We start from the raw sequence: 57671 nt of genomic DNA on the forward strand, positions 1-57671 counted from the left end.
AAAGAGAACCCCGCCACCATAAGGAGCGTCAAGGACTTCATGCGTTCCTACGGCAAGGGCCCTGTTCACACCCAGCTCTGGGAAATACCCGGCGGCATGCACAACGGCGCCACCTACGGCGCGAACATGGCCGCCCCCATGAAGTGGATCAGCGACCACCTGGACGGTCCGCCGCCGTCCCCCTGACGCGCGATTCACTCGCGGCGGCCGGCGGCCTTCGCCTGCGCGTGGGACCGGCCCGCGAGCACCACACCGGCGGCGACGAGGGCGGCGTGCGCGAGCAGGACCGGGACGAAACCGCCGGGCAGCCACCCGAGCAGGCCCCGGTCGTCGGGGTGGATGACGAGCCGGATGAGACCTTGCGCGAAGACCACCGTCACCGCCGCGCCGATGATCTGCAACACGTCGTACTTCACGCGTTCTCTCCTCCTGTGCGTGCGGATACGTTACAAACGTATCAGCGGAGGAATGCGTAAAGCGCCAAATTCCCTGCACCCTTTTGCATTTCGTCACACTCTTTTCGGCGTTACGATGAAAAGCATGCGTGACGAAAAGGAACAGGCCGCGTGCCCGATGTGCGGCACGCGCCTCGTGCCGGCGCAGCGCGGGCGCCCCGCCGTCTACTGCTCGCGGAGCTGTCAGGCCCGCGCGTACCGGCGGCGCAAACAGCACCCGCCCTCCCCCGGCACCCCGCCCGCGCCAGTGCCGGTACCGGCGCGGGCGTCCGGCACCCGGGAACGTCAGCGGCGCCGGATCGCCGAGGCGCTGTGGCGCGTCGCGGCCGAGCACGGCCTGCACGCCGCGAGCATGCGCCGGATCGCGGAAGGGGCCGGAGTCTCGCTGCGCGTGGTCCAGTACCACTTCGACAGCAAGCACGCCCTCCTCGTCGACGCGCTACGCCTGCTGCACGAGGAGAACGAGCGCCTCGCCAGGGCACGCGTCCCCGCGGACGCGACGGATCCGCGCGCGCTGTTGCGGGCCGTGCTCCTCGAGTTCCTGCCCCTGGACGAGCAACGCGCCCACGCGCTGAAGGTGTTCGCGGCGTACTACGCGCGCAGCCTGACCGATCCCGCCCTCGCCGCCGTCTTCCTCACCGCCGACCAGCCGCTGGAACGATTCGTCGCCGACATCGTCGAGACGGGCCGGGCGGCCGGGATGACGGCGCCGGGCCTCGACCCGCAGCACGAAGCGGACCTGCTCGTCTCCGGCGTCACCGGCCTGGGCCTCGACGTCGTGCACGAGCGCCGTTCGCTCGCGGACGTACGGGCGGTGCTCGACTACCACGTCACGCGTGTCTTCCCGCCACGTTCCGTCACGCCCGCGTGAGACGCCTTCTCGCTCCCCGGCATGCGCCCCCCGCGTGCTCCCGTGCTCCCTTCTCACTCATACGAGCGGGGGCGCACCGGGGCGTGGCCCATGGTTGACTTTCAGCCAACTGCCCGCCAGATGCTGCTGGATACGACCGGCCGGGGAGGGGCTTGCGATGACAGCGGAGACAGGTGACGCCGGGCGTACCGAGAACGCGATGTCGGGTGGCCGGGTGCGCGGTTCGGTGATCCAGGCGAGGAACATCGGGAGGATCTCCTTCGCCGGTCAGCCTAAGGACGACTCCCGGGAGCGGCTGGAAGCCGCCAAGGCCAGGCTGGCGGAAGAGGTCCGGCGGCAGTGGGAGGGCGAGGTGGCCGCCCAGGGGCTGCGGCGCCCGGAGCCCATCCGTCTGCAGTGGGCGAACACGCGCCGGGCGGTGGCCGTACGCACGGCCGTCGCGCCCACGACGCCCGCCGGGCAGCCGGGCCCCTCCCGCGCGACGACGGGCTCCGTCCCCTCGGAAGCGCTGGGGCGCTGCGGCGATCTGGACGGGCTGGTTCAGGCGTTCCGTGCGCTTCCCCAGGGGCACTTGGTGATGCTGGGAGAACGCGGGTCCGGCAAGACCGTCTGGGTAATGCTCCTGACGCTGGGGCTGCTCGGCTCGTACGAGCCGGGTGATCCGGTTCCGGTGCTGCTCACCGCGTCCTCGTGGGACTCGGGGAACACCTGGGTCCCCGGGGTGGAGCATCTGCGGACCTGGCTGGCCCGCCGGCTGGTCGAGGAGTATCCGTTCCTGGCCGACAAGGACGCCTACGGTGCCGGGGTCGCGCAGCGGCTGGTCACCGGGGGGCACGTCTTCCTGCTTCTGGACGGTCTGGACGAGATGTCCGAGGCCCTTCACGCGCCCGCCCTCGGCGAACTGGACGACAGCGGGCAGGAACTGCTGGTCGTCACCTGCCGTGTCGCCGAGTACGAACGGGCGGTCGAGCGCTCGGGACGGGTGCTGAGCCGGGCGGTGGTGAAGGAGATGATGCCGATCGGCGTGCGCCAGGCCGAGAGCTTCCTGACCGCCGACAGACCCTGGGAGGACACCCGCTGGCAGTCCCTGCTCGCGGAGCTCCGCGACCGCCCGGACTTCCCGGACCTCCCGCTGTCCCGGGCCCTGACCAGCCCCCTCATGGTGGCGCTCGCCCGGGTGATCTACGCGCCGCCGGCGAAGGACCCGCGCGAGCTGCTGGGCCTGGCGGACCTCGCGAGCGTCGAGCGGCACCTGCTCACGGCCTTCCTCCCGGCCGTCTACCGGCCGCGTCCGGCGCCGCCCGGGGGCCCGGGGAGGGTTCCGGCGCGCCACGGGCTTCCGGAGGCGCGCGGCTGGCTGGGGTTCCTCGCCCGCCACATGCCGCGGAACGGCACTCACGACCTGGCGTGGTGGCAGGTGGCGTGCGCCGTTCCGGGGTGGGTCGCGGGGCTGGTCTTCGGGGTCGTCTCGGGGCTGATGTTCGGCTTCATCGGAGCGGCGGCGGGCGGGCCGGTGATCGGGCTGGTCTTCGGCCTCTCCTTCGGCTCGGCCGGTTTCCTCGTCCAGGCCGTGCCGTCCCGGCGGCCCGCACCGGCCCGGGTGGAGATCCGGTTCCGGGGCACGGTCAGGGTGTTCGCCCTGAGATTCGCGTTCGGGTGTGTCACGGGCATGGCGCTGGGGTTCGGGTTCGAGCTGCCGTGCTGGGCGCAGCTCGTGCTCGGCGCGCCGTTCGGGCTGGCCCTCGCCCTCCACGCGTGGTTGCGAGCCCCGTCGGACGCGACGAAGGTGGCGAGCCCCGGGCTGGCTCTCGAACAGGACCGGGTGTCCACGCTCGTTCTGGGCATCTCCTTCGCGCTCCCGTTCGGGCTCACGTTCGGGACGGTGTTCGCCTTCACGGATCCCCGGGTCTCCGCCTGGCCGACTCTGGGGCCGGTCGGGGAGCTGACGTTCAACACGGTCTTCGGTCTCGCCGGCGCGCTCGCCGGGTGGACCGTGGGCCATCTGTCGTACGGGCGGGTGGGCCGCTTCGCCTACAGCGCGGTGGGGGCGGTCGTCAGTGGCGTCGTCTTCCCGCCCGCCGACGACCCGGGGTTCGCCTTCGGCACGGGGATCGCCTTCGGGGTGGCGTGCGGTCTGGTGGTGATGCTCGGCCGTCCGTGGGGGGCGTTCGTGTTCGCCCACGCCCTGCTGGCCCTGTCCGGGCGTCTGCCCTGGCGGCTGATGCGCTTCCTTCAGGACGCGCACCGGCGGGGCGTGCTGCGCCAGGCCGGCGCGGTGTTCCAGTTCCGGCACGCGCGGGTGCGGGACCGCCTCACCTCCCACCGCGACGACGACCTGTAGCGCCGGTTCCGCCGCTGGGTCCGGCGGGCTCGGTGGGCTGTGGGCTGTGGGCTGTGGGCTACGGGCGGGAGAAGATCATGTGCGTGACCCCGCCGGGGGTGGTGACGGACTCGGTCCGGAAGCGCTCCTCGAGTCCTTCGCAGCCGTCCCACAGGCGCTCGCCACGGCCCAGGACGATGGGGACGATGACGACGTGCAGGTGGTCGATCAGGTCGGCGGCCAGGAACTCGCGGACCGTGCTCGGGCCGCCGCCGATCCGCACGTCCAGGCCCCCCGCGGCCTCGCGCGCCCGGCGCAGGGCCTCGTGCGGCGAGGCGTCGATGAAGTGGAACGTCGTACCCCCTTCCATCTCCAGGCTGGGGCGGGGGTGGTGGGTCAGGACGAACACCGGCGTCCGGAACGGCGGCTCGGCGCCCCACCATCCGGTCCACTCGTGGTCCTCCCACGGGCCGCGCTGCGGACCGAACTTGTTGCGGCCCATGATCTCGGCCCCGATGCCGGGGCCCCAGGCCCGCGCGAGGGCGTCGTCGACCCCGGCCTCACCACCGGACTCCCCGTGCACCTCGCGGAAGGCGCGCGTCCGGAGGAACCATTCGAGGAGCCGGGTACCGGCGTGGCCGAAGGGCGCGTCGAGGCTCTGCCCTTCGCCGGTGGCGTAGCCGTCGAGCGAGACGGAGAGGTTGTGGACCCTCACACGGGACATGGCGTGGTTTCCAGACTCTCGAAAGGGTGAACGAGGCGGCTCAGTCGAGCGGTTGAGCGTACGTGATGAACTCCCGTTCCGTCACGAAACCCACCCGCCGGTAGAGCCCCAGCGCTCCCGTGGGGTTGGCGGCGTCGACGACCAGCTCCGCCCGGTCGTAACCCTGGCGTCCGGCCCGGGCCAGCGTGTGCGCCAGCAGGGCGCGCGCCGCGCCCCGGCCCCGGTGGGCCGGCCGGGTGCCCAGGTGGCCGATCGCGCAGGCGCGGAGCCCGGTGGCCGCTCCGTCGGCGACGTACTCGTCGGCGAGGAGGTACGCGGCCACGCGGTCGTCGGCGTCGAGCAGGAGGGCGGAGAGCCCGGCGCGGAAGGAACGGTCGCCCGTGAACCAGTTCTCCCAGTCGGTACGGTCCGTCTCGGTGAAGCTCCAGTGGTCGCGGAAGGCGTCGTTGTGCGCGTCACGGGTGGCCTCGTCCAGGGCCCGGTGGAAGGGCACCAGGCGCAGCCCGTCGGGTGTGCCCGGGGTGGGCAGGTCACGCGCGCGCAGCTCGTGTCCCATGCTGAACCAGTAGCGGCAGGGCTTGAACCCGGTGCGCTCGGCCAGGACGGCGAGCCCCTCGTTCGTGGCCACCCCGTCGATCAGCAGCTCTCCCGGCACGCCGGCGCCCCGGTGGTGCTCGGCCCAGATGTCCCGGGCCCGGGTGCGCATCCAGCCGGTGAGGTGCTCCCCGATGCCGCGGCGGCGCCGGGCGGGGTGGACGGCGGCCACGGTGCCGAAGCGGGCGATGTCCCGTACGTTCTCGGGCTCGTACACCATCGCGTACGCCACCAGCCGCCCGTCCTGCCAGACGCCCGTGGTGTTGCGGGCCAGGTCCAGCTTGGGGTCGGTGAGCTCGTGCAGGACGTCCGTCTCGTCCTCGTGCGTGCCGGTCATGTCGACGTGCTCGATCTCTCGCCGCAGCCGCGTGAGGTCTCGGGCGTCGGCTGCGCCGAGCGGCTTGAGGGTGACATTCATAGGGCAAAACGTATATAGGGATAAAGCGCGCGTCGAAGGGTTTTCACGTGGCGTGGCGGTTTTCCGGGCTCGGCCAGTTCCGGATCTCGTAGGGGTCGCCGTAGGTCTTCCAGCGCAGCGGCGGCTGGAGGGTGAAGTTCCGCTCGTTCAGGAAGACGCGCTGCTCGGTGTCGACGCGGCTGGTGTCGCCGTGGACCGTGGCGCGCTTGATGGCGGCCTTGCGCGCGTCGAGGAAGGCGTTGAGGTAGGCCGCCTCGTCCCCGCCCAGGGCCGGTGGCTTCGCCTTGGCCATGGCGTTCTTGCGGATGGAGCCGAAGCCGTTCCGGTCGTCACCGCCACCGTGCATGACGGTGGCGTCGAAGTAGATGAACTGGCCGAGTGTGCGCAGTCCGTCCGCCTTGGCCCGGCGCACCGAGGGATCGAAGTAGACGTGGTCGCGTTCCTCTTCCTGTGCCTCCTGGAACGCCTTGTCGGTGGCGGCCGTCTTCCATGCCTTGACGAACGGGTCACCGAGCCCGACGTGGGAGGAGGTGCCGTTGACCTTGCGCAGGGCGGGAAGGAACGCGGCGAGCGGGTTGGCGGGCTTGTTCCGGGTGTAGAGGGTGACGACGTCGAGCATGTCCCCGGTGCCCGAGCAGAAGCCGATGATGCCGCCGGTGTAGCCCTGCCCGTCGCCGATGTCCTCGATGTACTGGTACTGGCTCCTCCAGTCCAGGGTGGAGTTCTCGGCGCTGGCGACCAGTTCCATCGCCACTTCCTTGGCGGGCGGGCAGTCGAGGCCGGGTTCGGGAGTCCGTGCGGCGCCCACGGTGAGGGCGACCGCCAGGCCGGCGCAGCCGATCCGAAGATTTCTTCGAGCGATCCGCGGGGGTCTTCGGGCTGGCCGGTCGCGCATGGGCTTCTCCCGGGGCGGGGCTCAAGGGCCGCAGGGGGCTGTGGTGGTCCTTGGATAACCGTGGGGCGGCAGTGGCCACAAGCGTCCGGGCCGGGCCCCGGACTTTCCGACCCGCTTGGCTGAACGCGCGGCGCCCGGCGCGGACGGGGTGGGAACGCGGTGGCGGGATGCGGCTGCGTGCTATCCCGGCGCGCGCACGGGGTACCCGTTACTCATCGGCCATCGCCATATGTGAGCCATATGTGAGTCATGTGCGAGGAGGCAGGGTGAGTGACACGTCCGACGCGCCGCTGTCGGGATGCGCCGCGCTGGTGACCGGCGCGTCGAGCGGGATCGGGGCGGCCGTCGCTCTCGCCCTGGCCCGGGAAGGCGCGGGAGTCGCCCTCGTGGCCCGTCGCGCCGAACGGCTGGAGCGGGTGGCCGCCGCGATCCGCCACGAGGGAGGCGCGTGCGCCGTCCTCCCCGCCGACCTGAGCGAGGGCGCGCGGGCCCGCGGTGTCGTCGAGGACGGCGTGCGGGACCTGGGCCGGCTGGACGTGGTCGTCAACAGCGCCGGTTACGTGGCCCGGGGCGCGGTCGAGGCGGGCGACCCGGAAGAGTGGCAGCGGATGGTGGACCTCAACTTCACCGCCGTCCTGAACGTCTCGCGGGCGGTCTTGCCCCACCTGGTGAGCGCGGCCGGGGACGGGCGGCGCGGGGTCGCCGATCTCGTCACCATCAGCTCGGTGGCCGGCCGTATCGTCCGCAAGAACAACAGCGTCTACTCGGCGACCAAACACGCGGTCGGCGTCTTCAGCGAGGCGCTGCGCCAGGAGTTGACCGGCCGGGCCGTCAGAGTGGGCCTGGTGGAGCCCGGCCTGACCAGCACGGAGATGACGGCCGGCGAGGGCTGGGAGCCGGTCGCGCCCGGCATGCCCCGGGAGGCGTGGCTGCGCGCGGACGACATCGCCCGGGCCGTCGTCTTCATGGTGACCCAGCCGCCGCACGCGGCCGTCAACGAGATCATGGTGCGGCCCACGGCGCAGGAGCCCTGAGCGCCGGGGCCCGTCCCGAGAAGAGCCGCCGAGCGGCGTGCCCGGAAGGGCGCGCCGCTCGACGGCGTTCTCGCTTCAGTGAGCCCCGGCCGGAAACCGGTGCGCCCGACCCCGCATTGGTTGTACTCTTTAAATGATTGGACTTATTAAACTAACCTGACCCGGGAGGTCGGTGTGACCTCGGAGTTGCCCTCCAGCCGCCGTTGGCTCGTCCTCGGCATCTGCTGCTCTGCCCTGTTGCTGGTCAGCCTGGACAACACGATCCTCAATGTGGCCCTGCCCTCCCTGCGGACCGATCTGGGCGCCTCGGTCTCGGGGCTCCAGTGGACCATCGACGCCTACGTCGTCGTCCTGGCCTCGCTGTTCATGCTCGCGGGCTCGACGGCCGACCGGTTCGGCCGACGGCGCGTCTTCGTGGCCGGTCTGGCGCTGTTCACCGCCGGATCGGCCCTGTGCAGCCTCGCGCCCGGCCTCGGCTGGCTGATCGCCTTCCGGGCCGTCCAGGCCGTCGGCGGCTCCATGCTCAACCCCGTCGCGATGTCGATCATCACCAACACCTTCACCCGCCCAGCGGAACGGGCCCGGGCCATCGGGGTCTGGGGCGGGGTCGTGGGCATCAGCATGGCGGCCGGGCCCATCATCGGCGGCACCCTGGTGGAGTCGGTCGGCTGGCGCTCGATCTTCTGGATCAACGTGCCCGTCGGGCTGGCGGCGCTGGTGATGACCCTGCGCTACGTACCGGAGTCCCGGGCCCCGCGGCCGCGCCGCTTCGACCCGGCCGGCCAGCTGCTGATGATCGCGCTGCTCGCCTCGCTGACCTACGGGATCATCGAGGGCCGTGCGGCGGGCTGGGGCTCCCCGGAGATCGTCGGCTGCTTCACCCTCGCCGCGGCCGCCCTCGCCGCACTGATCGTCCATGAGAACCGTCGGTTCGAGCCCCTCATCGAACCCCGTCTGTTCCGCAGCGCGCCCCTGGCCGGGGCCACCGCCACGGCGGTCTGCGCCTTCGCGGCGCTGTCCGGCTTCCTGTTCCTCAACATGCTGCACCTCCAGGAACGGCGCGGCCTGTCCGCTCTGGACGCGGGTGTGCACATGCTGCCCATGGCCGCCATGTGCCTGGTCTTCGCGCCGCTGTCCGGACGGCTGGTGGGGGCGCGCGGACCCCGGCTGCCGCTCGTCCTGGCCGGGGTGACGCTCACCGCCAGCGGCGTGCTCTTCGCGGCGTTCGACGCGGAGTCGTCGGACCCGCTGCTGTTCACCGCCTACGTGCTCTTCGGGATCGGGTTCGGGCTGGTGAACGCGCCCATCACCAACACCGCGGTCTCCGGCCTCCCGCACTCGCGGGCCGGGGTGGCGGCCGCGCTGGCGTCCACCAGCCGGCAGGTCGGCACGTCGCTCGGTGTCGCGGTCATCGGCGCCACGGCCGCCGCCGGTACCGGGGTCACCGGCTGGTGGATCGTCACCGGCTGCGGGCTGGCCGTCCTCGCCCTCGGTACGATCACCACCGGCCGCTGGGCCGCTCGGACCGCCGAGCGCGCCGCGACCGGCCTCGACCGCAACAGCCCCGACCGGACCAGGACCTCGGTGACGACCTCATGAGCACGCAGGACGAGACAGCGCGACGGGCCTGGGACAACCTCCGGGAGATCGTCCTCGGCGGCAACGAGCGCCGCAAGGAAGTCGTCGAGGCGCTCGGCATGAGCTTCATCCGCATCAAGGCGCTGCGTCGGATCGCCAAACGCCCCATGACACTGCGGGAGCTGGCGGAGGAGCTGATGACGGACCGGCCGTACACGACGCTCGTCGTGGACGACCTGGCACGGCAGGGTCTGGTCGAGCGCTCGGAGAACCCCTCGGACCGGCGCTCCAAGATCGTCTCCCTGACGCCGGAAGGGCGCGCCGCCGCGGAACGGGCCGACGCCATCATCGGCAAGCCGCCCGCGGCACTGCTCGCCCTGCCGGACGAGGACCTGGCGGCGCTGGAACGGATCGCCGGGCGGGTGGCGAAGCTGTCGGCCGATCAGCGGCGCTGATCGGCCGACGGGGGGCTTTGCGCATGGCGCCATCCTGGCGCCATAATGACGTCATGGACTTGACGCCCTATGTCGACGATCTTCATCGCCAGCTCGCGGTCGCCGCGGAAGCGGGTGGTGAGGAAACGCGGGCCCTCGCCGAGCGGCTCACCGCGCCTCTCGAGTCCGCGGCCCGGCTCACGCTGCTGAACGCGCTCTCCGCCGCCATGGACGAGGTCACCCGTGACCTCGCGCCCGGTTCGGTCGACGTACGGCTGCGCGGGCTCGACCCCGAATTCGTCGTGACGCCGCCGCCCGCTCCGGAGGGCTTCGAGGACGGCCTCGCGCGCGGCGGCGACACGGGTGGCGGCCGTGGCCCCGCCCCGCTGCCTCCGGCGCCCGCCGCGGCCACGATGTCCGCCGAGGGCGACGAGGGCGGCACCGCCCGTATCAACTTCCGGCTTCCCGCGCCCCTCAAGGCCCGGGTCGAGGACGCCGCCGGGCGGGAGGGCCTGTCGGTCAACGCCTGGCTGGTACGGGCCGTCGCCGCGGCCCTCGAGCCCGCCGGCGGCCCTGCCCGGCCCGCCGGGCGGACGCGCCACGGGAACTCGCAGGGCTTCACCGGCTGGGTGCGCTGACCACGCCGCGCCCCGGCCGTTCCGGCTCTTCCCTCATCCACCACAGCCATGAGGACGGCACAGCCATGCCTGTTTTCGACACTCCCGAACCGATCACCGTGACCGTCGAGTTCGAGGTCGGCACCGCCCGGGTCAGCGCGAGCGAGCGGACGGACACCGTCGTGGAGGTCCGGCCGGCCAACAGTGCCAGCGACACCGACGTACGCGCCGCGCAGCAGACCGACGTGACCTACGCCAACGGCAAGCTCTCCGTCAAAGGTCCCCGGAAACGCTCGCCCTTCGGCCGGCCCGGCTCGCTGGAGGTGAGCGTCCAGCTTCCCTCGGGCTCACAGCTGCAGGCCGCCTCTCCCCTGGGCGACTTCCTCTGCGAAGGGCCGCTCGGCGACTGCCGGCTGAAGACCTCGGCGGGCGACATCCGCGTCGAGGAGGCGGCCACCGTCAGCCTCAAGACCTCCCACGGGGACATCCACCTCGGCCGTGCCACGGGGGACGCCGAGATCATCGGGGCCGGGCGCGTCGAGGCCGGCCGGCTCGGCGGCGCCGCGACGGTGAAGAACGTCAACGGCGGGACGACGATCGACGAGGCCGTCGGCCATGTGAAGGCCCACGCCTCCAACGGGCGCATCAGCATCGGCGTCGCGCACACGTCGGTCGACGCGCGCTCGGCCAACGGCGCCATCCGGATCGACGAGGTGGTCAGCGGCCGGGTCACCCTGGCGACCTCCGCCGGGGACCTGGAGGTCGGCGTCCGCGAGTCCACCGCCGCCTGGCTGGACGTCAAGACCAACCTGGGCGCGGTGCGCAACGACCTCACCCCCTCCGACAGTCCCGAAGGGGCCGCGGAGACCGTCGAGGTCCGTGCCCGCACCGCCATGGGCGACATCACCATCCGCCGCCCCTGACCACCCCTCGACTGGAGGCTCGTACCGCGATCTCGACCTCGAGCCGGCCGTCGTGCGTGACGTGGGCGGAGACGGCGGTGAGGTCCTCGACGATCACGTCCGCTTCGAGCTTCTCCGCCGGGTGGGTGGTGGTCAGGGCGATGGTGGTCATGCCTGCCGCGCGCCCGGCGGCCAGCCCGGCCGGCGAGTCCTCGACGACGGCGCAGCGGGACGGGTCGACGCCCAGGCGTTCGGCTGCCAGGAGGAACGGTTCTGGGTGGGGCTTGTGGCGGGTGGTGTCGTCGGCGGTGACGAGCACCTCGGGCAGCATGCCCAGATGCCCGAGCCGGGCCCGGGCCACGCGGCGGGCGCCGGAGGTCACCACGGCCCAGCGGTGCGCGGGCAGCGAGGCCGTGAGCCCGTACGCTCCGGGCACGGGGGTGACGTTGCCGGCTCGGGCGTCGGCCACCTCGGCGTCCTCCAGTCGCCGGACCGCTTCGGCCACCTGGTCGGCGGGCAACAGGTCCGCGATGATCGCCGTGGCGGGACGGCCGTGCACCGGGACCCGCGCCATCACCTCGTCAAGGGTCATGCCGTGGGACTCCGCCCATCGCCTCCATACCCCGCGGGCCACCGAACGCGTGGAGACGACCGTGTCATCGCTGTCGAACAAGAGAGCGTCAATCGGAAATCGCATGGCCGGGAGCGTACCGGTGCCGTTCCGGCGCGCGGGACACGTGTCGGTCGGGTGAAGGGGGCTCAGCTGCCGGACGGGCCGAATTCCTTTTCCCATTGGGCGAAGTCGTTCCTCGTGTCGCCGGCGTTCGTCCGGCGCGTGCGGGGGCCGTCTCCGGGGACGGACGGGAAGGCGGGCGGTATCCAGCGTTCCGCGGCGCAGTCCCGTAGGGCCTCCTCGACCGCCGGGGGCAGGACGGGCCGGCGTCCGATGTCGCAGACGAGGCGCCAGGCCCCCTTGTCCCTCGGGGTGCGGAGGCCGTACGGCACGTCGGGGTGGAGGCGGACGTGGATGCCGTACGTGCCGGTCTCCGCGTTCCTGCCTCGGGATCTGCGGACGGTGACTTCCGCGACGTGGGTCCAGTCGAAGCGGACCTCTCGCTTCGGGGTGGTGAGGCAGGAGATCCGGTGGGGCGATATCCGCAGGTCGGCGGTGCGGCGTGGCAGGAGCCAGGACAGCCCGGAGAGGATGCCGCCGAGGCCGAGGAACAGGGCGGCGGGAGCGCAGAGCCGGGCGGGCTCGCTCGCGCCGCCGCGCAGCGCGACGCCCAGGGTGAACAGGGCCGCCGGGGGCAGAGCCGCCTTGACGGGGGCGAGGGTGCCCCTGCGCACGGTGAGCCGGAAGGCCCAGCCGCCGTCGGACGTGGCGGTGATGCCGTCCTCCGCCAGGAGCCGTTCGTCGTACAGGGAGGTGGAGCGGTTCCGGAGGCCGGTCGAGGTGCTGATCGCGAGCCGCTCCTGGAGCCAGGCGTTCCGGAACTGGTAGGTTCCCGCGACCTGGCGCAGGACGCCCTGGCGGTGGGCGTCCTGAAGGAAGCGCATCAGCGCCCAGGGGGCCTGGCCGGTCAGTGCCAGGGTGGTCCGGGCGAGCGTCCAGCGGCTCCACGGGCTGATCAGGATCAGCATTCCGGCCGCGCCGAGCCAGGTCACCAGCCCGGCCGCGTAGGCCATGGACATGTCGTCCGGCCCGTAGTGGAGGACGCCGGACGCGATGCCGAACAGCGGGCCGATGACGAGCAGGGCCCGGGTGACGGCTGCGTGTTCGGCCCGCAGCAGGGCGCATGGGGTGGTCGCGTTCTCGTCGGCGTCGGAGGGCGCGGTGAAGAGCACGGCGACGGCGAACGCCGCCGTGACGCAGCCCGTGCCCAGCCAGTACAGGCCCGGCGTGGCCGTGTGGAGCACGGGTATTTCGAGGCCGGCCGCGATGGGGACGGCGAGCAGGGCGGCGGACAGGGCCCGGAGCCGTGTCGTGTGCCGCCAGGCGGAGCGCGCCGCCGCCACCGGCCGCAGCAGGCTCACCGTTCGTCTCGGCTCGCCGAAGCGGTGGTCGGCGTACCAGGTCCGTACGAGCAGTTGTGTCGCCATGCCGGTCACCACGCCTGCGAACAGTGCCGTCGAGATCTGCAGCGGCACCAGGTTCGCCAACAGCCCCGTGCCGCCGCCCGACGCCTCGCGGACGCGCCGTCCGAGGCCGGTGGCCAGGGCGGACAGCGTCACCCCGAGGAGCACGAGGGCGGGGAAGGCGGCGAGGCGGGCAGCGGGGGTGCGGTGCAGCCGCCACCAGGCGAGTTCGGTGGTCTCCTGGGCCTGTAAGTGGCGGGCGAGGGCGCCCAGGTGGCGTCGCGCGTGGGAGGGGGACCATCGGCGCGGCGGGTCCAGACGGTCCTGGGAGGGGATCTCCCCCGTGAACACCGACGGGACGAACTGGTCCAGCAGGTGGTCCTCCACGGATCGCCGGGAGGGGAAGCGGACCCGGTCGGTCAGTTCGGCGGGCTCCGACCAGGGGTGTGCGTAGACCGTACGGGCCAGCGACAGCATGAGGGGCGTCGACAGCGCCCCGGCCAGTGGCCCGTCGGGCCGCTCGCGCACCTCGGCGAACACCGGCTCCCAGCGCGGGGACGCGTCCGGGGCGGCGCTGTGGGTGAGGTAGGCGACGGCGGCGGTGGCCGTGACGGGGCGCGCCTCGATGACGGCCGTGTGCCCGAGCACCGTCTCCGGGGAGAGGGCGTCGAACTCGGCGGTGCGGGAGGTGATGATCAGGGGTCTGTCGTACAGGGCGCGGTTCAGTGCCTTCACCGCCGCCGAGCGGCGGGCGCCGGGCATCTCGTCGAGGCCGTCGAGCACGGGCAGCAGCACGGACCCGCTGGTGCTCCACAGCTCGCGGGCGGGGTGCCGGCCGTCGATCCGGGGCAGCCCGGGGTGGTCCTCGGCCAGCCGGCGGGTGAACCACGCGCCGAACTCCTCGCGGTCCGGGTCCCAGGAGGTCAGCGAGAGGAGGACCGGCACGGGGAGGCCCTCGGTGGTCGCGTCGCCGACGCGGCCCGCCAGCCGTCGTCTCAGGAGTTCCATGGTGAGCAGGACGGCGAGCGTGGTCTTGCCGGAACCCGCGGGCCCCAGGAGGGCGAGACGGCGCTTCGGCAGCGTGAGGAACGCGGTGAGCAGGTCGGCGAGTTGGTCGGCCCGGCCTCGGACGTCCCCGCCGGTGTTCGCGGCGTGGTCGGCCCGGCGCCGCCGGGGAGCCCAGCGGACCGCCATCGCGGCCCGGTCCCCGCCCACGTCCCAGGCCTTGGCCTCCTCCCGCCACTGCCGGTGGACGGCCTCGGCGAGGGCGTGCGCCGACTTCTCCGGCGGGGTGGCGGACGGCGGCGCGTGGACGTGGATCTCGCCGAAGTTGTCGCGGAACTGGATGACGATGTCGGCGGTGCCCTGGAAGATGTTGTTCACGTCGCCGCCCGGCTGGCCGTCGGCCATGGCTGCCACCTCGAGTCAATGCGGTGCCCGGCGTTGGCCTGAAGGGAGGGGGCCGGGCGAATGCGGTCACTCTACAACTCTCCTGTTCGAGCGAAGGGTTGAATAGGTCAACAGCTCGATAGGGCGGAATGGCCTGTTCAGGGCCGTCCTGTCGTCGTGGCCAGGGCGTACAGCCGCCGCCAGTCCAGTCGGGGCTTGGCCCGGGGCACGCCCGGGCGGCGGCGCGGGACGCGTACGCGCAGGGCGCCGGGCTCGATCGCGCAGCGTACGGGGGCCGGGAGGGTGAGGGCCTCCCCGTCGATGCCGACGCTCACTTCGGGCGTGTCGGCCTCGATGACCGCCTCGTGGGTGGTGAGGAGCGTGAGGCCCGGCGAGTCGGGGGCGAGCAGCAGGTCGGCCGCCTGCGCGGCGGTGTCGACCTTGACGCCCAGCAGGCCGAGGACTCCGCCGTCGAGCCGGTCGCGCCGTCCGAGGCCCGCGCTGTCGCCGACGCGGTAGGGGTTGTTGCTCACGAGCACGGCCTGCGGGGCGTCGATCGTGTCGCCCCCGGCGTGGACGCGCAGGTGCGGGCCGACGTGCCGGGACAGGGCGTCCGGCAGTAGCCGGAGGATGGTACGGATCTTGTCGTCGCGGTAGGCGCGGCTGCGGACGATGGTGGCGTAGGCGCCGAACGAGGCGTTGTTGACGAAGGCGCGGTCGCCGACGCGGCCGAGGTCCACGCGCAGTTCGACGCCGTCGGTGAGGGCGTCCAGGCACGCGACGGGGTCGTCGCGGTCGAGGCCGAGGTCCAGGGCGAAGTGGTTGCGGGTTCCGGCCGGGAGGACCATGAACGGCAGGCCGTGCGCCGCCGCGACATCGGCCACGAGTGCCTGGGTGCCGTCGCCGCCGGCCACCCCGAGGAGGTCCGCGCCGTCGGCGGCGGCCCGGTGGGCGAGAGCGGTGACGTCCTGGTCGCCGTCCGGGTCGAGGAGCACCACTCGCGCGCCCAGGGCTTCCGCCTTCTCCCGCAGCCCGAACTCCCCGACCTTTCCGCCGCCCGATCGCGGGTTCATGATCAGGTACGGGCGCGACGGCGGTGCGGCGGGGTGTTCCCGGGCCGTGGTCGAGGGACTGCCGGCACCCAGCGCGGTCCAGCCGGCGGAGGCCGCACCGGCCCACAGCACGAGGCACAGCAGGACGAGCCACAGCAGTCCGGCGGCGGTGTAGAGGAAGATCGCGGCGACGGGGGCGGCGACGGCCAGCCCGGCGGCCAGGATCCGTACCGGGCCGCGCCGGGCGGCGGTCCACCACAGGCCCATGACGAAGGCGACGAGCGCGACGGCCCCGACGCCGAGCAGCAGGAGGCTTCTCGGCCCCGCGATGACGAGCAAAAGGATGCCCGTGCCGGCGGCCGCGATCGCCAGGCGCGCGAAGCGGCGTCGCCTGATGGTCTCGTGGGGGTCCGGAGCGCCGTCCATCGTCTCTCCCGTCCACGTGGGTCTCGGTACCACTGTCGGTGTCGTCCAGGGTGTGGGGCCCTGACGCCATTGGACGACGTCGCCCCTCGCCACGCCAACCACCACGGGGAGCGGGAGGCCCCCGGCGGCGGGCGTACGGGAGCGGGGCGCGCTACGCGAGCAGCAGGGCGCGGTCCCACGTGGGCTCGGTATCCGTGGCCGCCGCCAGCAGGGCGAGGGCCACGCCCGCCGCCCCGTCGAGGAAGCCGGGCTCGTCGGCCCGTGGGAAGCGTGTGGCCACCAGCCTTTCGACGGCCTCGGTGAGTTCGGGGTCGCCGGTGTCGTGGGCGAAGCGCGCGGTGATGTGGAGCAGGCCGGCCAGGCCGTGGCACAGGCCGGGGTCGGCGTCGATACGGCGCGCCGCGGCGGGGCGCCGGTGGACGGCCTTGAGCGCGCGTACCGCGAGCTCGCGCGGGGCCGTGTCGCCGAGTGCCGTCCCCGCCAGCCAGAGGGCGCGATGCCGGGGCTCCCCCGGCACCACGAGGCGCGAACGGGCGTGCCCGTGGCCGGGCCGGTCCAGTTGGGGCCCCACGGGTCGTCGGCGCACCGTTCGGTGAGCAGCGCGGCGTACCCGGCGACGGCTTCGCGCTGGCCGGGTACGGTGACGCCCTCCCCGAGGGCCAGGGCCAGCAGGGCGAGCGGTCCGGACACTCCGTGGGCGATGCCGCAGTCGGATGGGGGCCGGCGGCGCGAGAGGGCGGTGAGGACGTCGCGCAGGGCGGCGAGTGAGGCGGGGTCGTGGTGCCGGCCGAGGAGGTGGGCGCCCGCTCCGGTCAGTCCGGAGACGAGGTCCACGGCGCGCTCCGGAGGGTCGTCGCCGAGCTCCTTGGCCCGTCGGGACGCTTCGGTGACGACGTGGGTGTGCGCGGTCGGCAGGTCGTGTCCGAGCACCCGCGCGGCGAGGGCCAGGCCCGCCGCGCCGCCGAAGAGGCCGGCCGAGGCGCCGGTCCGCTCGTACTCCCGTGCCGCCGCGGCCAGGTAGTCCTCGGCGGGCGTCTTCCAGCCCCGGCCGGGCAGACAGCGGTCCAGCTGGTGGTAGGCGAGGGCCAGGCCGGCGGCGCCGGCGGCGAGGTGGGGGCGTACGCGGCGGGGTACGCGGTGCGGGCGGGCGGCGGACAGGACGCGGGCGAGAGTGGCGGCGGCCGTGGCCGGGGACAGCAGGGGGCGCCACGGCCGACCGGGCGCGCCGGTCATGTGTCCTCTCCTCCTCCGTCCGGTCGCCTGGGGGTTCTGTGCGGCCTCCGTCTCCGGTGGGTGGCCGCACAGAACGGTCGGGCGGGGTCAGCCCTTGCAGCGCGGCCCGATCTCGGTGCACTGGCCGCTCGTGTGGTCGGTGTCGCAGCACATCGCGGGTTCCAGCGCCTGTTCGTCGGTCTCCGGGAGTTCCTGGAGCCCCAGGACCATGTCCTCCATGGGTATCACCTCCTCTCGGGTCGGTCCGGGTCAGGGGACGTGTGGTCGGTCCGGTCGGCCATCCAGGGCCGGCCGCCGCCGTGTTTGAGGCGCAGCAGGAGGTCCAGGGCTCCGGCCAGGCCGACGTGGTAGCTCACGCAGAAGTCGCGGAGGGTGTCGTCGGGGACGACCAGCAGGCCGTCGCGCCGGGCGGCCCGTGCGTGGAGGCAGTGGGCGGCCTCGGCGGCCCGGGTCCGGTAGGTGTCGTCGCCGGTGCTGTCGGCCAGGTCGAGGAGCAGCTGGGCGTTGCCCGCCACGCCGTGGCAGGTGCCGGTGCCGAGCCGCCAGCGGTCCCGGTGGGCGGCGCGCGCCGCCAGTTCGGCGTGCTCGCGGAAGCGGGGCTCGCCGGTGGCCCGCCACAGCCGGATGAGGGTGGTGCCGATGCCGGAGGCGCCGTTGCACCAGAAGTCGAGGCCCATCCGCTCGGTGCGGCCCGGTCCCTTGGGCCAGACGGCGATGTCGCCCCGGCGCTCGGCGAGCGCGCACAGCGCGTAGCCGCCGCCGATCGCGATGTCGACGAGTTCCGGGCGGTCGAGCTCGCCGCCGGCGGCGAGCAGGAACGCGGCGTGGCCCGCGACGCCGTGGCCGAAGCCGTACGAACCGGAACCGGCGAGTTCGCGGCGGTGCGGCGGGCCGAGCGGCCAGTCCACTCCCCCGCCGGCCCGGTCGGCCTCGCCGGTGAGGCGGATCACGCTGTCCGCGCAGGCGGACGCCCGTTCGGCGAAGCGCTCGTCGCCCGTGGTGCGCCACAGGCGCAGCTGGGCGAGCCCGGCGCCGGAGAGGCCGTGGCAGATGTCCGGGTCGGCACGGTCCAGGGGGATGTCGAGGGCGTACTGCCGGGCGCGGGCCGCGAGGCCGGGGTCGTCGAGTGTGCGTGCCGCGTCGTGCAGCGCCCAGACGGTGCCGGAGCGGCCGAAGTAGAGCCCGGGCAGGATCCGGCCGGGCAGGGCGAGTCGCGCGTCGATCCAGTGGGCGGCCGTCCTGAGCAGGGGTGCGAGGGCGGGAGCCTCACCGGTGCGGACGGCTTTGTCGAGTACGGCGAGGACGCCCGCCGCTCCCTGCTGGAGGTTGCAGGGGTCGCCCTCGGGCAGGGAGGCGGGCCTGGGCCACAGGTGCGCGGCGGTGGGGTCGGGGTCGACGGTCGCGGCGATGTGGGCGAGGCCGTCGCCGAGCAGACGGTCGAGGGCGGGGCCGGTGAGGGCGGGCGACGGGGTTGGGGGCGGGGCGGCCGGTTCGGCTCGTAGGAAGGCGGTCGCCGCCTCCAGTGGCAGGCGGGCCGGTGGGTCGGCGGTGAGGCCGAGGACGAGGGGCGCCAGGGCGCGGAGGGCGGGGCAGTCCGGGGCGGCGGCCGCCACGAGCGTCGCGAGGCGTTCGCCGGGCGGGCGCGCGGGCGGGGTGTCCGGGGCGAGGACGGGGTTGATGCCGGCGGTGGCGTGCAGCAGGGTGACGCCCAGGCTGTAGCAGTCGGCCTCGGGGCCCGGTGCGGGACCGGCCTCCGTCCGGGAGAGGTGTTCGGGCGCGGTGAAGCCCTGGGTGCCCAGCACGGGGGCCGTGTCACCGGTGCGTACGGCCCCTTCCAGGTCGACGAGGACGGGCGTGCCGTCGGGCCGCACGAGGACGTTGGTCGGCTTGAGGTCGCGGAGCACGAATCCCGCCGCGTGCACCACGCCGACCAGGCGGGTGAGGTCGCGCGCGAGCCGCCAGGCGTCCGCGACCGGTAGCCGGCCGCCGTGGCGCGAGGCCCTGTCGGCCGACCACTGCTGGAGGTTCTCGCCGTCGATCAGGTCCTCGGCGAGGAAGACGTGTCCCCCGGCCTCGAAGACGCCGTGCGGGGCGGGCGCGACGCCGTGCGGGGCCAGCAGGGACAGCACCTCGGCCTCGTGCCGCAGCCGGTCCCGGGCGTCGGTCCCGCCGGGCTGGGCTCCGACGTGCGGCCGGGCCTCCTTCAGGAGGACGTCCCGGCCGGTGTGGCGGTCCCGGGCGCGGTAGACGCCGCCGCGGTTGGAGTGGCGGATCGCCTCGTGGACGAGGTAGCGGTCGGCGAGGAGGACGGGGCCGCCCCGGGAGCGGGGGCGTTCGGGGACGTCGTCGAAGGGCGGGCGGGCCCAGGCGGGGGGGGAGAACCAGGGGTTGCGTTCGTCGGTGACGTACGTTCCGTCGGGTGCCCGGAGCCGCCCGCGGTAGAAGCCTTCGTCGTCGAGCTCGCGCGGCGGGGAGAAGCAGCCGTAGCGGTAGTGGACCAGGCTGCCGGGGCGGTACCGCCGGTCCGAGAGGATCACGGGGCCGGCGAGTCCGAGGGTGGCCCGGTGCAGCTCCTCGGCGAGGGTGCGCAGCTGCTCGTCGTCGGCGGGGTAGGCGGTGAGGAACTTGCCGGAGTGCGGCCTGGGGGCCCGTACCGAGGTGAGGTCGGCGGTGACGCGCGGCGACACGGCGAATTTGAACGCGCAGCCGTGCGCCACGAGGACGCGGGCCGCGTGCTCCAGCACCTGGTGGGCCGATGCGACGGTCGCCGACACGTGGAGTTTCCAGCCCTGTCGCCGGGGGCGGTACCCCGGTGGCGCGAGCTCGCACCACGTCTCGCCGTTCCTCATGCTCCACGCGGAGCGCTCGGCCCCGAGGATCCGCGTGGCGATCGACTGGTAGCTCGCCCGGGGGCCCACCGTCACGCCGTCAGAATGGCACGGGCCCCGGCCCTGGGCAATGGTCCCGGCGGTGGGCGCGGAGGGTTCCGCCGGGGGCTGTCGGCACAGGTCAAGGGCGTGGTGGGAGCCGTCGGGCGGCGGCCGGCCCGCGTACGGGCCATGACCGGCGAAGCCACCCGTATCGCACCAATGGCATGATCGGACTCTCGACGAGCGCCCCCTCGCCCGTCCCGCACCGGAAGGCCACGCTGTCCGGCACGAAGAGTGACCGCTTTACCCAACGTCTAACAAATCGGCCAAACAATTGATATCTATAAACCACAGAAGTGAGTTCGCCGCGTGGCGTCGGCCACGGGTGATCCTGTGGGCCACGGCGGGTGTGGTGGCCCTTGGATTCCTCATCGCGCTGGAGATCGTCGCCCGTCGCTGCGCCGGTGTACCGGGGCCGATCACCAATCAGGCGAAAGAGGTGATTTTCGCCCCCAAGCCGGGGCCGCTGTACGGCGGTCTGGCGTTGATGATGGTGGTGCTCACCTGGCGGCAGCGGTTCATCGCGGCCGGTGCCGCGGTCGGCATCGACGTCGTCTTCGTGCTGGTGCGGTGGGCGGTCGGCGCCGACATGTCCGACGGCCGTTACTTCGGCAACGGCGCGTTGTGGGTGATGCTGGGCTGCGCCGTCATCGCCGTCACGCGCCGCACCGGCCGGGAGCGCGTCCTGCTGCTGCAGGGCGTCGGGCTGGGCCTGCTGCTGGTGGCCGGTCGCAAGACCGGCGACACGTGGCTGCTCATCACGTCGAAGACCCGCCCGACGGTGCTCGACCAGTACGTGGCGACCGCCGATCACGCGCTGGGCAACCCGTCGTGGCTGGCGGGCCGGCTTCTCAAGGCCACCGGCCCGGTCGGCGTCCACGTCCTCGACCTGGTCTACGCCCAGCTCGCGGTGGCGGCGGTCGCCGTCGCGCTGTACCAGCTGCGGAACGTGGCGGCCGAGCGGCGCTTCCCGAGCCACCACCTGGTGCGCACCTTCCTGGTGATCGGCCTCCTCGGGCCGGCCGTCTACATGATCTTCCCGGTGGTCGGGCCGATCTTCACGTACGGTCCGGGCACCTCCGGCACCGGCGGCCTGCAATGGGCGGTGGCCGACCTGTGGCCGCACACTCCCCCGCCGATCGGTGCCCCGCACCCGGTGCCGTACGACGGGATCACCCCGCGCAACTGCATGCCCAGCCTCCACACGGCGTGGGCCACCGCGATCTTCATTCATTCCCGCAAGGGCCCGCGAGCCCTCCGGTACGCGGGAACGTTCTGGCTGATCGCCACGCTCAGCGCGACCCTGGGATTCGGCTACCACTACGGCGCGGACCTGATCGCCGGTGTGGTGTTCTCGCTCACGATCGAGGCGGGCCTGCGCTCGCTCGACCGCGGCTGGGACCGGTCGGGAACCCGGCTGGTCGCCTACGGCGCGACGGTCTTCACCGCGCTCCTGCTGTCCTACCGCTATCTGCCGGTGGAGATGGCCGAGCATCCGTGGCTGGCCGGACCGCTCCTCGTCCTGGCGATGGCCTCGGTGATCTACGGCTACGTGCGGACCACCAGGTCGTGGGAGCCGAAGGCCGCGCCGGCGCGGCTACCGGAACCGCGACTCGAACTCGTATGAGTCACTGACGACGTCGATGACGACGGGAGCCACCTGCCCTGCCGGGCAGGTGGCTCGCGTCATTCGGGCGGATCACTGCTGGGGGACGACTCCCCGCGGTGGCCCCAGCCGAGGACGTCCTGCTCGGGCGCGGGCTTGTAGACACTCCGCGTCGTCTCCTCCGCTTCCTTCCCGGCTTCTACCGCCGCCCTTTCCTTCTTTTCCCGCTTTTCCCGCTGCTTCCGCTCGTGTTCGGCGGCGCGGGATTCCTTGTTTCCCCATTTCGGCAGTCCGACCATGGCGGGCCCCCTCTCACATCGGACTTCCGCCACAATTTCAGGTTCACACGGGGGCGCGGGGCGCGCATCCGGCCGCCGCGGCGCCGTCGGCGACACCGGAGGCCGGGCCGCTCAGGGTGTCAGGAGCTGTCCGCGAAGCGCCGCCACCAGGTCGTCGTCGACACCGAGCCGCTGCCCGGCGTAGCCCCGGACCGACCCGTACCGCGCGGTCAGTTCGGCCATGAAGAGGCGCATGATCCCGGCCGGCGCGCGGCCGTAGGCGGGCCATCTGAGCGTCAGATGCGGATAGCCGGCATGCCATTCGGCGACCAGGTGTTCAGTAGCCAGCCCGGTGAGGGCGAAGTCGGCGACGATGTCGTCCTCGCGCACGCCGATCAGGGCGAGCACCAGCATGGCGAGCAGGCCGGTGCGGTCCTTGCCGGAGTGGCAGTGGAAGACGAGCGGTCCGGTGTCACCGGCGACGATCTCCAGGGCGCGGCGGAGCTCCTCGACGCCGTCGTGTGCCACTTCGGCGTATCGGTCGGCGAGGTAGCGGGCGGGTTCGACATCGGGGCCCAAGGCGGCCTGGTCGTACGGGCGGTGCTCGATGCTCAGGTTGTGGTAGGCGAGCGAGGGGTGGTGCGGGACGCGTCCGCTGCGTTCGGCCTCCCAGGGGTGTCTGAGGTCGATCACGGTGCGGACGCCCAGCGCGAGGAAGCGGTCCCAGTCCTGGTCGCGCAGCTTGCCCAGTGAGTCCGAGCGGAACAGCCTGCCCCACCGGACCGTGCGCCCGTCGGCGGCCGGGTAGCCGCCGAGGTCCCGGAAGTTGTGGAGGCGATCGAACGTGATGTGTCTCCTCACGCCGTCACCCTACGGCCGGGCGTGCGGGCGCCGAGGCCCGTTCCCGCGACGCGTCTGGGATCCTTGGGGTGACAGGCGGTGTGCCGGACACGGGTCGCGGGCGGGGGCGCCGCGGCCGGGAGGAGCGGACTGTGACCGAACGTAAACCCCGTGTGTCGGACTTCGAGTCGTGGGCGGACAAGCAGATCCGGGAAGCCGAGGAGCGCGGCGACTTCCGCGACCTGCCGGGCTTCGGCCGGCCGCTGGCGGGCATCGACCGGCCCTACGACGAGGACTGGTGGGTCAAGGAGAAGATGCGCCGCGAGAACATCTCGTTCCTGCCGCCGACGCTGGCGTTGCGCAAGGAGGCGGAGGACGCCCTGGCGGCGGCGGTGGCGGCCCGGAGCGAGGAGGAGGCGCGCGGGATCGTCCGCGAGATCAACGACAAGATCGCCGCGTCTCTCCGCAGGCCGCCGCCCGGTCCGCCGCTCGGTCTGGTCCCGTTCGTCATCGACGACGTCCTGGCCGCGCGACGGGAGAAGCGCGACGACGGCCGTCCGTGACGTACCGCTCCCCGGTCGGACTCGACGTGGTGGACAGGGCCGGCACCCGCACACCACTAAGATCGTTCACTTGTCCGACCAGGAGGAAACATTGCGCAAGTTCATCACCGGTGCGGCTCTCGCCCTGACCGCGACGCTGCTGACGGGATGCGGCAGCGACGGCAGCGGCCCGGCGGCCGCCGACAAGCCCGCGACCTCCGCGCAGCCGAAGGCGGAAGGCGGGAGCGGCGAGGTCAAGCACGAGGTGACGCTGGAAGTCCTCGGCAGCGAAACGACGTCGGTCTACTACAACCTGGACACCAACAAGATGGAACAGGTGCAGCTGCCCTGGAAGAAGACCTCGACCATCACCTTGACGACGGACGCCGAGAAGAAGGTGGGCCTGTTGGTGTCGGTCGTCCCCGGCTCCGTTCACGGCCCTGACGGCATGCTGCACGCGGCGCCCTGCGTCATCACCGTCGACGGCAAGAAGGTCGCGGACAACCAGGACGGCAAGTCCGACAAGATGTGCGAGTACAAGGTGAAGTGACGGTTCCGGTCTCCCTCCGCCCCGGGAGGCTTCCGCTGCCGCCGGGCTGGGAACGGTCTTGGCGACCAGGAGGCCGGTGCGCGGTAGCGCGCGGGGTGTGGCGGAAGGGGCTGCGATGGCGGAGGAATCGGCTCGGGAACCGCTGGTCGTCTCGGACGAGGTCCGGGAGGCGCTGGACCGCGGCCGGCCGGTGGTGGCCCTGGAGTCGACGATCATCTCGCACGGGCTGCCCCGGCCGCGGAACCTGCGGGTGGCGGAGGAGCTGGAGGAGCTCGTACGGGCCGGTGGTGCCGTACCCGCGACCGTCGCGGTGCTGGACGGGCGACCGCACGTCGGCCTGGACAAGGCACGACTGGCGCGGGTGGCGGGCGAGGACGGGCTGCGCAAGCTGGGGAGCCGCGATCTGGCGCCGGCCGTGGCGGTGGGGGCCAGCGGGGCGACGACGGTGTCGGGGACGGCGTTCCTCGCGGCACGGGCCGGGATCCGTGTGTTCGCGACGGGCGGTCTGGGCGGCGTCCACCGCGAGTGGGCACAGACGCAGGACGAGTCCGCCGATCTGCGCCTGCTCTCGCGGACCCGGATCGCGGTGGTGTGCGCGGGGGTGAAGTCGGTCCTGGACGTGCCCGCGACATTGCAGCGCCTTGAGACGCTGGGCGTGGGGGTGCTGGGTTTCCGGACCGCGGAGTTCCCCGGCTTCTACCTCACCGGCTCCGGCGTGCCGGTCGACTGGACGGTCGAAACGGCGGCGGAGGTGGCGGACGTGCTGCGCGCCCAGGACGTGCTGGGTGGCCCGCCCTCGGCTCTCGTCGTCGCGAACCCCGTCCCCGTGGATCAGCAGCTGGACCCGGCGCTGCACGACCGGGTGCTGGCCGGGGCGCTGGCGGCGTGCGCGCGGGAGGGCGTCACCGGGCAGGCGGTCACCCCGTTCCTCCTCGACCACCTCGTCCGGCACACCGACGGCGCGTCCTTGGAGGCCAACGTGGCGGCGGTGCGCGGCAATGTCCGGCTGGCGGCCGAGATCGCCAAGGCGTACGCCGCGTGACGGGCGGCGGGTCCAAAGGGCTGCTCGTCGTCGGCGACGTGGTGACCGACATCGTCGCCCGCCACCGCTCGCCGCTCGCGACCGCGACCGACACGGCGGCCGATATCGCCACCCTGCCCGGCGGCGCGGGGGCCAACGTGGCCTGCTGGGCGGCCCGTTCGGGCGCCGAGGACGTCCGCATCCTGGCCCGGGTGGGCGCGGACGAGGTGGACGCGCACGAGCGCGCGCTCCGCGCGGCCGGGGTCCGGCCGCGTCTGGTGGCCGATCCCGCCGCGCCGACCGGCACGGTCGTCTGCCTGGTCGGCGCCGACGGCGAGCGGACGTTCCTCACCGACAGCGGCGCGGTGTTGCGTCTGTCCACCGCCGACTGGGACGGCGAACTGCTCGCCGGGGTCGGTCATCTGCATGTGTCCGGCTATCTCTTCTTCGCCGATGCCAGCCGCGCGGCGGCCCGGCTGGCGATGGACGCGGCCCGCGCCCGTTCCATACCGGTGAGTATCGACCCGGCGTCGGCGGGTTTCATCGCCGCCTTCGGTACGGACCGTTTCCTCGCGGCGATCGCCGGAGCGGACGTCCTCCTGCCCAGTCACCACGAGGCGGCGCTGCTCACGGGGCGTTCCGGGTCGGCCGACGCTGCGGCCGAGCTGAGCCGGCGCTTTCCGCTCGTGGTGTCGACGAGGGGCGCGCGGGGCGCGCTGGTGGCGGCATCGGGCACGGTCGTCGCCCGTGTGCCGGCCCGGCCCGCGACGGCCGTGGACACCACGGGTGCGGGTGACGCCTTCACCGGCGGTTTCCTCGCGGCCCGTCTCGCGGGCCACGACCCGGTCGAGGCCGCGGGGCACGGCTGCCGGACCGCCGCCGAGGCCGTCACCGTCATCGGCGGCCGGCCGCGCGACCCGCAAGGACCGGAGGGACGACGGCGGTGAATTCGCTGGCACGGCGGGTCGCCCCTGTGACAGGGTGCGCTGCCGTGAGAGACATCGACAGCATCACGATCACGACACTCGCCGAGCGCCCGGAGCTGATTCCCAGGATCTACGAGATCGACGACACCTGGCCGGCCTTCACCGCCCACGAGCCGGTGGTGGGCGCCCTGTTGGGCCGGGTGCCCGAGGACTTTCCGGACTACTGCGTCGTGGCGACGGACGCGGCGGACGGCGACCGTGTCGTGGCGCGCGGGCTGAGCGTGCCCTTCAATGCCTCGCTCGACGGGCGCGAGGAGACGCCGGACCAGGGGTGGGACCGCGTCCTGGTGTGGGCGTCCGACGACCGGCGGCACGGCGTCGCCCCCACGACGGCGAGCGCGCTGGAGATAACCGTGGACAGGGAGCACCTCGGCCGCGGCCTGTCCTCCCGCATGCTCACCGCGATGCGGGAGGCCGTCGGCCGGCAGGGCCACGACGTGCTCCTGGCTCCCGTGCGGCCCACGGCCAAGCATCTGGAGCCGCGCGTCCCGATGGCCGACTACGCGCTCCGGCGGCGCGACGACGGCCTGCCGGCCGACCCGTGGCTGCGGGTGCACGTCAGGGCCGGTGGAGTCATCGAGAAGGTCGCTCCGGCGTCGATGACGGTCAGCGGCTCCCTGGCCGAGTGGCGGCGGTGGACCGGTCTGCCCTTCGACCGCGACGGCGACGTCGAGGTGCCGGGCGCGCTCACCCCCGTGCGCTGCGACATCGCGCACGACCGGGCGGTCTACGTCGAGCCCAACGTCTGGGTCCGGCACCGCACCGGCGGCCGGCCGGGGTGATCGAATGACCGGACGCCGTTCTTTACTGTGGTGGAGGGAATGGACTCCCGGCCTGCCCCTGTGACGTGTCCGGTGTCGTCTCCTGCTCGTTCTTGTCGTGGAGGCTCTTCCGTCGACGATCGAAGGAGTCATGATGCGACGAGTCCTTGCGACGGCCGCCCTGGCCATGGCCGCCCTGGGCGCGGGTGCCGTCGGGCCGGGGGCCACCGCGTACGCCGCCCCGCTGCCCACCGGGCTCGACCTGAAGGGCGTCACCATGGCCGATCCCGGCAATCTGGGGTCGGCGGTGGACGAGGCCGCCCAGAAGTCGACGAGGGTGATCGGCGACGCCGGGGGCGGTGCCGTCGGCAGGGTGGTCCCCGCTGCCGGCCGGACGGGCGGTACGGCCGTGAAGTCGTCGACGTCCGCCGTCCAGCAGACCGTCGGCCGCGCGGCGGGGTCGGCGGGCGAGGCCGTCGGCGAGACCGCGAAGGCGGCCACCAAGGACGGCCCGCCTTTCGGGAGGCTGGCGTCCGGAGGGCTGGGGCACCTGCCTTCCTGACGGCTGCCCGGTGGCCTCCTGACGGGTGCCGCCACGACGGGGGGCCCGCCCCCGGCCGGCGCCGCGCCAGGGCGCTCCGGACCGGCCGGGGGGGGTTACGGGATGTCGTCGAGGTCGTCCCGGTCGTCGTTCAGGGCATCGTTCAGGTCGTCGTTCAGCCGCCGGCTCCGCTCGTCCTGCTGCCCGCCCTGCATGCTCTGCCGGGACTGCTCGCGCTGCCCCAGCGTCTCCTCCGTCATGTCCTCGACGTAGTCGCCGTTGTCGCGGTACGGGTCGCGCTTCCTGCTGCTGTCCATGCCGTGCTCACTCCTCGACGAGACGGGCGGTGGGCGGCTTCGCCCCCAGCAGCCTCACACGCATCCGCTCGGCGTGCATGTCGGCACCGGTGCGCGGGTCAGGTCGTCGGGCCCTGCATGTGCTCGCTCACCCACTGGATGAGGCCCCCGGCCTCCATGTTGGGGACGTAGGAGGCCGCGTTGTGCTCGCCGCCGACGTTGATCCGGTACTTGGTCTTGATCGGGCCCTTGTTGTCGCCGTACTTGGCGAGGAAGCGGTCGATGGGGGGCTTGACCGGTTCGTTGGAGCCGACCTGGAAGGCGAGGTAGACCTCGGGGCCCTTCTTAGCGATGAGGCGCTGGGCGAGGACGTCGGAGTTGTTGTCGGCCTTCTCCTTCTCGTGGCCGGCCCACAGGCGGGAGTCGGGGACGATGTCGGGGCCGGAGGCGATGACGGCCTTGAACTGGTCGGGCTTCTGGAGGACCGACTTCAGGCCCGCGGAGGCGCCGGTCGAGGAACCCATGAAGGCCCAGCCGTCACGCGACTTGATGGTGCGGAAGTTCTCCTTGATGAGCTGGGGAACGTCCTCGGTGAGCCAGGTGCCCATCTTGGGCTGGCCGGGGATGTCGCTGCCGTCCCAGTAGAGCCCGGCCTTGGGGTCCTTGGGGTCCTTGTCGTGGTTCTCGGGGTTGAGGACCGGCATGGCGATGATGAAGGGGAGGCTCTTGCCTTCCTGGGCCCACTTGGAGATGGACGCCTCGAGCTTCAGGTCGGTGCCCATCCAGTAGTTGTTGGGGTACCCGGCGCCGCCGGGGAGGGCGATGAGGACGGGGAAGCCGCTCTTGGCGTACTTCGGGTCGTCGTACTCCTTCGGGGCCCAGACCCAGACCTTGCCTTCGAAGCCGGACTTCTTGCCCTTGTAGGTGGTGACGGCGATCTTGGTGCCGTCCTCGGGAACGGTGCCGGAGATCTTGAAGCCGGCGCTGGGGCCGAGGGGCATCTGGGCCTTGGAGCCGGGCGCCTGGTCGCCGTTCTTGCCGTCGCCCGACCCGCCGAAGGAGATCGCGTCGCCCTTGTCCGTGAACGGGGGTATCTCGTAGTAGGACATCACCGGCCAGGCGATGAGCCCGAGCGTGACGACGGACGCCCCAGCGATCACCCAGCGTTTGGCGCGGGAGGGACGGCGCCGGGCCTGGTAGGTGGTGGGCGACTGGTACGACATCGGAAATCCTTACTGCGGTGGCGACAAGGGCGCGGATGCTGCTGGATTGCTGTGACATCTGTAAGGAGTGGGCCCGTCCGGCAGCGGGTTCCGGCTGTCACAGAATGATGATGTTTCCCCGGGCCTGACGCGTGGCGCGGCCGTCCCGTCACGGGGAGTGCGGGGACGGGACGCGAGCGGAACCGGCCCCTGCTTCGAGGGTAGACGGCCGGCCGTGCGGGGTTCCCGAGCATCCCGTCACAGCCGACCGGGCCCTTGGGCCGGGACCTTGGGACCGCGGGCCCTTGGTCAGGCCCTCAGATACCGAAGGGCGCCGCATAGCGGACGGTGCCCGCCGGCAGCGGGTGGGCGTCGTCCAGGGCGAGGGCCATCAGCGCCTCGTCGGGCACGTCGATGGTCAGGCCGATGCCATGGGCCGAGGCGCGCCCGAAGCCGAAGCGCGGGTAGTACGCCGGGTGCCCGAGGACGACGACGTAGCGCTCGCCCATCTCCCCGGCCGCCCGCAGCGCGGCGCGGACGGCAGCCGATCCGGCGCCGCTCCTCTGCAGCCCGGGCCGCACGGCGACGGGGGCCAGGCACAGGGCTGGGGTGTCGTCGATGTGGCAGCGCGTCAGCAGCGCGTGACCGACGGGTTCGCCGCCCTCGTCGGTGGCGACGATGGACAGGCCGTCGATCCAGGACGGGTCGGCGCGCAGGGCGTCGACGAGGTCGGCCTCGTCCGGGGTGCCGAACGCGGTGAGGTTGATCTCACGGATGGCGGGAATGTCGGCGCCGGTCTCGGCGCGGGTGTGCCACTGGTCGTGGATACGCATGACGGAACGAGAATCCGTTTCGTGTGGGGGTTTCTACGGGAGGACGGCCTCGCGAGCTCACGCTCCCGGCGAGGCGGAGGGCCGGGTCAGGCCGTCGCCCGGGACGTGAGGGCGATCCGGGCGCTGCGCTGTGCAGTGGCCATGAGCACGGTCATCGACCCCACCTCCCTTTCATCCTCACACTTGACCAGCGGAAACCCCTCGAACCTAGCACGCGCCGGCCGGTTCGTCCTTGGATTTGGGGAAGGGTCCTGCCGGGTCCCGCCGGGTCCTGCCGGGTCAGCGGGGTGCCAGTCCGGTGCGGCCGCCGCGCAGGTCGTAGAGGACGTCGACCTTGGTGAAGGCGGGTAGCCCTGCGATGATCACTGCCGGTTCCTGTCTGCCGTAGCTGAGCAGGGGGGTGCTCAAGGCGTTCAGCGGCTGGCTGAGGGCCTCCTTGGTGGGCATCCGGTAGGTCCAGGTCCAGTCTGCCGATCTGACCGTGAGAGCGACCTGCCGGCCGTAGGTGTCCACGACGCCGCCCGGGAGCAGCGTGCCGAGGGCGGGCCCGGCCGGGCGGGGTGCCTCCAGGGCGAGGGTGGGGGTGCCGGTGTCGAAGACGACGGGTGCGCACTCGTGGTCCAGGACGCCGGTCACGGTCAGGCACGCCTCCATGGGGGCGGGGTCCCAGGAGGTCAGTGCGGTCGGGGTGGCGCCGGGCCGGGGTCGCGCGGTGACCGTCCGTTTCAGGTCGGCGGTCCGGAACCGCGCCACGGTCCCGGGCGGCGGGTTGAGCCGGAGCTGGGGGTGCTCCTCGTCGAAGTGGACGATGAAGGATCCGTCACCGGTGAGGCCGGACATGGGGTTGGCGCAGCAGCCCTTGACGCCTTGGTCGCGTTCGGCCATGCCGATGCCGAGGATGCCGTCGAAGACGCCGCCGAACTCCTCCGGTGTGCCGCCGTGCGCCGCCGCGCAGTCGGGGGCCTGGTCGACGCATCCGAGGGAGTCGACGAGCAGGATGGTCTGGTTGCCGGCGGTGGCGGTGCCGAGCCGGAGGGTGGCCCGGGCCTCCCTGCCGCTGATCTTCAGCCCGCTGAGGAAGCTGCTGCTTCCGGTGGCGCCGGTGGGGGTCGCGTCGTCACCGACGGCGGAGGCGAGCACTTTCAGCCCGGTGGATCCCGTGTCCACCAGCAGGTTCGCCAGCCGTGACCCGATGCGGACGGTGGCCTGGAGCCTGGGCACGCTCAGTCTGCCGCCGGCACTGCCCGCCGGCAGGTAGGTCAGGGGCACGTTCGACGCCCGGGAGGCGCCGCCGCTCGCCGTCGACGCGCCCGGTTCGGGGCCGCCGCAGGCCGTCAGCAGCAGTGCGACGAGGGTCGCCGCCGCGGCGGTGGCCAGGTGCCGGAGCCGGCGGCGTGAGGGGCGGGGCGGGGGCGGGGAGATCGGCACGGCGGCTCCGGCTTCTGGCTGGGGCGGGTGCTCCTGCCGCAAGGATCACCGGCGCTCCGGCCCCGCGCCCCGCGACGGCATCCATTCAGGTACGGCGGGCAGGTACGCCGGGCCACGCTTCGTGGCCGGTCGTGGTCTTGCGGTTCGCGCGCGGCGCCCCGTGAATCGGTCTGTCGGAGGGAAGGAGAGGAAGCAGTGGTCATGCGCATCCCTGGTCCCGAGCCCCGGGCGGACGGCGGCGTGGGCGCCGTGGCGGCGGCGGGCGGACTGCACGTCTATCAGTTGCGGCTGCACGCCGAGTACGGACCCGTCGTACGGTTCCAGCTTCCCGGCGCGGAGACGGCCGTGTCGGTCGCCGACCCCGTGCTGCTGGAGGCGACGGCTCACATCGACAAGCGTCCCGAGCGGCTGTTCGAGTTCCTCGCGCCGCTGTGCGAGGCGGGGAACCTTCAGGTGCTGCCGGCCGGCGAGCACACGCCGTGGCGGCGTCTGCTGTTGTCGGTGCTGGCCGGGCGTCCTTCCCACGAGCGGCACTTCGCGCGGTTCACCGCGCTGACGACGGAGGTCGCCGGCCGCTGGGCCGAGCGGGCCGGCCGTGGGCCCGTCGAGCCGCAGAAGGACCTCACCGCGCTGTCACTGCGGATGATCTGCGCGTACGCGCTGGGCGGCGACGTCGAGGATCCCGACCGGGTCGTCACCGCCTTCGAGGAGGTGCTCACCGAATACCTGGGACGGCTGTACCGGGCGCCGGCCGTGGAAGGCACAGAGGGGCGTGCCGGGCGCGCGGAGGAGGCTCTCGCCCATCTGCGCGCGGTGGTCGACCGGGTGGTCGCGGCGCGGCGCGCGGGCGGCCGGGTGGACCGGAGCGATCTGGTCGGGGCGCTCGTCGACGCCGGTGAGCGGCCCGCGCGGATTCGCGACACCGTCATGATGACGATGCTGGCGGCCCATCACACGACCGGCGTGGCCGTGTCGTGGACCCTGCATCTGCTGGGCCGGCACCCGGAGGTGGCCGAACGCGTCGCCGAGGAACTCGACCGCGTCCTGGGCGACCGCGCGGCACCCGGGTACGCCGACCTGCGGCGGCTCACGTACCTGGAGATGGTCCTCAAGGAGGCGATGCGGCTGTACCCTCCGGGCCCGTACGGCGCGCGGGAGACGACCGAGGCCCTGGTCCTGGGCGAGTACGAGATACCGGCCGGGGCAACGGTCTTCTATCCGTTCTGGGCGGTCCACATGAACCCCGACTACTGGCCGGAGCCCGAGCAGTTCGTGCCCGAGCGGTTCACGCCGGAGGAGGTGGCCAAGCGGCCGCGGCTGGCCTACATCCCCTTCGGGCTCGGGCCGCGCGGTTGCGAGGGCGCGGGGCTGGCCATGGTCGAGGCCGAGCTGGTCCTGGCGGTGCTGCTCAAGCGGTTCCGGTTCCGGCCCGTGCCGGGGCACGAGGTGAGGCCGATCGAACGGTTCGTGCTCTGGGCGGCCGACGACATCCGCATGTTCGTGAGCCCCCGGGTTCCGGGGTAGGCGGCGGCGCGGGGCCGGTTCAGGGTGCGATGAGCACTTTCAGGGCCTCGCGGTCCGCCATGGCGCGGTAGCCGTCCGGGACGCCGTCCAGGCCCACGGTGCGGTCGAAGACCCTGCCGGGTTCGATCGTGCCGTCGAGGACGTCGGGGAGCAGCTCCTCGATGTAGGCGCGGGCGGGCGCGACACCGCCGGTGAGGGTGACGTTGCGGCTGAACATCTCGTACCCGGCCGGTCCCTCCTCGTACTGCGGCACCCCGACCCTGCTGACCACTCCGCCGTCGCGCACCACCGCGAGTGCCGTGGTGAGCGCGGGCTTGGTGCCGACGCACTCCAGCACTGCGTGGGTGCCCTCACCGTCGGTCAACTCCCTTACGCGCGCGACGCCTTCGTCGCCGCGTTCGGGGATCACGTCGGTGGCCCCGAAGTCGCGGCCGAGGGCGGTGCGGGCCTCGTGGCGGCCCATCAGCAGGATCCGTTCGGCGCCGAGCCGCCTGGCCGCCAGCACCGCCGACAGGCCGACGGCGCCGTCGCCGATGACCGTCACCGTCGTCCGGGCGTCGACCCCGGCCGTGACGGCGCAGTGGTGGCCGGTGCAGAAGACGTCGGAGAGGGTGAGCAGCGAGGGCAGCAGGGCGGAGTCCTCGCCGACGGGCAGTTTGACCAGGGTGCCCTGGGCCCAGGGGCTGCGTACGGCTTCGCCCTGGCCGCCGTCCACGCCGTTCTGGCCCCAGTAACCGCCGCGCGGGCAGGAGGTGTGGAGGCCCTCCGCGCAGAACCGGCAGGTGTTGTCGGCGTAGGCGAAGGGTGCGACCACGAGGTCGCCGGCCTTCGGTGCGGTGACCTCAGGGCCGGTCTCCTCCACGACGCCGAGGAATTCGTGGCCGATGCGTTCGCCCTCCTCCGTGGCCGGTCTGGAGCCGTAGGGCCACAGGTCGCTGCCGCAGACGCACGAGCGCACGACGCGCACCACGGCGTCCGTGGGGTCCTGGATACGGGGGTCGGGTACGTTCTCGACCCGGATGTCACCGGCGCCGTAGATCAGTGTCGCTCGCATGGGACTTCCCGTTGGTGTCGTCTCGCCGTGGGTCCGTCTTGGCGTGGGTCTCTCTCCAGCGTGCGCCTCCCTCCGGGGGTTGTCGCGTCGACCGGGGGTGCGCTCACCCCGCCCCACCCGCCCCATAATCAACCGCAAAGTCCGGACCAATCATGGGATGTTCTTTTTTCGCCATCGAGTGATTCCCGTTCGGGCAGAAAAACGGTTCTCGGCTGAATTCCGGCCATACTGTCCTGTCGCGGTGACGGAGTGCGCGCGCTCTTGACAGCCATGAGTGCGCCCGGAGCCGCCGGGCCCGCGGTGCGGAACACGGGGCACCGGATCCCCCCGCTCCGCAGGTCCTGCGCCACTGCGGGCCAGGTGACCCCACCCCTTGTCCGGAAGCCGTGGGCACGGGCTCCAGGTGGCCGGTTCGCCCGGGTGTCGACGGTAGTGCTGACGGCATAGTCTCGACGAGCCGAACGCCGCCCCCGCGCGAGCCACCGGATCCTGCCGCTCTCACCGTCATGCGCTGTCGCGTTCCACCGTCATGCGCTGTCGCGCGGGCCCGACGTGTTCAGGCGACCGTCACACGGACCGGAGGGGGAACACCACAGTGTCGGAGCCCGGAACGATCCAGGAATACTCGATCGGGAACTTCACACCCCACTCGCTGGCCCAGGGGAACGCCAGGTACCTCTGGGTGACCACCTCGAGCAAGGCCATCATCCGGGTCAATCCCAATGCCGGAAACAGTCAGCAAGTGGTGAACCATTCGATGATTCCGCAGCTCAGCGCCGGGATCATCAAGGATCCCGACGGTCTCCAACGGGTCTGGTTCGCCGCTCCGGCACCGCCGGCGCAGGAGGACCCCATCGTGATCATGGAGACGACGGGGATGAACGCCGTCCAGTTCTTCCCGCTGGAGGCCGACGCCAAGGCCGAGAGCATCAAGCTCCGGACCACCAACGTGGGACAACCCGGCACCCCGCTCTACGAGTACAGCCTCATCTTCGCCGAGCCCCAGCACAGTTACGTCGGCATTCTCACCCCCAGCCACGGCACCATCGACCGGATGCCGGTCAGCCAGAGCACCTGGCTCTGGGACGTGGCCGTCACCACCGACTCCACCGGGAAGATCCACACCTACTGGGCCACGGGCCAGAACCGGACCACCAACCCGGTCAGGAGCGAGAACGGCCTCTACCGCCGCTCCCCCGGTGCGATGGCATGGGAGCGGATCGAGGTGCTCCGGAGCGGCCAGAAACCCTTCTACGTCATCGCGGACACGACCGCGGTATGGCTGACCGCCACCAACCCCAACCAGGTCATCCGCTTCGATCTCAGCACCGGCACCGCGCGCACGGCGGACCTGGGCACGGCCATTCCCCAGCAGCTGGCGCTCGGCCCGACGGGTGAGCTGTGGGTGGCCTCCAGCGAGGGGCTGCACGAGTTCGACGCGCGGCTGAACACGGGCGGCTTCCTGGTGCGGCTGCCCAACGGCGGCGGTGCCAAGGGAATCTGCGTCGCCGCCGACGGCAAGCTCTGGTACACCAACCCCACCAAGAAGACCGTGGGCAGCTACACGGTGCCCCCGCCCCCGTACGGGGCGCCCTCGCGCCTGGGCCGTACCCAGATCGTGGCCCAGGGCGAGTCGGAGGTCCACATGAAGGACCACGTCGCCCACCCGCTGATCGCCGAGTACGTCGCGAACGGGCGCCCCGTGCCGGGCGTCCCCCTCACCTGCCGGATCGACGCCGAGGGGGCGGCCTTCGAGGACGGCACCCACGAGCGTGTGATCATCACCGACCAGCGGGGCCGGGTCGCCCTGCCGGCCGTGATCGCCGGCGATGTCCAGGAGGACGCGGTCATCAGCGTCGGCCTCGGCAGCACCGAGCCGCACGCGGCGACGACCCTGACGGTCACGTCGGACTAGCGGCGCGCGCCGCGCCACCCGGACCGTTCCAGTCCGACCGTTCCAGCCGACCGTGCCGTGCCAGTCCGCCGGAAGGAGAATCCCCATGCCATCCGCAGCGCCGCCGCCCCTCACCGATTCCGACACGTTCCCCATCGACGCCTCCGCCGTCGACGTGGCCTGGAACAACGACGACCAGAACGTATGGTTCGTCACCGCCCAGGGCGTCATGGGCCACTTCGAGCCCCGCAGCCCCTGGGGCAACACCGTCTTCAGTCCGGGCCCGGGGATCACCGGCACCGCCAACTCCCTCGTCACGTGGACGGGCCACGGGGCGTGGACGTTCGTCACCGACGAGAAGGCCTCGGCCTTCGTCAGGTGCACGACCGACGGCCAGTACCAGGTGTACGCGCTGAACGGCGCGACGGACTGCCGCGCCCTGGCCCTGGGCCTGAACAAGGACGGGCGCCCCCGCCTCGTCGCCCCGCTGATCAGCTGGGGCCAGCTGGCCTTCGTCGACTCCGGAGGCGGCGTCTCGTACTCGATGATGTACCCCGACGGCCTGTACGGCGTCTCGATCGCGGCTCAGCAGCGGGCCCGCTATTGGCTGACCTCCCCCAAGGGCAAGGCGTTGATCCCCTACGACGCCAGCACGGGCACCTTCGGCTCCCCCATCCTCCTGGGCGTGGAGCCCCGGGACGTCGCGGCCGCCCCGGCCGGCGACGTCGTGTGGGTGGCCACCAAGGACAAGGTCGTCTTCAAGTACACCGTCGCCGACGGCACGCTCACGCGCGTCGAGACGCCGTTCGCGGCCAACCACATGCTGGCGACGGCGGACGGCACCCTCTGGTTCGTGAGCACCGCCGGCGACGCCGTCGGCTATGTGCTGCCGGACAAGACCCGGGCCGCCACGATCCCCACGGGCCAGGGCTCACGGCCCTCGGGGCTCACCATGTCCGGCGACAGCCGGCTGTGGATCGCGCTGTCCGGACGGAGGGCCCTGCAGCGCGTGTCCCGGCACCGGCTCGCGGCGGTCTCGGGCGACGACCAGAAGACGACCGTCGGGCAGCACTTCCCCAAGCCGTTCGAGGTCAAGGCGATGCTCCTCGACGGCACCCCGGTGGGCGGGCAGAAGATCGAGTTCTCCGTCGAGGAGGGCGCCGGCGTCTTCGAGAACGGCGAGCACACCGAGATCAGGCACACCGGCTCCCAGAGCGAGCAACTCGGCTTCGCCACCAGTTCCTTGCTCACCCCGCTCCAGGAAGGCCCCTGCCCCGTCACCGCCCGCTGGACGGAGTCGGACGCCGTCGCCTCCTTCACCCGGCTGACCGTCAACCCCCAGCCGGGCAGGGCGGACCGGGTCCGCTACGTGTCCGGCGCGGGGCAGACCGTGCCCCCGGGGAAGTCCTTCGACAACCCGATGAAGGTGATCGTGGAGGACGCCCAGGGCAACACGGTCGAGGGCGTCCAGGTCACGTTCCGGATCCTCGGGGAGAACATGGCGTCCTTCCCCGGCGGAACGGACGTCGTCCACGTGCCCAGCGGGGCCGACGGCTCCGCCGACTCCCCCGTGCTGACGGCCGGGGACAAGCAGGGCGACTTCTCGGTGGAGGTGTCGGTGGACGACACCTGGGTGAGTCTGCTCCTCCGGCAGAACATCACCTGACCGCCGCCGCACGCCCACCGCTCGACCGCACGTCCCCGGTCCCCGCGCCGGCGGGGGCCGGGGGCGGCGCGGCTCGGACGCCCGAGGGAGGATACCGCCCCGCATGCCCGAGAACGGATCGCCGCTGCGCACGGAGTTCGACTTCGAGCTCCCCCACGGCTATGTGGACGGCTCAGGCACCGTCCACCGCCGGGGTTCCATGCGGCTCGCCACCGCCCGTGACGAACTGTCACCCCTGATCGACCAGCGCGTCCGGGAGAACCCCGCCTACCTCGGAGTCGTCCTCCTGAGCCTGGTCGTCACCCGGCTGGGGACCGTCACCGACATCCACGCGGGCGTGGTGGAACGGCTCTTCGCCCAGGACCTCGCCTACCTCCAGGACTTCTACCGGCGGATCAACGGCCTGGACACCGGCCACGGCGCCGTCGCCTGCCCCTCCTGCGGCACGAGCTTCGCGCTGCCCGCGTCGGCGCCCGGCGGCCGCCTGGGGGAAACATGACGCACCCGCCGCGCCGGCTCCGCGAGGAGACCGCCTACATCGCCTACCACTTCCACTGGGCGTACGGGGACATCCTCACCCTCCCCCACGAGGAGCGGCGCGCCTGGGTGCGTGAGATCGCCAGGATCAACAGCACGGCGGGGGAGGGCCGGTGAGCGCCGCGCGCGCGGCGGCTTGGCGCGAGGTCGCGCCCGTCGGGCTGCTGCGCCTGCCGATGCCGTCCGCCGACGGGCCCCTGGCCTTCCGCCGGGGCCTCGCGGCGTGGCGCCCCGCGCCGGTCGTCACGGCGGGCAGCCGGCTCCTACCACGGGGCGTGCCGCTGGCGCTGGGCGCGGGGATCCTCCGGGGCGTGCCCGTCGCGCCCCTGCCTCAGTTCGCCGACGGCTCCGACGGCTCCGGGGCTGTGGGGGTGCCGCGGGGGGCTGTGGCGGGGGCACCTGTGGCTGTGGCGGGAACATCCGTGGCTGTGGCGGGGCCTGGGGCCATGACAGGGCCACCCGTGGCTGTGACAGAGCCGGGGGCTGTGCCTGGGCCTGCGCCCGTGTGCCTGCCCGTGGCGGAGGTGGTGGTGCCCGGGGTTGTTCCCGGGTCCCCGGCTGTGGCGGAGGTGGTAGTGCCCCGGGTTGCGCCCGTGTCCCTGCCAGTGGCGAAGGTGGTGGTGTCCGGTGGGCCTCCTGCCACGGAGGGGCCGGATGGGGTGACCGAACCCTTACGGCCCCGGCCCCGGTCAGGGAACGCGCCCGCCCCGGGCACCCGGCTCGGCGGCGTCGAACGTCCACGGGAGGCCGGTGCGGTGGGCGAAGGCCCCACGAGCGGGTACGTGCGCGTCGGTAAAGAGGCCGGACCCGTCCCTCGTCCCGGCCCCGTCGAGGAGCGACGGAATCCGGTCGTGACGCCGCCGTGGAGCCCGGCAGCGGGATACGGCCCCCGGTCCGGCATACGAGGGCCGGCCGACGCCCCCGAGCCGCCCCCGGGACTCGCCGAGACGTCGCCGTACGGGACGGCGCCGTCCGGGGTGGTGCCACCCGGGGCGCCGCCTTCCCCCAGCGCGGCCCTCCCCCCGAAGCCGCCGGACGGCAAGGAACGCGCTGTCCAACGAACCGTCATCCGCCCGGAACCCGGAATCGCCCCCGCCCCACCCGGCCAAGGCGCGCCGCCGCCAACCGCCGCCCGCTTTCACGTCGGGCGCCCGATCAGCCGTGTGCCCGACACGGCCATGCCCTTCGCGTTCCCCCCGCCCACACCGTCGGCACCGCCACCACCGCCCGGCGAAGTCCTCCAGGGAACGCGCCCCCCGGCTCCGCAGCCGTCCACCCCACCCCCCGGCGAAGCCGTCAGAGGGACGCGCGCACCCGCACCCCGGCCGCCCGCCACACCCCCCGCCCCTCCCTCGCCGGACGCCTTCGCCGTCGCGCGGGAAGTCGCCCTGCGGCACGCCGGGTTGCTGGCCGATGCCGTGCTCCCCGCGCTGGAGCTGGAGCGGCGGACGCGCCGGGTCCGGGCCCGGCCGCAGTGGCCGCCGCGGGCCGAGCCGCCGCCGGACGGTGGGGCGTGGGGAAGCGCCGTACCCCGATGAACGACCGCCGCCCGACGACCGACCCCGGAGTGTCCGTCCATGACCGACCAGCCGTTCGCCGTCAGTTCCCACTTCCAGTTGTCCATCGGCATCCACGCCCTCGGTTCGTTCACGGCGTGCGAGGGGCTGGGCTGTGCCATGGAGGTGGAGGAGCGAGTGGAGGGCGGGACGAACGGGCACGTGTGGCAACTGCCGACGCGGCTGCGCTACACCAACGTCGTGCTCAGCAGGCCGCTGACGCGGGAGACCGTGCTCGTGTGGGCGTGGATGCAGCAGCAGATGGTCGAGCCCATGCGGCTTCCCGGGCAGCTCGTGGCGCTCGGCCCGGACCGGAGACCGCTCGTGCGGTGGCTGCTCGACGGGGTGCTGCCGGTGCGCTGGAGCGGCCCGGGGTTCGACGTCGAGCAGTCGCAGGCGGCCCGCGAGACCTTGGAGATCGCCCACAACGGGTTCCTCGGCATCACCGTCTGACCGCCACCCGTCAGTCGATTCCGTCAGGAGCTCCCGTCAGTCGATTCCGTCGGAGAGGAACGCATGCTGTCCGAGCTGCTCGGCGGCGCACCCGTGCGCGCCGCCCTCGTGATCTACGATCCCCCGACGGGTGCGGGGACCTCCCCGGGGCCCGAACGCGGCCGGGTCAAGTTGCAGTTCAACCCGGAGCGGGTGCGGGTCGGCAAGCAGGCCGTCTGGGACCGCAGCCGGGCGCCGTCCAACGGGGAGGCGGCGCGGGCGCAGTTCGTGGGGGCGCAGCCGCGGACGATGACGCTGGACGTGTTCCTGGACGCCTCCGGTCCGGGGCCGAGCGTGCAGGACCAGGTGGAGAAGCTGCTCGACTGCTGTGCTCCGACCGCGCGGAGCACCGCGTCGAAGCCGGCTTCCGCGCCATGGGTGCGGCTGGCGTGGGGTCATGCGCGGACGACCGCGTTTCTCGCCCTGGTGACGCGGGTGGACGCGGAGTACACGCGGTTCGGGCACGACGGGACGCCGCTGCGTGCCCAGTGCGCCGTCTCCCTGGAGGAGGTCGGGGGGACGGTGCCCCGGCAGAATCCGACGTCGGGCGGTGACGGGCCGGTGGACACGCATCTGGTGGTCGCCGGGGACAGCCTGGCGGGCCTGGCCTGGCAGGCGTACGGGGATCCGGGGCGGTGGCGGGAGATCGCCCGGGCGAACGACGTGGACGATCCGGCGCGGGTGCCGGTGGGCACGGTGCTGGTGCTGCCGGTGCTGGAGGAGCGTGTCACGGGGGGTGCCGGGTGACGGAGCGGCTGTACGCGGCGGAGCCGGTCGTGGCCTTCCGCTCGCCCCTGCGGGAGGAGTGGGCCGACCAGTTGGTCGAGGCGTGTGTCGAGACGATGGTGGGGCTCCCCGCCGGGGCGACGCTGCGGTTCCGGGATCCCGCGCACCGGTTGCTGGCCTCGGCCGGGATCGCGGTGGGGGTGCCGGTGACCGTGTCGGTGGCCGTGGCGCGGCGCCGGACCCGGTTGGGGATCTTCGACGGTGAGGTCACGGCGCTGGAGACCGAGGTGAACTCGGACGGGACGTTCACGACCGTGCGGGCCATGGACCGGGGTCAGCGGCTGGCGCGGGGGCGGCGGGTGGCCGCGTACGTGGACACCACGGTGGCCGAGGTCGTCGGGCAGGCCGTGGCCCGGCACGGACTGAAGGCGGGCCGTGTCGACGCGGAGCGCACCCGGATCCCGTATCTGGCCCAGCCCAATCTGACGGACTGGGAGTTGCTCCGTCACCTCGCCGACCAGCGGGGGCTGCGGCTGTCGGTCGAGGGGGACACCGTCCACATGAGCCGCCCGGCGGCGGCGGGCGGCGCGCCCGCGCCGGGTACGGGGGCGGATCGCAGTCCGTTCGTCCTGGAGCTCGGGGAGAACCTGCTGGCGTTGCGTGCCTCGGTGTCGTCCGAGGGGCAGGTGGCCGGGGTGGAGGTGCGCGGGTGGGATCCGGTCGGCAAGGCCGCGGTGTCGGCGCGGGCCGGGGCCGGGGACAGCTCGCGGCTGCGGCTGGGGGTCACGCCCGCGCGGCTGGGCACGGCGTTTCCGGGGGCGGCACCGGATCTGCTCGTCGCCGGCCGGGGTTGCACCACCGCCGGTCAGGTGGACGTGGCGGCGCACGCGCTGGCGCAGGAGGCGGCGGCCTCCATGGCGGCGCTGTCCGCCGAGGTGGCGGGCACGCCCGAGCTCGCGGCGGGGGTGCCGGTGACGCTGGCCGGGGTGGGTGAGCCGTTCGCCGGCAAGTACACGCTCACCTCCTGCCGCCACACCTTCGACGGTGACCACGGCTACCGGACGGAGGTGGGGGTCGGCCCGTTGCCGCCGCCCGTCGTGCCGTACCCGCCGGCGCTGTGCTCGTTGGGGGTGGCGGTGGGGATCGTCACGGACATCAAGGAACCGGGGCAGGGCGAGCGCGGTGCCGTACGGCTGCGTCTGCCGTGGCTGTCGCAGGACTATGTGACGGACTGGGCGCGCTCCGTGCAGTGGGGCGGGGCCGGTGGTGGCGGGGTCTTCCCCGTGGAGGCCGGGGACGAGGTGCTCGTCTGCTTCGAGCACGGGCGTCTCGACCGGCCGTACGTCCTCGGTGGTCTGTACAACGGCGTCGACTCCCCCACCGACCACGGTCTGCCCCTGGTGGACTCGGGCACCGGGCGCGCCAACCGGCGTTCCCTGGCGTCCCGTTCGGGCGATCTCGTGGAGCTCCTCAGCGCCGCCGACGGCCCCCAGGGCGTACGGCTGCGGACGGGTGACGGGAAGCTCACCACCCATCTCGACCGCAAGGACAGCACCATCGTCCTGACGGCGGGCGAGGGCGGCAGAACGCTGCGGGTCTCGCTGGACGCGCGCGGCGAGGGCACCGTCACCGTCGACGCGGGCACGGGCGGCAGCCTGGTCCTCAGGGCGGGGACCGTCACCGTCACGGCCGACGACGGCAAGGGCGGCGGCGGGCTCACGCTCAAGGGGGCCACCGTGAACGTCACCAGCACCGGGCAGCTCTCGCTGGACGGGCGGCGGACCGGAATCACCGGCGACACCGTCGACATCAACTGACCTCTGACCTCAGTACACCGGCACGCGCGGGCGGGAGGGCGACCGTGGACATCATCGGCGCGGGGTGGGCGTTCCCCGCCGTCATCACCGGTACGGGACGGGTGGGTCTGGCGCGCGGCGCCGAGGACGTGGAGCAGGCGATGCGCCTGGTCCTGTCCACCGCGCCGGGCGAGCGGCCGATGCGGCCGGAGTTCGGCTGCGGCGTCCACGCCCTGGTCTTCGACCCGCTCGACGCCACCACCGTCGCCCGCGCCGACGTGGAGGTCCGCCGCGCCCTCGACCGGTGGGAGCCGCGCATCGAGGTCGACGACCTGCTGTTCAGCATGGACACGACTGATCTCGGAGTGCTCTACATCGACATCCGCTACCGGCTGCGCGCCACCAACGAACCCCGCAACCTCGTCTTCCCCTTCTACACCCTGCCCGGCGACTCCCCGGTGGAGTGACCCCTGTCATGACCGACCCGTCCGTTTCCCCCGCCGACCCGTCCGGTGTTCCCGTCCCCGACCTGGACGACCTGCGGTTCCAGCCGCTGGTGGACGCCGCCAAACGCGCCCTCCCGCGGCGGGTGCCCGAGTGGACCGACCACAACGTCTCCGACCCCGGCATCACCCTCATCGAGGCCTGCGCCGAACGGACCGACCAGCTGCTCTACCGCGTCCATCGCATGACGGCCCGGCAGCGGTTCGCGCTGCTGCGACTCATGGGCATCACTCCCCTTCCCGCGTCGCCGACGCGGATCGTGGTCGCGTTCACCCGGACCGACGGGGCGACCGGGCGGCGCGAGATCCCGGCGGGCACCGAGGTGCGCACCGAGGGCGAGGAGCCGGTCGTGCTGGCGACCGTGGCACCGCTCGTCCTGGAGGGGGCGCGCACCACGGGAGCGGTGGAGGCGGACGAGCGACTCGTACGGGTCACCGAGGTGCTGGGCGTCGCCGACGGCCGTCCCGCCGGGCGTTTCCCGACTCGCCACCGTCCGTGGCGGCCGGGCGCCCCGGTGGCGGAACCGCCGTTCGGGCCGCCGATGACCGTCCGCGTGGGGGGCGTCGAGTGGCGGGCGGTGCCGACGTTCGCCGGGGCGGGGCCGGGTGATCAGGTCCACTGGTGGGACGACGCCTCGTGCGAGGTGGTCTTCGGGCCGCTGGTCCCCGCCGAGGGCGGCGCGCGGCAGCATGGGGAGGTGCCGCCGGAAGGCGCGCGGATCGGCGCGGAGTACGACGTGTTCCGGGGCCGGGAGGGCGGGGTCCAGGCCGGCGCGCCCCTGACGGTGTCCCTGCCCGGTCTGACGGCCGTCGTCGAGACGGTCGTCGCCGCGTCCGAGGAGGCCGAGGACTGGCGGCGGGCGCTGGAACGCGCGGGCCTCGGGCTGGCACCGCTGCGCCGCGCGGTCACGGCCGCCGACCACGAGCGGATCATCGACGAGCACGTACCGGGGCTGGCCCGGGTCCGGGTCACGGCGCTCACCCGCCCCGCCGACTCCCGCGTGCCCACGGCCCTGCAGGCACCGCCCCGCCCTCCCGACGTCCTCACCAGCGCCGTCGCGGCCCGCGACCCGCTGCGGGCCGTGCACTACTTCGACGACAGCGGCGTCATCACCCCGCGCGCCCTGCCCTTGGAGCAGCAGGACGGGCCCGCCGGTGACGGCGACGAGGTGCCCGGGCCCGTGCGGGAAGCGAAGTGCCTCGACGCGATGATCCGCACGGACGAGACGGCGCCCAGGCTCTGGTTCTACGGGGACCAGTGCCTCTGGGACGGGAACGAGCTCTCACGGCCCGTCAAGGACGAGTTCCCCGGACTGCCCGGCGACGCCGACGACCCGGCGCACTCGTTCTGGGCGGACCTCGACGCGGTCGCCCTGCTCGCCGACCCACAACGCGATGACGAGGCGGATGACGACGGGTACGAACTGTTCTTCTTCAAGGACGAGACCTTCTACCACCGCGCCTACACCTACTCCGACCGGTCCTTCGTACCGCGGGCGGAGAGCCGGGGCGTGACGTCCCTGATCTCCGAGTCCTTCCCCGGCCTCTCACCGGAGTGCCAGGAGCGGCCGGACGCCGTGGTCGTCGTCGGCGGGGTCTTCTACTTCGTCAAGGGGACGCGGACCGAGCCCGCCGTGTGGCGCCGCGAGGGCGAGCCGCTCCACGTCCTCCTCGTCCCGCACGTCACCGGTGAACCGACCGTCCGACCACCGGACGGCGCCTTCGGCATCCCGCCGGAGACCCTGGCCGCCGTGGTGGGCGTCGTCGACGCCTCCCGGCTGCTGGGCGAACGGCTGCGCGTCGGCGAACCCCGCTACCACTCCTTCGGGATCGAGGCGACCGTACGCCCGTGGAGCAGCACGCGGGCGGACGTCGACCAGGCCCGGACAGCGGCCGAAGGCGCCTTGCGCCGTTTCTTCCACCCCACGGCCGGCGGGCCGGACGGGCGGGGCTGGCCGTGGGGGCGGCGGGTGCACGCCGGCGACGTCTTCGACGTCCTGGAGAAGGTGCCGCGGCTGCGGGGCACGACCGACGTGACGCTCATCGACGACGGCGGGCGGCCGGTGACCTCCGTCGAGGTGTCCGACGGCGGCCTGGTCCTCCTCGAAGAGGTCACCCTGCTCATCGCCCCCACGGACGGCTGACCCACGCACCCGACGAGCGATCAGGAGGACCAGGCCCGTGCCGACTTCCCCCACCCGTCCGCTGCCCCTGCCCGCCGTCTACGGCCACGACACCGTCGTGCGGGCGTTCGCGGCCGCGATCGGCGAGGTCATGGCGCCCGCCGAGGAACGCCTCGACGACCTCGACGCGGTACTCGACCCGTGGCGCGCACCGCCCGCCTTCCTCGACTGGCTGATCCGGATCACCGGGGCCCGCGTGGAGCCGGGCTGGGACGAGATCCAGCGGCGTCAGGCCGTCGACCTCGCGGCCCGTCTGGCGGCGTATCGGGGGACGCTCCACGGGCTGAAGCTGGAGGCCCGGGAGATCCTGCGCTGGGTGTCACCGCACTTCAGCCTCTCCTACGACGACCCGGGGCGCGTCTTCACCGACGCGGGGCCCGCCCCCCGCACCGGACACATGTTCACCGTCACCCTGAACGCCCCCGCCGGGCAGGACCAGCGGGCGCTGGAGAGCCGGCTCACGCGCCTGGTCCAGGCGCACTGCCCGGCCCATCTGCCCTTCAAGGCCGTCGTCATCATCGCCGGCTCCTGACGAGAGGTCACTCACGGATGAGTCTACCGACACCCGAGTACGACGGGCGGACCCGCGACGAGGTCGTCGCCGCGGCCGTCGCCGGCGTGCGCGGGAGGGTGGGTACCTGGACCGGGCAGGACCTGACGGACCCCGGCCGGGGCCTGATCGAGACGTGCGCCGACATGGTCATGGCCGTGCGCGACCGGCTCGATCTGGCCGCCGACCAGCGCCGGCTCCAGGTGCTGCGCCTGCTCGGCGTGCGACCCTACCGGGCCGCGCCCGCGCGGACGGAGGCCGTCCTGCAACTCGCCGCGCCGTCACCGGAACCGGTGGTGGTGCCGGCGGGCCAGGAGGTGGCGACCCGGCCGGTGGGGGACGAGGAGCCGGTCGTCTTCACCACGCTGACGGACGCGGTGCTCAACCCGTGCGTCCTCGTCGCGGCCGGTGACTTCGCAGAGGAGCGGGTGGCCGACGGCGCGCTGCAGGGGAGGCTGACCGCGTTCGGCTCCTCGGTGACGGTGGAGCCCGGCGAGGCCGCCTTCCCCGGGCCCGCCTTCCACCTCAACCTGCCCTACCTCGGCGACTTCCCCCCGCCCGGGGACACCCCGGCGAACAGGGACCCGGGGCTGACCGGCGCAGGGGGGAGCGGCTCCTCCTACGCCCTGACCGTCCTCTCGGTGCCGGTGCCGAGCACGCGGGTGACCCTGGACGTCGAGCTGGGCCGGGCCCCGTTCGGCCGCGGGGTCGTCCCGGGCCGCTGGGAGGCCTGGCAGGGCACGCACTGGACCACTTGCCGGGTGGCCACGGACACGGTGACCTCCCGCGACGTCCCGGGCCGGGTCTCCCTGGACGTTCCGCCCGCCCACGCGCCCGCGCAGCTCCTGCTCCAGCGGCCGGACGGGCAGGGCGGCTTCTTCGTCCAACGGCTGCGGGACGTCGGGCTGATCCGTTACCGCACCGAGCCCGGGCAGAGCGCGCTGACGCGGGTCGCGCTCCAGCCGGTGCTCGTCGTCTCCGTCCCGGTCGTCCAGGCGCGGCTGGTGCGCGACGAGACGCTGGGTACGGCGACGGGCGCCCCCGGCGAGCGGCTCCGCTTCGCCCACCCGCCGCTCCCCCGCAGCACCGACCCCCTCGTGGTGGAAGCGGTGCTCGACGGCCGGGTGGCCCAGTGGACCCATGTCGCCTCGCTCGCGGGGTCCGGTCCCGACGACCGGCACTTCACGCTGGATCCGCGCACCGGGGAGGCCGTCTTCGCTCCCGTCGTGGTCGGCGCCCGGGGGCCGCGCCGGCACGGGGCGCCGCTGCCGGCGGGAGCGGCCGTACGGATCCGCCGCTATCTGACGGGCGGCGGCGCCCGGGGCAACGTGCCCGCGCGCACCCTCACGGTGCTGCGCACCCCGCTGCCGTACGTCTCCTCCGTGACCAACCCCGCGCCGGCCGTCGGCGGCACGGAGGGCGAGTCCGCCGAAGCCTGCGCGACACGGCTGCCCCTGGGCTCTCCGCTGCCGGAACGGGCGGTCGTCCCCGGCGACTACGAGCAGCTCGCCCTGGCCGCGTCGGCGGGCATGGCCCGTATCCACCACCTCCGTGACGTCCCCCATGACGCGCTCGACCCCGCCCGCAACTACCTGCCGTGGATCCCCGCGAAAACGGACATCAGCCTCACCCTGGCGGCCGGCACGGAGCGGGTTCCCGCCGGGCTGCGGGTCACGACTGCCGACGGCAAGACGGTCTTCACGACCACCGATGACGCCGAACGTCTTCCCCCGGAAGCCGCCGGCGCGGCGTCGCTACGGCTCACCGACGGGGTCACCACGGCCGTCGGCATGTTCACCGCCGAGAACTACCGAGCGGAGTTCTCCGGGCCGTTCAAGGACGGTGGCGGGCTGGTCCTCGCGCTGGTGGAGATCGAGAAGACACACGATCCACGCCATCTCACCCTGTGGGTGGCAGTGGGCGAGGACCGGACGCCGCAGGACCGTCTCGCCGTCTCGGTGTTCGGGCCCAGGACGGACACGCCGTGGTGGGACACCTCCGCCCCGCTCGCGTACGCCTCCACAGCCGCACGGAAGATCACCGTGACGGGTGGCGCGGAGGTCTCCGCCCATCCCGTTCCCCTGAGCGGATCGGCACGCTGGCAGGCCGCCGTCGAGCGCGGGGCGCTGGCCAGGACGGCACAGGACGCCATGGAAGCACGGGGATCCGGGTTCCCGACGGAGGAGGCCTCGTGCTGGATCGCCGTCCAGATCCTCGACCCCAAGGGCACCCCCGGCACGACGTACACGGTCTACGCCGACTCCGGAAGCGCCGGCAGCGTCCGCGCGGAGCAGTACGAGGAACTCGACGAGGGCAAACGGCCGTTCCCGACGTCCAAGGGTGTACCGGAACAGGTCTTCGCGTTGCTGTACGCCCCGGTCTGCGGGCCGCTCCCGATGGTCCATGTGGGGGCGGAGGGCTGGACGACCGTCACGTCGTTCGAGAAGTCGGGCCCGGACGACAAGCATGTCGTCATCAACGCCAGTACGGGCCAGGTCCACTTCGGCCCCAAGGTGACGGGGGGCTCCTCGACAGCCGGGCAGCACGGTGCCGTTCCGCCCGAGGACGCCGTCATCACGGCTCACGGCACGTACAGGGCGACACTCGGCGCGGCCGCCAACGGACTGGGCCCGGGCGAGATCCGCCTGCTGAAGGAGCCGGACGAACGCGTCGTCGGCGTGCGCAACACCTCCGCCTCGCACGACGGCAGGAACGGCTACACCGACACCAGTGGCGGCAGCACCCAGGCCGGGGTCACGCTGATGGTCGTCCCCTTCGTCACCACGGACGAACGCGGCTGGTTCCCCTACCACATGCTCACGCCCACCCGGGACGCCTGTGACACCCTGCGCCGGGCGCTGCGGGCCTGCCAGCCGGAGGGGGTGCCGGTGTGGCTGGTGCGGCCCGTCTACCACGGCGTCCGCTTCAACGCCCGTGTGGTGCCCGCCGACTACCGCACCGCCGAAGAGCGCGCGGAGCTGCGCGTGGCCGCCGAACGCGCCCTCTACCGGTACTTCAGCCCCGTCGGCGGCGGCCGGGACGGGACCGGATGGCCGCTGGGGCGGCCGGTCCATGTCGGTGAGGCGTTCCGCGTCCTGGAGAGCGTGCCGGGGGTGGGCCGGGTGGCCACCGTGGAGATGGTCCCGGTGGATCCGGTGACCGGCGTGGAGTCGCCTCCCGTCGACCGGATCGACTGCGGGCCGCGCGAGACCGTCTATTCCGTCGAACACCGAGTCACCATCGCGGAGGTGCCCTCGTGAGTGGCCGCAACGGCGAGAACGGTGATGTGGGGCCGGTGCCCCGGCTGGTGGCACCGGACTGGGGTGGGGACGCCCTGGTCGTGGCCGGCCTCGCCGTACCGGACCGTCCCGAGGTCCGCACCGTGCCGGTGGAGGGCGATCCCCGTGCGGTGGCCGTCAGCGCCGACGGCACCCGCGCCTACACCGCGAACCACGACGCCGGAACGCTGTCCGTGGTGGACCTGGGATCCGGGGACCTTCCGGTGCTCCGTACCGTCGACGCCGGGAAGAACCCGTGCGCCGTGGTCGCCGGGCTGACCGGCGACCAGGTCTGCGTGGCCGCCTGGGCGGGCGACCAGGTCAGGGTGTTCGACAAGGAGGGGATGTCGCCCGTTCCCCTGCCGGTGGGTGCCGGTCCGTGCGCGGTGGCGGCGGCCCCGGGCGGGCAGGCGAGCCGGGTCTGTGTGGTCAACGGGACGGATGCCACGGTGTCGGTGGTGGACGTGAGCACGGCCGGGTCGCCGTCCGTGGCCGCGACGGTCCATGTGCCCGGGGCCACCGGGGCGATCGCGGTGGCACGCGGCGGGCGCTTCGCGTACGTCGCGAGCCGGGGCGAGGGCACGGCCGACGGCTGGGTGACGGTGCTGGATCTCGACGCGCACGGCCGGGCCGTCGGCGAGCCCGTGCCCGTGGGGGCCGAACCGAGGGCGCTGGCGCTCGGCCCCGGGGGCGACCGGCTGTGCGTGGCGAACTACGGTTCCGCGTCGGTGTCCGTCGCCACCGTGGACCGGGACACCGGACAGGTCGGGCACCCGCGTCCCGTCCCTGTCGGCCCTCACCCGGTCGCCGTCGACTTCGCCCCGGACGGAACCTCGGTCCTCGTCGTGGGCCAGACCTCGGGCACCCTGACCGCCGTCCGCGTGGACACCCTGGCCGCCACGCGCCTGGGCACACCCGTCGGCGCGGTGCCCGCGGGGGTGGTCCACGGCCCGGAGGGGGCTTTCGCGTACGTCAGCGACCAGGCCACCGGCGACCTCGTCACCGTACGTACCGCGCCCCGCAAGACCGGCGAAATCACCACGGGAACGGGCTCGAAACCGGTGAACGTCGCTGTGTCACCGGACGGTGCGTGGGCCTACGCCGCCGACTCCGCGTCGGACAAGGTGGCGGTGCTCGATCTCGATGCCCGCCGGCCCGGCACTTCCCTCGCCCTCGGCGCGCCGCACCAGCCGTGGGACGTCGCCATCGCCGCCGACCGGACGTTCGCCTGTGCCACCAGCCCCGGCTCGTCCTCCCTCCTCGTCCTCACCCCCGCCCACGGGGAGACGCTCACCTTCGACGGCGCGGTCACGGTGACGCCCATCGCCCTCGCGCCCGGCGCGAGCCCGTACGGCGTGGCCGTCACCCCGGACGGGCGGTACGCGGTGACCGCCGACTCCGGAACGGCCACGGTCTCCCTCGTCGACCCCAAGGGCGGCCGGTACACGATCGCGGCCGAAACCGTGGACTGCCAACAACCCACCGGGGCCGCACTCTCCCCGGACGGGAGGACGTTGTACATCGCCGACTTCGCCAGGACCCCGGAGAACCAGCAAGGCGGCAAGATAGCCGTCCTGTCCCGGACCGGCCCGGGGCAGTGGCAGCCGCTGGATCCCGTCGACGCGCCGACGGGGCGGCTGTCGGGCCCGCACGAGCTCGCCCTGTCGGCCGACGGGCTACGGCTGTGCGTCGCCAACTACCAGAACGGCACGGTCTCCGTCCTCCAGCGGGCGACGGTAGACGACGCCTGGTCCTTCCACATGGCCGTGACCAAATCACCCGCCATGAAGTACCCCTACGGACTCGCCCTGACGTCCGACGGCCACACGCTCTATGTCTCCAACGCCGCCGGTCCGAAGGCCACTGTGGAGGTCTTCGACATCTCCGCGAACCCCGCGCGACACCAGCGGACGATCACGGTCGAGACCGGCATCCCGATCCCTCCCGGCCTCGCCCTCTCCCCGGACGGACAGTACCTGTACGCGGCCGTCTCGAAGGCCTGGATGAGCGACAACCATGCCCTGGGCACGGTGTACGGCACCGAACTGGCGAAGAACGACCAGCAGATGGCCGTCGTGGCCACGTCGCCCGCCCAGCCCGTCGACAGGCCCACCGGGCTCGCCTGCCGGGACGACGGGACCCTGTACGTCGTCAACCAAGGCCGCGGTGAGGAGCCCGCACGCGAAGCGTCCCTCGCCGTCCTCACGCTCGACGGGACACGGCTGGCGGTACGGGAGTCCAAGACCCTGCCGCTCGACAAGGCGCACATGCCCTACGCGATCGCGGCCGCCGCCGACGGCACGGCGTACATCGCCGATTTCGCCGGCCGGACGGTCACCGTCCTGACCTCCGGAGTGACCCCCGTTCCGGTGGGCGGCCCGGGATCCTCCCGCCCGTGGGACGTCGCCGTCACCGACGACGGCGCCTACGCGTGCGCCAGCGACCGCGCCGCCGGAGCCGTCCACTGCGTACGACTGGCAGGCGACCACGAGGTGACCTCGCTGGCCGTGGGCCGGGATCCCATGGGCGTGGCCTGCGAGCCGGGCGGCGCCCGGGCCTTCGTCGCCGACCACGGGGACGACAGCGTCACGGTGATCGCCCTGTCCGGAGCGGCGGGGGTGCCCGAAGTCGTGGCCACATGGCGTCATCCGCTGATCGTCGGGCCCGAATCGGTGTCGGTGTCGGCGGACGGCGCCCTGCTCTTCGTCACCAGCGAGAACAACGGAGCGTTCCTCATGCTCGACACCACCACCGGAACCCCCCTCTTCACCGTGCCCGCCGGCCGGGCACTCGCAGGGAGCGCGCCGGATCCACGCCCCGCGATGCCTCGGGTGTGCCTCGCCGACGCCGACGGCTCGGCCGTGGCCGTGGCCGACACCACGGCGCTCGGCCTCGTCGGCCCGGCGAAGGCGGCGTTCGACCTGCGGCAGGCCCGCCGATGATCCAGCTGGTCGACCGCGCGCTGGCGGCACGCGTCCGGCAGGACATGACCTGCCTGCCCCCCGATTTCACGATCACCTTCCAGCCGCCCGGCCGCGAGAACGGGCTGGGCGAGACATCCGGTTCCGAGGCGGTCGGCGTCTATCTGTACGACATCCGCGAGGACCTGGACCGACGGCAGACCGGCACGGTCTACCAGTACGAGGGGCTGCCGCTGGGCCCGCTGGGGATGCTGCGCTTCAAGCAGGCGCAGTTCGACCCGCCCCGCTACGCCCGGCTGTCGTACCTGGTGGCCGCGTGGGCGCCGGACGCCCTCACCGCCCACAACATGCTCGGCGATCTCCTCGTGGGCTTCGCCCGCGACCGGGAACTGCCCGTGCGGCTTCCCCCGGAGCTGGAGGAGATGGAGCTGAAGACGCTCCTGGACGTGGGGCACCCGCCGACGGAGGACCGTGCCCTGACCGAACTGTGGAGCGCCGTCGGCCACACGCTCGTCCCCACCGTGAACGCGACCGTGACCATCCCCCTGCTGTCGTTCGCCCCGCAGTCCTACACCCACTGGGTGACCGAACCTCCGGTCGTCAACGAGAACGTCAAGCCCGGTCCGGCGCCGGGGGACACACGGTGACCGCGCCTACCGCACGCTCCCCGCGCACGCCCGTGCCCGTCCCCGGGGACTGGCTCCTGGCCAGGCTGGCGCTCGTCGAGGCCACCGTGCGACGAGCCATCGCCTGGCGCACGGGCGAGGATCCCACGGCCGCCGATGCCGCGCTCCCCGAGCTCGAGGAGGCGCCCTTCGACCCGTTGCGCGGGCTCTACGTCTCCGACGACATGGCCCCGCACCTCCTCGACGCACCCACCGGTCCCCTGCCGGCCGGGGCCTTCGAGGACGCCCTGGCCGCCTCGGTGCGTGCCCGGGAGGACGCGGCGGCGGCCATGGGAGCGCCGCCGCCCCTGCGCCGCCTCGCCGACGGGTTCGGTCTGGACGAACTCGCCGCCCAGGTCCTGCTGATCGCGCTCGCTCCCGACGTCGACGCCCGGTTCGAGCGCTGCTACGGCTACCTCAACGACGACATCACCTGCCGGCACGCCACCATCGGTCTCGCCCTGACGCTGTGCGGCGTCCCGGCCGCGTCCGCGACCGCCCGCCGGCTGTTCTCCCCCGACGCGCCCCTGCGGGCCGGCGGGTTGCTGGAGGTCGTCGACGCCGCGCGCCCGTATCCGACACGGGGGCTGCGCGTCCCCGACCGTGTCACCGCGCATCTGCTGGGCGACGACAACACCCTTTTCACACCACCGGTTCTCCCCCCTCTGGAGAACGGGCCCCTGGCCGAGGCGGTACGGCACGTCGCCCGGCTGCTCACGCGCCCGTGGCCCGTGTATCTGCGCGACAGCGTCGACGGCACCGCCACGGCCGTCGCCCGGGCGGCCCTGGCCGCGTCGGGCCGTCAGGCGCTCCACCTGGCCCTTGAGGACGCCGAGCACGCGGAGCCCCCGGCGGCCGAGGCCGTCCGGGCCGCGCTGCTCGAGGCGCGGCTGCGCGGCGACGGACTGGTCGTCGGTCCTCTCGGCTCGCACGACGACGGGTGGACACGCGCCCTGCTCGCGCCCCTCGCCGACGTACCGGTGCCCCTGGTGCTCACCGGAAACCGGCCGTGGGACGCCCGTTGGACGCGCACGCCTCCCGTCCTGGCCGACTGCCCGCCGCTGACCCGAGCCGAGCGCGTCGCGCTGTGGCGGCACGAGCTCTCCTCCCCTGTCCGGGCACCGGACCCGACGGCCGACGACCACGCCACGGCCGACCCGGCGGCGGGCGACGCCGTGGCGGCGGGCGCCCGGTACCGGGCGGGCCCGGCCCGCATCCACGCCGTCGCGGCCGCCGCCCGCCGGCAGGCGGCCGCGCGGGGCGTGCCCGTGGACGCCGCCGCCGTCCGGGAAGCGGCCCGTTCCTGGAGCGGTGGCGCGCTCGGCCGGCTCGCACGGCCCGTACGCCCCGCCGTCACCTGGGACGACCTGGTGCTGCCCGAGCGGCCCCACGAGCAGTTGCGCGACCTCGTCCGGCGCGTCCGCCACCGCGACCGCGTCCTGGGGCAGTGGCGGATGCGGCCGGGCGGCGGGCGCGGGCGCGGTATCGGCGCCCTGTTCAGCGGCGGATCCGGGACCGGCAAGACCCTGGCCGCCGAGGTCGTGGCCGCCGAACTCGGCCTCGACCTCCACGTCGTCGACCTGGCCACCGTCGTCGACAAATACATCGGGGAGACCGAGAAACACCTGGAGCGGATCTTCACGGCCGCCGACGCGGACGAGGCCGTCCTCCTCTTCGACGAGGCCGACGCCGTCTTCGGCAAGCGCACCCCCGCCCAGGACGCCCACGACCGCTACGCCAACACCGGCACGTCCTACCTGCTCCAGCGCCTGGAGTCCTTCGACGGCCTGGCCCTGCTGACCACCAACATGCACGGCAACATCGACCCCGCGTTCCTGCGCCGCCTCGACCTCGTCGTCCACTTCCCCGCGCCCGACGAGGCCCTGCGCCGGGCCCTGTGGGAGCGCTGTCTGGGCCCGGCCGTGCCACGGGACCGGGATGTCGGCCCGGCCGGGCTCGCGGCGCTCGCCTCGGCCTTCGACCTGTCCGGTGGTGCCATCCGCTGCTGTGCCGTCACCGCCGCCTACCGCGCCGCCGACGCCGACCGGCCCGTGGCCATGGCGGACCTGCTGGCGGCCGTCCGCGAGGAGTACGCCAAGCTCGGCCGCTACGTGGACGAGTCGGCCTTCCCCCAGGAGGCGCGGTCGTGAGCCCGCACCCACCGACCGCCGCCGTCCGCGCGGAGGCGCCCGCCCCGGCGGCCGCCGAACCGGTGCCGGACACGGCCGCGACCCTGGCGGAGCGGCTGCGGAGCCTCCAGCGGGAGGCCGGCAACGCCGCCGTCGCCCACGCCCTGACCGGCCCCGCCGGGCAGCGCACGGCTGGACGGCGCACGGCCGGGGCGCCGTTCGGCCATCGCCGGGCGCTGGCCGCACCGGGCTGGCACCAGGCGGCCGAGCTGTACGAGCAGCGGCTGGGGGCCGCGCTGGCCGCCGCGCCTGAGGTGGGCCGCGCCGCCCGGACCTCCGTGCTGCGGCTCCACGAAGTGCTGAGCCAGGGGTTCGGCCCGGAAGCGGCGGCGGGCGCGTTCCTCAAGGACGACCCGCACAGCGCGGGCCAGGTGGGCACCGAGGGCGACCCCGGGGAACGGCTCCTCCAGTGGACCGCGCCGGACTCGTCGGCCACCGTCCGCGAACTGGTCACCGCCTTCTACAACGCCGCGTACTACAAGCACGGCCCGCAGCCCCGCCCCTACCCCGACGAGCGCGGGGTATCGCTCAAGGCCCTGCTGCACCGCGTCGTTCTCGGCGGGGACCCGCGGCTGGCCCGCGAACTCGGCCTGGACGCCGAGGCCCTCGACGCCCAGCGCGCCCATCTGGCCGGCACCGCGCGCGGCCTTCTCAGCCGTCTCCCGCACCCGCTGGGGCAGCAGTTCGGCGACGACGTCTTCGCCCTCGGGAACCTCACCGTGCGGCAGGGCGCCGGCACGACCCTGTCGATGGGCCGCAGTCAGCGCCGCCGCACGGAGCGCCCGGACCCCTCGACCGGCCCCGGCAAGCGCACGCTGCGCGACTACCGCGACCTGCGCGTGCCGCTGAGCGAGGCCGAGACCGCCCATGCCCGCCGCAGCACCGCCGAGCTGTCCGTCGAGGGCGTCGGCGACGACCTCGCCCCCCGGCGGCACACGGTCACCCCCGAGGCGCTCTGGGCCGCGATGACCGGGCCGGGCGAGGAAGGGCCGGAGTTCCCGCTGCCCTGGGCCTCCGGGGAGGCGGTGTTCGCCATGAGCCCCGACGACGGCTGGTACCGCAAGCACCACGAGCGCGGCGCTCCCCTGGTGGCGGGCATCTCCGGGACGACCACCCGGATGCTCAGCGCCTTCCACTGGCTGCGGGCCGTACCGGGCGCCGGCACCGGGGGCGTTGGTGCTTCGGAGCTGTCGGAGCGCGGGTTCTTCCTCGCCGTCGCCGCGTGGATGCTGACCGGGCGTGACCATTCGCTGTACGAGATCCTGCGGGGCGCCAAGGCCGCCGGGCTGCCCGCGCTCGCGGGGCTGACGGCGTCGTCGAAGGACGTCGCCCGGATGTACCGGGACTTCGACGCGTTCGTCAGGGACACCCTGCCGACGGCCGTGCTGCCCGAGTTGCCGTACGCGACCGTGTACGAGGAGAAGGCGCTCGCCGCCCCCGGGGACGGGGGCATGGTCACCGTGGACGACCGTACGGTGGCCGGGGCGCGCCACAAGCGGCGGTCCCTCCTCCGGCGGCGTCCGGGCGCCGAGCTGACCGACTGGCTGGCCGGGCAGGGCCTGACGGGGGCGGAGGCGGACGAGGAGAGGTCCCGGCTGGGGGCCGAGCTCCGCCTGCCGTACCTGCTGGCCCTGGCGCAGTACACCGGGAGCAACCACCAGCTCGTCAACCGCGTGCTGGCCGCTCCCGGGGCTCTGGGCCCGGCGGGCGTGCACCGGCTGGTCGACGAGATGATCTCCCTGCTGAGGCAGGGCCTGCCGGTCGAGGTGCCGTACGCCACGTGGCGGGACGCGGAGCTCCAGCGGCTGATCGACGCCTACCGGGCGGCCGGGCTGTCCGACGCGGAGCGCTCGGTGCGGCTGGAGGCCGTCCGGAGGCGGATGCACGGCCTCGTGGACACGCTGCGGGCCGAGGCCAAGTCGCATGCCGACATGCTCGTCGAGGCGCTGGACAGACTGCCGCCGGTCAAGGGCGTGGTGTACCGGGCGGGCTGGGAGCTGGTGCCCCGCACACGCATGACGTTCAGCGGCTTCACCAGCACCAGCCGCGGCCGGGAGGAGGCGGAGAAGTTCCTGCCGCTCCAGCATCCGCCCGCCGGGGGCCGCCGGGTGCTGTACTGCCTGGAGCTGACCGGGCACAGCGGCAGGGACATCGCCTACTTCTCCCGGGAGCCGGACGAACAGGAAGTGCTGCTCCTGCCGAAGGCGGCCTTCACGGTGAACATGCGCGACCGCGGCGAGGGAACGGTGGTCGGAGGCCGGCACGTGCGCTACGACTTCGTCTGGGCCACGGAAGTGGCGGGCTCCTGACCCGACCTCATAGCACAGGTCCCATACCACAGATCGAGCCGACGGGCCAGAAGACTTGTCACGTGGGCCCCTGCCGGTGATCGTTGGATCTCCCGGATTTCAGCGAGGAGGGGGATCACACATGCCGCAGAATGTTCCGCTGGACATTCCCTTCGAGGTACGGATCAGCCCGGATGTCGAGGCCGCGAGCGCCCGTCACATGAAGTGGCTGAAGGCGGAGGGATTCATCACCAGCGCGTCCAATGCCGAACGGTATCTGACGTGGGCGGTGGCGGAGCTCGCCGGCCGTTTTCACCCCGACGCGTTCGGGGACGACCTGGAACTGGGCATCCAAGGGCAGACGTTCTACTTCTTCTTCGACGACCTCTTCGACAGTCACCTGGGCAGGGACCCGCTGGCCGCCTACGAGGTCTGCCAGGAGATGGCCTCGCTCGCCCGCCGGAGCCCGGACGCGCCCTCGGTCGAGCCCACGTTCCCGCTCGCCCGGCTCTGGCTCGACCACTGGGAGCGGCTGCGGCAGGGCATGTCGCCGGCCTGGCGGGAGCGCGCCGCACGCCACTGGGAGCAGTACTTCCTCACGTATGTCACCGAGGCGGTCAACCGCAAGGCCGGGCTCGTCCTGGACATGAACCGGTATCTGGCGTTACGGCGGCTGGCGATAGGCGTGGAGGGCGTCCTGGACACCACCGAGCGCTGTGGGGGCTTCGAAGCGCCCCCGGAGGTCCACGAGAGCACCCTCGTCCAGGAGATCCGCGAGATCACCGCGGAGGTGGTCACCCTGACCAACGACCTCCACTCGCTGGAGAAGGACGTGGCCAACGGGGAACCGGACAACGCGGTCCTGCTCCTCCGCCGCGAACACGACTGCTCGCAGGAGGAGGCCGTCGGCCTGCTGCGGGAGATGGTCCACCGACGTGTCGACCGCTTCCGCCGGCTCGCCGACCGGACGCACGAGTTGTGCGCCTCCCTGGAACTGTCCCCGCGGCAGCGTGAGAG

Annotated in this window: 47 protein-coding genes and 2 pseudogenes (1 of these 49 running past the window's edge); 32 read left to right on the plus strand and 17 right to left on the minus strand. The window is 73.3% G+C overall.

The window, feature by feature from the left end; translation table 11 throughout:
- Positions 1-186: pseudogene (locus tag ACX9I7_RS25560) on the plus strand (hypothetical protein); the annotation flags it as partial.
- 8 nt (positions 187-194) lie between these two features.
- On the opposite strand, the gene ACX9I7_RS25565 reads toward ACX9I7_RS25560, so the two are convergent.
- Positions 195-416, minus strand: a complete 222-nt coding sequence (locus tag ACX9I7_RS25565) for a hypothetical protein (protein WP_386727285.1) — start codon at positions 414-416, stop codon at positions 195-197.
- A 124-nt stretch (positions 417-540) separates the two neighbouring features.
- Here ACX9I7_RS25565 and ACX9I7_RS25570 point away from each other — a divergent pair, with 124 nt between their 5' ends.
- Together ACX9I7_RS25570 and ACX9I7_RS25575 are read left to right on the plus strand one after the other, a co-directional pair.
- Positions 541-1326 carry a TetR/AcrR family transcriptional regulator gene (locus ACX9I7_RS25570; protein WP_459388645.1) on the plus strand — a complete coding sequence of 262 codons (786 nt, stop codon included), beginning with the start codon at positions 541-543 and terminating at the stop codon, positions 1324-1326.
- A gap of 157 nt (positions 1327-1483) precedes the next feature.
- Positions 1484-3667, plus strand: coding sequence for a hypothetical protein (locus ACX9I7_RS25575; RefSeq protein ID WP_459388646.1), 2184 nt, complete (start codon positions 1484-1486; stop codon positions 3665-3667).
- A gap of 58 nt (positions 3668-3725) precedes the next feature.
- Here ACX9I7_RS25575 and ACX9I7_RS25580 read toward each other — a convergent pair whose 3' ends face one another.
- Genes ACX9I7_RS25580 through ACX9I7_RS25590 form a run of 3 tightly spaced genes read right to left on the minus strand, consistent with a single transcriptional unit; the run spans position 3726 to position 6277 of the window.
- Positions 3726-4370 carry a dihydrofolate reductase family protein gene (locus tag ACX9I7_RS25580; protein ID WP_387576731.1) on the minus strand — a complete coding sequence of 215 codons (645 nt, stop codon included), beginning with the start codon at positions 4368-4370 and terminating at the stop codon, positions 3726-3728.
- 40 nt (positions 4371-4410) lie between these two features.
- Positions 4411-5382 carry a GNAT family N-acetyltransferase gene (locus ACX9I7_RS25585; protein ID WP_459388647.1) on the minus strand — a complete coding sequence of 324 codons (972 nt, stop codon included), beginning with the start codon at positions 5380-5382 and terminating at the stop codon, positions 4411-4413.
- A 43-nt stretch (positions 5383-5425) separates the two neighbouring features.
- Positions 5426-6277, minus strand: coding sequence for a chitosanase (locus ACX9I7_RS25590; RefSeq protein WP_459388648.1), 852 nt, complete (start codon positions 6275-6277; stop codon positions 5426-5428).
- A gap of 266 nt (positions 6278-6543) precedes the next feature.
- Here ACX9I7_RS25590 and ACX9I7_RS25595 point away from each other — a divergent pair, with 266 nt between their 5' ends.
- The 5 genes from ACX9I7_RS25595 to ACX9I7_RS25615 all read left to right on the plus strand — a co-directional run bounded on the left by ACX9I7_RS25595 (position 6544) and on the right by ACX9I7_RS25615 (position 10863).
- Positions 6544-7311: an SDR family oxidoreductase gene (locus ACX9I7_RS25595; protein WP_459388649.1), complete on the plus strand. Its 768-nt coding sequence runs from the start codon at positions 6544-6546 to the stop codon at positions 7309-7311.
- A 174-nt stretch (positions 7312-7485) separates the two neighbouring features.
- Entirely contained in the window at positions 7486-8910 is a 1425-nt protein-coding gene (locus ACX9I7_RS25600) for an MFS transporter (protein WP_459388650.1), read from the plus strand.
- The gene (locus tag ACX9I7_RS25605; RefSeq protein WP_387576745.1) at positions 8907-9344 is read left to right on the plus strand and encodes a MarR family winged helix-turn-helix transcriptional regulator; all 438 of its coding nucleotides are present in this window, start codon (positions 8907-8909) and stop codon (positions 9342-9344) included. Before ACX9I7_RS25600 ends, ACX9I7_RS25605 begins: the two co-directional genes overlap by 4 nt.
- Positions 9345-9397: 53 nt before the next feature.
- Positions 9398-9961: a hypothetical protein gene (locus ACX9I7_RS25610; protein ID WP_387576748.1), complete on the plus strand. Its 564-nt coding sequence runs from the start codon at positions 9398-9400 to the stop codon at positions 9959-9961.
- A gap of 65 nt (positions 9962-10026) precedes the next feature.
- Positions 10027-10863, plus strand: a complete 837-nt coding sequence (locus ACX9I7_RS25615) for a DUF4097 family beta strand repeat-containing protein (RefSeq protein WP_387576750.1) — start codon at positions 10027-10029, stop codon at positions 10861-10863.
- Here ACX9I7_RS25615 and ACX9I7_RS25620 read toward each other — a convergent pair.
- The 6 genes and pseudogenes from ACX9I7_RS25620 to lanL all read right to left on the minus strand — a co-directional run bounded on the left by ACX9I7_RS25620 (position 10844) and on the right by lanL (position 19942).
- Positions 10844-11539 (minus strand): HAD-IA family hydrolase, encoded by a 696-nt coding sequence (locus tag ACX9I7_RS25620; RefSeq protein ID WP_387576753.1) that lies wholly within the window; start codon positions 11537-11539, stop codon positions 10844-10846. The genes ACX9I7_RS25615 and ACX9I7_RS25620 overlap by 20 nt on opposite strands.
- 62 nt (positions 11540-11601) lie before the next feature.
- Positions 11602-14328 (minus strand): NACHT domain-containing protein, encoded by a 2727-nt coding sequence (locus ACX9I7_RS25625; RefSeq protein ID WP_459388651.1) that lies wholly within the window; start codon positions 14326-14328, stop codon positions 11602-11604.
- 137 nt (positions 14329-14465) lie between these two features.
- Positions 14466-15785, minus strand: coding sequence for a diacylglycerol/lipid kinase family protein (locus ACX9I7_RS25630; RefSeq protein ID WP_387576759.1), 1320 nt, complete (start codon positions 15783-15785; stop codon positions 14466-14468).
- A 151-nt stretch (positions 15786-15936) separates the two neighbouring features.
- Positions 15937-17018 (minus strand): annotated as a pseudogene (locus ACX9I7_RS25635) (lanthionine synthetase LanC family protein).
- Between the two features lie 87 nt (positions 17019-17105).
- On the minus strand, positions 17106-17237 hold the full coding sequence (locus ACX9I7_RS25640) for a hypothetical protein (RefSeq protein WP_387576765.1): 132 nt from the start codon (positions 17235-17237) through the stop codon (positions 17106-17108).
- Between the two features lie 5 nt (positions 17238-17242).
- Positions 17243-19942, minus strand: a complete 2700-nt coding sequence (gene lanL / locus ACX9I7_RS25645; protein WP_459388652.1) for a class IV lanthionine synthetase LanL — start codon at positions 19940-19942, stop codon at positions 17243-17245.
- A gap of 355 nt (positions 19943-20297) precedes the next feature.
- On the opposite strand from lanL, the gene ACX9I7_RS25650 reads away from it, so the two are divergent.
- Positions 20298-21575, plus strand: coding sequence for a phosphatase PAP2 family protein (locus ACX9I7_RS25650; RefSeq protein WP_387576918.1), 1278 nt, complete (start codon positions 20298-20300; stop codon positions 21573-21575).
- 59 nt (positions 21576-21634) lie between these two features.
- Here ACX9I7_RS25650 and ACX9I7_RS25655 read toward each other — a convergent pair whose 3' ends face one another.
- Both ACX9I7_RS25655 and ACX9I7_RS25660 read right to left on the minus strand, forming a co-directional pair.
- Positions 21635-21853, minus strand: a complete 219-nt coding sequence (locus tag ACX9I7_RS25655) for a hypothetical protein (RefSeq protein WP_387576771.1) — start codon at positions 21851-21853, stop codon at positions 21635-21637.
- 111 nt (positions 21854-21964) lie between these two features.
- Entirely contained in the window at positions 21965-22693 is a 729-nt protein-coding gene (locus ACX9I7_RS25660; protein WP_387576774.1) for a tyrosine-protein phosphatase, read from the minus strand.
- Positions 22694-22824: 131 nt separating this feature from the next.
- Between ACX9I7_RS25660 and ACX9I7_RS25665 the strand changes: the two genes are divergently transcribed.
- From ACX9I7_RS25665 to ACX9I7_RS25690, 6 genes are all read left to right on the plus strand, one after another.
- Complete coding sequence (locus ACX9I7_RS25665; protein ID WP_387576778.1) at positions 22825-23235, plus strand: DnaJ family domain-containing protein; 411 nt, start codon at positions 22825-22827, stop codon at positions 23233-23235.
- A 70-nt stretch (positions 23236-23305) separates the two neighbouring features.
- Positions 23306-23764: a hypothetical protein gene (locus ACX9I7_RS25670; protein ID WP_387576781.1), complete on the plus strand. Its 459-nt coding sequence runs from the start codon at positions 23306-23308 to the stop codon at positions 23762-23764.
- A gap of 115 nt (positions 23765-23879) precedes the next feature.
- Complete coding sequence (locus ACX9I7_RS25675; protein ID WP_459388653.1) at positions 23880-24806, plus strand: pseudouridine-5'-phosphate glycosidase; 927 nt, start codon at positions 23880-23882, stop codon at positions 24804-24806.
- Entirely contained in the window at positions 24803-25732 is a 930-nt protein-coding gene (locus ACX9I7_RS25680) for a carbohydrate kinase family protein (protein ID WP_459388654.1), read from the plus strand. The genes ACX9I7_RS25675 and ACX9I7_RS25680 overlap by 4 nt, the downstream gene beginning before the upstream one ends.
- A gap of 44 nt (positions 25733-25776) precedes the next feature.
- Entirely contained in the window at positions 25777-26553 is a 777-nt protein-coding gene (locus ACX9I7_RS25685) for an N-acetyltransferase (protein ID WP_387576790.1), read from the plus strand.
- A 133-nt stretch (positions 26554-26686) separates the two neighbouring features.
- Positions 26687-27094, plus strand: a complete 408-nt coding sequence (locus ACX9I7_RS25690) for an ATP-binding protein (protein ID WP_387576793.1) — start codon at positions 26687-26689, stop codon at positions 27092-27094.
- Between the two features lie 95 nt (positions 27095-27189).
- Here ACX9I7_RS25690 and ACX9I7_RS25695 read toward each other — a convergent pair whose 3' ends face one another.
- The 4 genes from ACX9I7_RS25695 to ACX9I7_RS25710 form a co-directional block, all read right to left on the minus strand.
- Complete coding sequence (locus ACX9I7_RS25695) at positions 27190-27390, minus strand: hypothetical protein (protein WP_387576795.1); 201 nt, start codon at positions 27388-27390, stop codon at positions 27190-27192.
- 98 nt (positions 27391-27488) lie between these two features.
- Positions 27489-28592 (minus strand): alpha/beta hydrolase, encoded by a 1104-nt coding sequence (locus ACX9I7_RS25700; RefSeq protein WP_358631806.1) that lies wholly within the window; start codon positions 28590-28592, stop codon positions 27489-27491.
- 296 nt (positions 28593-28888) lie between these two features.
- On the minus strand, positions 28889-29404 hold the full coding sequence (locus tag ACX9I7_RS25705; RefSeq protein WP_387576798.1) for a GNAT family N-acetyltransferase: 516 nt from the start codon (positions 29402-29404) through the stop codon (positions 28889-28891).
- Between the two features lie 279 nt (positions 29405-29683).
- The gene (locus ACX9I7_RS25710; protein WP_459388655.1) at positions 29684-30832 is read right to left on the minus strand and encodes a DUF3443 family protein; all 1149 of its coding nucleotides are present in this window, start codon (positions 30830-30832) and stop codon (positions 29684-29686) included.
- 201 nt (positions 30833-31033) lie between these two features.
- On the opposite strand from ACX9I7_RS25710, the gene ACX9I7_RS25715 reads away from it, so the two are divergent.
- Positions 31034-32356 carry a cytochrome P450 gene (locus ACX9I7_RS25715; RefSeq protein WP_459388656.1) on the plus strand — a complete coding sequence of 441 codons (1323 nt, stop codon included), beginning with the start codon at positions 31034-31036 and terminating at the stop codon, positions 32354-32356.
- 19 nt (positions 32357-32375) lie between these two features.
- Here the strand turns inward: ACX9I7_RS25715 and ACX9I7_RS25720 are convergent, their stop codons facing one another.
- Positions 32376-33410, minus strand: a complete 1035-nt coding sequence (locus ACX9I7_RS25720) for a zinc-binding dehydrogenase (protein WP_459388657.1) — start codon at positions 33408-33410, stop codon at positions 32376-32378.
- Between the two features lie 742 nt (positions 33411-34152).
- Here ACX9I7_RS25720 and ACX9I7_RS25725 point away from each other — a divergent pair.
- The 16 genes from ACX9I7_RS25725 to ACX9I7_RS25800 form a co-directional block, all read left to right on the plus strand.
- Complete coding sequence (locus tag ACX9I7_RS25725; protein ID WP_387576809.1) at positions 34153-35325, plus strand: Vgb family protein; 1173 nt, start codon at positions 34153-34155, stop codon at positions 35323-35325.
- Positions 35326-35410: 85 nt separating this feature from the next.
- Complete coding sequence (locus tag ACX9I7_RS25730) at positions 35411-36970, plus strand: NHL repeat-containing protein (protein WP_459388658.1); 1560 nt, start codon at positions 35411-35413, stop codon at positions 36968-36970.
- Between the two features lie 103 nt (positions 36971-37073).
- Complete coding sequence (locus ACX9I7_RS25735) at positions 37074-37469, plus strand: hypothetical protein (RefSeq protein ID WP_387576814.1); 396 nt, start codon at positions 37074-37076, stop codon at positions 37467-37469.
- Positions 37466-37624 carry a DUF6760 family protein gene (locus tag ACX9I7_RS25740; RefSeq protein WP_164737679.1) on the plus strand — a complete coding sequence of 53 codons (159 nt, stop codon included), beginning with the start codon at positions 37466-37468 and terminating at the stop codon, positions 37622-37624. The genes ACX9I7_RS25735 and ACX9I7_RS25740 overlap by 4 nt, the downstream gene beginning before the upstream one ends.
- A 1460-nt stretch (positions 37625-39084) precedes the next feature.
- Positions 39085-39516: a phage tail protein gene (locus tag ACX9I7_RS25745; RefSeq protein WP_459388659.1), complete on the plus strand. Its 432-nt coding sequence runs from the start codon at positions 39085-39087 to the stop codon at positions 39514-39516.
- Positions 39517-39579: 63 nt separating this feature from the next.
- Positions 39580-40302 (plus strand): CIS tube protein, encoded by a 723-nt coding sequence (locus ACX9I7_RS25750; RefSeq protein ID WP_459388660.1) that lies wholly within the window; start codon positions 39580-39582, stop codon positions 40300-40302.
- Positions 40299-42098: a VgrG-related protein gene (locus ACX9I7_RS25755; protein ID WP_459388661.1), complete on the plus strand. Its 1800-nt coding sequence runs from the start codon at positions 40299-40301 to the stop codon at positions 42096-42098. The genes ACX9I7_RS25750 and ACX9I7_RS25755 overlap by 4 nt, the downstream gene beginning before the upstream one ends.
- Before the next feature lie 44 nt (positions 42099-42142).
- On the plus strand, positions 42143-42544 hold the full coding sequence (locus tag ACX9I7_RS25760; RefSeq protein WP_459388662.1) for a GPW/gp25 family protein: 402 nt from the start codon (positions 42143-42145) through the stop codon (positions 42542-42544).
- Positions 42545-42552: 8 nt separating this feature from the next.
- Positions 42553-44724, plus strand: coding sequence for a baseplate J/gp47 family protein (locus tag ACX9I7_RS25765; RefSeq protein ID WP_459388663.1), 2172 nt, complete (start codon positions 42553-42555; stop codon positions 44722-44724).
- Between the two features lie 37 nt (positions 44725-44761).
- Entirely contained in the window at positions 44762-45295 is a 534-nt protein-coding gene (locus ACX9I7_RS25770; protein ID WP_387576831.1) for a phage tail protein, read from the plus strand.
- Between the two features lie 17 nt (positions 45296-45312).
- Positions 45313-48573: a putative baseplate assembly protein gene (locus ACX9I7_RS25775; protein ID WP_459388664.1), complete on the plus strand. Its 3261-nt coding sequence runs from the start codon at positions 45313-45315 to the stop codon at positions 48571-48573.
- Positions 48570-51533, plus strand: coding sequence for a beta-propeller fold lactonase family protein (locus ACX9I7_RS25780; RefSeq protein WP_459388665.1), 2964 nt, complete (start codon positions 48570-48572; stop codon positions 51531-51533). The genes ACX9I7_RS25775 and ACX9I7_RS25780 overlap by 4 nt, the downstream gene beginning before the upstream one ends.
- Entirely contained in the window at positions 51530-52159 is a 630-nt protein-coding gene (locus tag ACX9I7_RS25785; RefSeq protein WP_387576839.1) for a DUF4255 domain-containing protein, read from the plus strand. Before ACX9I7_RS25780 ends, ACX9I7_RS25785 begins: the two co-directional genes overlap by 4 nt.
- On the plus strand, positions 52156-54327 hold the full coding sequence (locus tag ACX9I7_RS25790) for an ATP-binding protein (RefSeq protein WP_459388666.1): 2172 nt from the start codon (positions 52156-52158) through the stop codon (positions 54325-54327). The genes ACX9I7_RS25785 and ACX9I7_RS25790 overlap by 4 nt, the downstream gene beginning before the upstream one ends.
- A complete protein-coding gene (locus ACX9I7_RS25795) occupies positions 54324-56675 on the plus strand; it encodes a hypothetical protein (protein WP_459388667.1) in 2352 nt (783 codons plus the stop codon). The genes ACX9I7_RS25790 and ACX9I7_RS25795 overlap by 4 nt, the downstream gene beginning before the upstream one ends.
- A gap of 121 nt (positions 56676-56796) precedes the next feature.
- Positions 56797-57671: the 5' portion of a terpene synthase family protein gene (locus ACX9I7_RS25800; RefSeq protein ID WP_387576845.1), read on the plus strand. The gene runs 151 nt beyond the window's last position; the window shows 875 of its 1026 coding nt (coding positions 1-875); it begins with the start codon at positions 56797-56799; its stop codon lies beyond the right edge, outside the window.

The organism is Streptomyces sp. L500 (genome assembly GCF_054551825.1).

Bases quoted from the DNA above. Each gene is read 5' to 3' on its own strand.
- ACX9I7_RS25570 (WP_459388645.1), top strand. From the start codon at position 541: ATGCGTGACGAAAAGGAACAGGCCGCGTGCCCGATGTGCGGCACGCGC.
- ACX9I7_RS25575 (WP_459388646.1), top strand. From the start codon at position 1,484: ATGACAGCGGAGACAGGTGACGCCGGGCGTACCGAGAACGCGATGTCG.
- ACX9I7_RS25580 (WP_387576731.1), bottom strand. From the start codon at position 4,370: ATGTCCCGTGTGAGGGTCCACAACCTCTCCGTCTCGCTCGACGGCTAC.
- ACX9I7_RS25585 (WP_459388647.1), bottom strand. From the start codon at position 5,382: ATGAATGTCACCCTCAAGCCGCTCGGCGCAGCCGACGCCCGAGACCTC.
- ACX9I7_RS25590 (WP_459388648.1), bottom strand. From the start codon at position 6,277: ATGCGCGACCGGCCAGCCCGAAGACCCCCGCGGATCGCTCGAAGAAAT.
- ACX9I7_RS25605 (WP_387576745.1), top strand. From the start codon at position 8,907: ATGAGCACGCAGGACGAGACAGCGCGACGGGCCTGGGACAACCTCCGG.
- ACX9I7_RS25610 (WP_387576748.1), top strand. From the start codon at position 9,398: ATGGACTTGACGCCCTATGTCGACGATCTTCATCGCCAGCTCGCGGTC.
- ACX9I7_RS25615 (WP_387576750.1), top strand. From the start codon at position 10,027: ATGCCTGTTTTCGACACTCCCGAACCGATCACCGTGACCGTCGAGTTC.
- ACX9I7_RS25620 (WP_387576753.1), bottom strand. From the start codon at position 11,539: ATGCGATTTCCGATTGACGCTCTCTTGTTCGACAGCGATGACACGGTC.
- ACX9I7_RS25625 (WP_459388651.1), bottom strand. From the start codon at position 14,328: ATGGCCGACGGCCAGCCGGGCGGCGACGTGAACAACATCTTCCAGGGC.
- ACX9I7_RS25630 (WP_387576759.1), bottom strand. From the start codon at position 15,785: ATGGACGGCGCTCCGGACCCCCACGAGACCATCAGGCGACGCCGCTTC.
- ACX9I7_RS25640 (WP_387576765.1), bottom strand. From the start codon at position 17,237: ATGGAGGACATGGTCCTGGGGCTCCAGGAACTCCCGGAGACCGACGAA.
- ACX9I7_RS25655 (WP_387576771.1), bottom strand. From the start codon at position 21,853: ATGGTCGGACTGCCGAAATGGGGAAACAAGGAATCCCGCGCCGCCGAA.
- ACX9I7_RS25675 (WP_459388653.1), top strand. From the start codon at position 23,880: ATGGCGGAGGAATCGGCTCGGGAACCGCTGGTCGTCTCGGACGAGGTC.
- ACX9I7_RS25690 (WP_387576793.1), top strand. From the start codon at position 26,687: ATGCGACGAGTCCTTGCGACGGCCGCCCTGGCCATGGCCGCCCTGGGC.
- ACX9I7_RS25695 (WP_387576795.1), bottom strand. From the start codon at position 27,390: ATGGACAGCAGCAGGAAGCGCGACCCGTACCGCGACAACGGCGACTAC.
- ACX9I7_RS25700 (WP_358631806.1), bottom strand. From the start codon at position 28,592: ATGTCGTACCAGTCGCCCACCACCTACCAGGCCCGGCGCCGTCCCTCC.
- ACX9I7_RS25705 (WP_387576798.1), bottom strand. From the start codon at position 29,404: ATGCGTATCCACGACCAGTGGCACACCCGCGCCGAGACCGGCGCCGAC.
- ACX9I7_RS25715 (WP_459388656.1), top strand. From the start codon at position 31,034: ATGCGCATCCCTGGTCCCGAGCCCCGGGCGGACGGCGGCGTGGGCGCC.
- ACX9I7_RS25720 (WP_459388657.1), bottom strand. From the start codon at position 33,410: ATGCGAGCGACACTGATCTACGGCGCCGGTGACATCCGGGTCGAGAAC.
- ACX9I7_RS25730 (WP_459388658.1), top strand. From the start codon at position 35,411: ATGCCATCCGCAGCGCCGCCGCCCCTCACCGATTCCGACACGTTCCCC.
- ACX9I7_RS25735 (WP_387576814.1), top strand. From the start codon at position 37,074: ATGCCCGAGAACGGATCGCCGCTGCGCACGGAGTTCGACTTCGAGCTC.
- ACX9I7_RS25740 (WP_164737679.1), top strand. From the start codon at position 37,466: ATGACGCACCCGCCGCGCCGGCTCCGCGAGGAGACCGCCTACATCGCC.
- ACX9I7_RS25745 (WP_459388659.1), top strand. From the start codon at position 39,085: ATGACCGACCAGCCGTTCGCCGTCAGTTCCCACTTCCAGTTGTCCATC.
- ACX9I7_RS25750 (WP_459388660.1), top strand. From the start codon at position 39,580: ATGCTGTCCGAGCTGCTCGGCGGCGCACCCGTGCGCGCCGCCCTCGTG.
- ACX9I7_RS25765 (WP_459388663.1), top strand. From the start codon at position 42,553: ATGACCGACCCGTCCGTTTCCCCCGCCGACCCGTCCGGTGTTCCCGTC.
- ACX9I7_RS25775 (WP_459388664.1), top strand. From the start codon at position 45,313: ATGAGTCTACCGACACCCGAGTACGACGGGCGGACCCGCGACGAGGTC.
- ACX9I7_RS25785 (WP_387576839.1), top strand. From the start codon at position 51,530: ATGATCCAGCTGGTCGACCGCGCGCTGGCGGCACGCGTCCGGCAGGAC.